Here is a 57,671-nt window from a genome sequence, read left to right as displayed (position 1 = left end):
AGGCGGTCGCTGAAAACGCCTCACGCTCCTCCGAAACTGCGCTGCGGATGTTGCACCTGAAGCGCAGTTTCGGACTCTATGCCAATATTGGCAGAGGGTGCAAGTTATGGAGTTGGCTTCTGCGATTTCACGACCTGCATCGCAGTCGCAATCAGACCACTCATGTCGCCCAGATTGGCCGGAACAATAATCGAATTATTGGTCTTTGCGAGATTTCCGAATGCGCCGACATATTGTTCTGCCACCTTGAGATTCACGGCATCCTGTCCACCTGGCTCCTGAATAGCGGATGCTGTTTTCCGTATCGCTTCAGCACTGGCCTGTGCAATTGCCAGAATCGCGGCAGCCTGGCCTTCTGCACGATTAATCGATGCCTGTTTCTCACCTTCTGATTTTGCAATAGCCGCTTCCCGCTCACCATTTGCAATATTAATCTGTTCTTGCTTCCGACCTTCTGATGCGGCGATCAATGCTCTTTTTTCACGCTCCGCCGTAATCTGTGCCTGCATTGCATGCAAAATTTCTTTTGGTGGCGTCAGGTCCTTGATTTCATAACGAAGTACTTTTACGCCCCAGTTGGCTGCCGACTCATCAATCGCACTGACAATCGTTGTGTTGATATGATCACGCTCTTCAAAGGTCTTATCAAGTTCCATTTTACCGATGACAGAACGCAGCGTGGTCTGGGCTAATTGGGTAATTGCAGCAATATAATTGGACGACCCGTATGAGGCACGCATCGCATCCGTAATCTGGAAATACAGAATACCGTCTACCTGCAATTGCGTATTATCTTTGGTAATACAAACCTGAGGCGGCACATCCAGCGGAATTTCCTTCAGCACATGTTTATAGGCAATCCGATCAATAAACGGAACGACGATGTTCAGACCCGGCCCCAGTGTATTGTGATATTTACCGAGACGTTCCACGACCCAGGCGTGCTGTTGGGGAACGACGTTAATTGTTTTAACGACGAAAACAATCGCCAATATAAAAATTACCAGAGCTACGCTACCTATTTCCATACATTCACCTTATTGTGATTGAAAAACTGACCGGCCCGGACTGAACAAAATAATCAAACTTTCCTATACAGGACGGACGATCAGACGACTGCCTTGAATTTCCTGAATAACATACTCTCCGGGATATCCGGACACATGCTGCAACTCAACATCCCACATCGCCCCCCGATACATCGTGCGGGACGTGTATCTGCCCCCGCCCTGCTCCTGCCATTGGCTAACCGTCAACGTCTGTCCGATATCCATATTGACATTCGGATCACGGGCGGCGTCTTTATTACCTTTCCACCCATATTGGCTGTTATGCAAAGCTAATGTCGCAACAGTTCCGACAATGGCTGCAGTAACCAGCTGGACAGAAGTTCCGGCTGACAAAAATGCGGCGACAGCACCCGCCAATAAACCAAATGAAATCATCAGTAAATAAAATGTTCCCGAGAACAACTCCAGAATCACGACTGCCCCCGCTAACGTCGCCCATACCATCCAAGTATTCATAGGCTTTCTCCTTATGTTTTTTGTATTGTGATCTAAATTACTACAAATTGCATCGGTAAAATAAATGTAAATTTACCCATAAAAATATCATCTTACACTTCATTGTAAGCATCAAATCCAATATTTTTCTATCAACTTCCTCTCTATATATACATAAATTTCAAAGTTGAATACATGGATCGTAATGACCATAAAAAAACGGGAGTGCAATAACGCACTCCCGTTTTTTAGACAATCTTATCTGACACGCACTGATTAACTGATCTGAGCGAGTTTTTGCCAGGTATCAATCACAGAATCAGGATTCAACGAAATCGACTCAATACCTTCGCTCATGAGCCAGGCAGCGAAATCCGGATGATCCGAAGGCCCTTGTCCACAAATACCAACATATTTGTCGAGTTTACGACATGCAGCAATCGCACGGGACAACATCGCTTTCACAGCGAGATCACGTTCGTCAAAATCGGCCGCCAGCAATTCCATTCCGGAATCACGGTCCAGACCGAGTGTCAGCTGAGTCAGATCATTCGATCCGATAGAGAAACCATCAAAGTATTGCAAGAACTCTTCCGCCAGAATGGCATTCGACGGAACCTCGCACATCATGATCAGACGCAAGCCGTTCTCTCCACGCTTCAGGCCATTTTTAGCCAGCAAACTCACTACTTTTTCTGCCTGCCCCAAAGTCCGGACGAAAGGCACCATGATCTCTACATTGGTTAAGCCCATGTCGTTCCGAACCCGCTTCATCGCCTGGCATTCCATTTCAAATGATTCAGCAAAGTCTGCGGCGAGATAACGTGCAGCGCCACGGAAGCCAAGCATCGGATTTTCTTCATCCGGCTCGTAACGAGAGCCGCCGATCAGTTTTTTATACTCATTGGATTTGAAGTCGGACAAACGGACAATCACCTTTTTTGGCCAGAAAGCAGCAGCAATCGTCGCCACCCCTTCAGCCAGTTTATCTACATAGAACGCTTTTGGGGATGCGTGTCCGCGCGCCACCGATTCAACCGCTTTTTTCAAGTCGGCATCAATATTCGGATACTCCAGAATAGCCTTTGGATGAACACCAATATTGTTGTTAATGATAAATTCCAGTCGCGCGAGGCCTACCCCTTCGTTCGGCACCGACTGGAAATCGAATGCCAGCTGAGGATTACCGACGTTCAACATAATCTTCAGTGGTAACTTAGGCAATTCGCCGCGCAGTTCTTCCGTGACCTCGGTTTCCAGCAGACCATCATAGATTTTGCCTTCATCACCCTCGGCGCAAGAAACCGTTACCAGTGTGCCATCTTTCAATATATCAGTGGCATCACCGCAGCCCACAACGGCAGGCACGCCCAGCTCACGCGCAATGATCGCAGCGTGACAAGTTCTGCCACCACGGTTCGTCACAATGGCTGACGCACGTTTCATGACCGGCTCCCAGTTAGGATCTGTCATGTCAGCGACCAGTACATCACCTGGCTGCACGCGCTCCATCTCGGATGGATCATGAATTACGCGCACACGACCGGCACCGATTTTCTGGCCAATTGCACGACCAGCCGCCAATACGGTACCGGTACCCTTCAGTTTGAAGCGCTGCTGCGCATCCGTTACCTTTTGCTGGGATTTGACGGTTTCAGGGCGCGCCTGCAAAATGTATAACTTCCCGTCGCGTCCATCTTTGCCCCATTCAATATCCATCGGGCGGCCATAATGCTTTTCAATGATGACGGCATATTTTGCCAGTTCAACGACCTCGTTATCATTCAGAGAGTAACGGTTGCGCATTTCTACCGGCACATCCACGGTTTTGACAGAACGTCCAGCCTTTGCTTCGCCAGTGAATTCCATCTTGATCAGTTTGGAACCGATATTGCGGCGAATAACAGGCAATTTGCCCTGTTCGAGCATCGGTTTATGAACGTAAAACTCATCCGGATTGACCGCCCCCTGTACTACGGTTTCCCCCAGACCATAGCTGGAAGTGATGAAAACCACATCTTTAAAGCCGGATTCGGTGTCGATTGTGAACATGACACCAGCCGCTCCCAGGTCAGAACGTACCATGCGTTGCACACCAGCCGACAATGCCACTTCGGCATGGGTAAATCCTTTATGCACGCGGTAAGAAATTGCCCTGTCGTTATACAAAGAGGCGAATACGTGCTTCATTGCCTCCAGTACATTCTCGATCCCGACAACATTCAGGAAAGTTTCCTGCTGACCGGCGAATGACGCGTCAGGCAAATCCTCTGCCGTTGCTGAAGATCGGACAGCAAAAGAAACTTCACCCACAGAATCAGCAACCAGTTTGCTGTAGAAATCTTCGATCTCTTTTTGCAAACGGGGTTGAAATGGCGTATCAATAATCCATTGACGGATCTCAGCACCGGCTCTTGCCAGTTCTTTCACGTCATCAATATTCAGATCTGCCAGACGATCGGCAATACGCTGCGCCAACGGAGCGCCGCCATTTTCACTATGCGATAAAAAATCGCGGAATGCTTGTGCGGTGGTGGCAAAACCACCAGGCACGCGGACACCGGCAGAAGCCAGCTGGCTGATCATTTCGCCTAAAGATGCATTTTTTCCGCCGACAGATTCAACATCCGTCATTCGTAAATGCTCAAACGAAGCAACATAAGTTGCCCCGGTATTTGCTGCGTTGGACATAACAACCTCTTTTTGATGGTAAGAAATCTTTACTGTCTACTGCCGGATTGCTACGTCAGCCATCATTTTTTGTTATTCTTAGAGACAACTGCGTTTCATAAACTGTTACCGCATTTTACATTGTGTCCTGCAAAATTGTTTCAGGCATCCCATTATATTGCCGACTTTTTTTGTTGTTTCATTGTGTAATAATTTCATCTCTCTTTTTGAAAATTCTGACCATGCCTGACACGCCCTCCCTCCCTAAAGCAAATCGGACTGTTTTTTTTATTTCTGATGGAACAGGCATCACTGCTGAAACTTTTGGTCACTCCGTATTAACGCAGTTCGACCTGAAATTCCGGCAAATCCGGCTGCCATTTATTGATACGGTTGACAAGGCGCACGACGCAGTGAGGCGTATTAATGACGCTTATGCGGCAGAAGGAACCCGTCCGATTGTATTTTCCACGCTGGTCAAAGCAGATTTAGCCAATGTCGTATTTAAATCCAAAGGCCTGCACATGGATTTAATACAAACTTTTGTTTCTCCGCTTGAGCAGGAACTGGGCGTCAAATCGACACACACCATCGGGCGCAGCCACAATATTGCCGATTCAGAGGAATATAAAAACAGGATTGAGGCAATTAATTTCTCACTGGCGCATGATGACGGGCAATCCAATAAAAACTTATCGACCGCAGATGTGATTCTGATTGGCGTCTCCCGCTCCGGAAAAACACCGACGAGTCTATATCTGGCAATGCAATATGGGATCAAAGCGGCCAATTACCCATTGATTCCCGATGATTTTGAACGCGGCAAACTTCCGACAGCCTTGCCAGAATTCAAAAACAAGATTTTTGGACTAAGCATTGCGCCAGAGCGCCTATCTGAAATCAGGAACGAACGCCGTCCCGGCAGTAAGTATGCCTCGATCGAAAACTGCCGTTACGAAATCAATGAAGCGGAAGCAATGATGAAAAGAGAAGGAATTCGCTGGCTTTCATCGACAGCCAAGTCGATTGAAGAAATTTCAACAACCATTCTTCAGGAAATTAAAGCAGATACCCGGGTGTACTGATATCTGCCAAAGGCAGCATTAATTAGATAACAACTAATTGGCCAATTATTTAAACCGACAATTGCTGCCTGACCTGCTCAAATAAACAGATCGCTGCACTCGCAGCGACATTCAACGACTCTATCGCTGCCTGTTGAGGAATTGTCACCGTCTGTGTGGCCATTTTCATTAGCTCCGGCGACACCCCCTGTCCCTCGTGACCAAAAAGCCAGATGACAGCCTGCTTCAGGTTAGCCTGATAAATGGTCGTCTGGGTGTGGGAGCTGGTTGCCAGTACAGGGATCCTGGCGACACTCAAGATGCTTTGCAAGTCGGCCTGCTCGTAAATATTAAGCAAAAAATGTGCTCCCATTCCGGCTCGCATGACTTTAGGAGACCATGCGAAGGCAGTACCGGGAGCGCAAAATACATGCCTCACTCCCGCCGCTGCTGCACTGCGTAGCAAAGAACCCAAATTTCCGGGATCCTGCAAACCATCCAGTGCCACAGAGGTATGTTCAATCATTTCGGGTAATACTGGGACTGGCGTCAGAATGACGAATAAAATTCCGACCCCATTTTCAACCTGGCTGATTGCCTGATATAAATTCTCTGGTAAAGAAATACAAAGCACCTGCTGCGCTTCACATTTCAATAAAATGGCGGCAACTTCGGGATGTGTTTGTGCTGTATCAGCCACCACACATAACTGTGGCATACCAATCTGCTGCAAATAAGCCTCGCACAGATGTACGCCATCCAATAAGGTTTTTCCTGCTTTACGACGAGCCTGGGAGTTGGCCGCCAGATTTTTCAGATCTTTATACAGACCATTTTCGCGAGAAATAATCGGTTTCATTTCAACAAAACTTTCACCGGTGCGTAGGATCTGCGGTGGATTGGCGCAACACCATGCTGACGCAATCGCTCCAGGTGCAATGCGGTCGGATACCCTTTGTGCTGGTCAAGGGCGTATTGCGGATATTCCTGATGCAACTGATATAACAAAGCATCACGCGCAGTCTTGGCCAGAATGGATGCTGCTGAAATTGCATCAACCTTATCATCACCTTTAATAATGGCTTCTGATCTGACAGACATCACCGGGCATCGATTTCCATCAATCAATGCCAGCGTAGGTGTGACAGACAATTTTTCCACTGCACGGCGCATTGCCAGCATGGATGCCTGCAAAATATTGAGCTGATCAATTTCCTCGACTGAACATTCCGCAATCGCCCAAGCCAGTGCATGCGCTTTAATTTCTGTAGCCAACGCATCCCGGCGCACTTCCGTCAGCTTTTTAGAGTCCCGCAAACCATGTATCGGCCGTGCCGGATTCAGAATCACCGCAGCGGCAGTAACCGGGCCGGCGAGAGGCCCGCGTCCGGCTTCATCGACACCGCAGATCACCTCATGTGCATAATCAAACAAATTCAAATTTTCTGGCATGTCAGGCTTTTAAAAAAGCGTCTAATGCTTGCTTATCTAAAAAATAATGGCAAATTTTTTGTACCGGCCCTACATTTTTCTGGCCAATCAAAACCGGAACCAGTTCATCGTATTGCGCCAGCAGTAATGGATCTGTATCAACATCCACAACGGAAATAGCAAATTGCTCCGGATTCGTCAGAGAATGCCGAAGTTGCTCCAGCATGTCATCACAAAGATGGCAGTAACTACGGGAATACAATGTGAATGTAATCATCAGCGGACAATCCTGATCCTTCAATAAAGTGCGACATTATATGTCTTGTGCCCCAAGGATGACGCATATCCATAAAAAAAGCTGCCCTGAATCAGGACAGCTTTTGATAATCCGACCAAACGTCAGGTAGTGAATCAGATTTTCAGTTTCATGGTTTTATCGGAATAAACTGAGAGATGCCTTCCCGACGCACCAGCAGTACTGCCATTTTTTTCTGATCCAATTTGCTGACCATCGCATTAAACTGTTTAGCGTTTTTTACGTCAGCATTATTCAGAGTCAATATCACGTCTCCAGCCTGCAAACCAGCCGCTGCGGCTGCACCGTCAACAGTTTCGATAACCACCCCGCCATCTGGCAACTCTTTTTTCTGCGCATCCGATAAATCGGCAACAACTAATCCCAGGAAATTTGCCTGTTCTTTTTTAGCTTTTTTATCGTTTTTTTGGGCGACCTTATCAGGTTCGGCTTCCGCCACGACAATACTCAAATCACGGGTGCTGCCTTTTCTCCAGACGGTAATCGTTGATTTGGTGCCTGGCTTGGTTGCACCAACTACCCGCAACAAATCATTTCTGTTTTCGATCGTCTGACCGTTGAATTTCAAAATAATATCGCCATCCTGAATGCCCGCTTTTTCAGCAGGCGTGCCTGGTTCTATTCTGACGACCGCAGCACCCTGGGCTTTTGGCAGGCCAATGGATTCCGCAACTTCTTTTGATACCTCTCCGATCTGGACACCAATTCGTCCACGGGTTACTTTACCCGCCCCCTTCAACTGCTCGGCAACCCGCATTGCTTCATCAATCGGAATTGCGAAAGAAATCCCCATGTATCCACCAGAGCGGCTGTAAATCTGCGAGTTGATGCCAACAACTTCACCACGCATATTGATTAACGGGCCACCCGAATTTCCCGGATTAACGGCAACATCGGTCTGGATTAATGGAAGATAATCACCGGTATCCCGCGCCTTGGCAGAGATAATGCCCGCGGTGACGGTATTTTCAAGATCAAACGGGGAACCGATCGCAATGACCCACTCACCAGCACGGATTTTACTGGAGTCGCCAACCGTCACTTTGGGTAATTTGGAGGCTTCAATTTTCAGGACTGCAACATCGGTACGTTTGTCGGTACCAACTACTTTTGCCTTGAACTCCCTCTTATCCGTCAACTTTACATAAACATCAGTCGCTCCGTCAACCACATGAGCGTTGGTTAAGACATAGCCATCCTGGGAAACGATGAAGCCGGAACCAACACCCCGCGGAACTTCTTCCTCTTGTTGCGGTACTTGTTTGCGACCTTTAGGTGCCGGGTTTTGTTTTGGGATAGGCATTCCGAAAAACCGGCGGAAAAATTCCTGCATCTGCTCATCCTCCAGAGCATTTCCTGCCTGGGAATGTTGCAGTTTTTCTGTTGTGCGGATATTGACGACAGCTGGCCCAACTTTATCGACCAGATCCGTAAAATCGGGCAATACGGCAGCAGCGGAAGCAGCTTCAGCGACAGGTAATGCATTGACTGATGCTGGCGCAATAAAACCGACACAAGTACTCATCACCAGAGTAGAAATAATTTTTTTAGCTGGAAAAAAATTTTTTGCTTTCATGATGTTATTTACTCACTTATTCACACGACGTTAAAAACTCAAACACAGATTACTTTGATTTTAATTCTATAGAATTCATGACCTGCTGAATGGTTGACACCGGTACCTCTCCAACCACAGTCAGCCAGTAACTACCGCGACGACGCCCCATAATCGTCAGAGCCCCCTGCTGCAGACTCCCCTCGGTACGGGCCTCATTATCCGGTTCAATAAACACAGAAAATGCTGCAAGACCATCCGAAAAAATCATCTGTATCACCTGATGGGATGCTGACTGTTTGCCTGAGTCGGAGGGAGTAGGAATAACGCGTTTCAATTCCCGGATTTTTTTAAACCCTGCCGGTAAGGACTTAACAATCCAGCCTGAGCTGATATTGGATTGGACGGTCAGATTTTCAATATGCCACTGAGCGACATTCTGAAAACTTGGTTTTAATTTACTTTTATCAATTTCACCCAGTTTTAATTGTGTGAATGCGATCTGCTCAATCACTTCGTTCTTGGTATTGACAGTTTGCGCACGTAATAACAAACCTGAATTTTTTTCAGAACAAAGGCGGTAGCCGTAGCGATAAGCATCGCGAGGTTCCAGCAGATATGTCTGACACTCTACACCAGCGACCCTGTTTAATTCCCCCTTTTTGATCCAGTATAAATCCGGGAGTGATTGCATATTCTGCGTCAACAAAGCAGGAAACACTTCCTGGGTCACGTTCTTTTCTATCTGGATGGTTTTAGTTTCCGGCAAAAAGCAGGATACCTCGTCCCCTTTTCGGATGTATTCACGCGGTTTTCCATCAAGTATTTCGAGCTTTTCCAACTCACCATTTACATCGGCATAATGCGTGATACGTGATGTTCTGATTTGATTCGCCTGTTGATAGACAAAAGTGCCTGCATAATTGAGTTTTTCAGCTGATGACTGTATTTTATGCAATATTTCCAAAGCATTTTTTTGCTCATCTTCCTGATTCAGTGTTCCCGCACTGGCAATACCGGCTGCACAAGACACGCCGAAAATTATTCCCGCACACTTTAAACGACCAAGCGACATAGTCTTTATTTCTCCGGAGTACCCGTTACAGCATTGGCACGGGTCACATATTGTGTGCTACCAATCGATGGAGAGAATCGCTGATGCGCCAACAAATAACTGTCAATACGCGGATCTCTCAGCATTTCAACGCGAACGTCAGGTTTTTCGTTTACAGTCTTCCCTGCAACAATAGCCTCTGCATCATTGCTGGCCATTTGTTGCGGCGACTCATTCACCAGAACTGGCGCAGATGCAAGCTGTATCGGCGTGGCTGTCCCACGACTCTGACCACTTTGCGCAACCTGCACAGAAGTAGCAGACCGATCATTCTGATGCAGTAAGGGTGGAATGACTAACAATGCAAAAATGGCCGCAGCAGTAGCACTCGCCATGCCCATATATGTTCGCAGGTAAGGAAATCCTTTCGATTGTTTATTTTGGCGATGTGTTTCGGGCAACAGAATCACAGGCTCTGACGCAAACCGGGCTGAAAATTTCTTCGCAAAATCAGCACTGACAGGAACAGCCAGATCATCTGATCGCAAAACATCACCAATCTGATGATAAACGTCCCAGGTTTGCTTTTCCTGAGGTGAATTCATCCGTGCTAGTAAGGCAATGATGGTTGCCTCACTCATTTCCCCATCGGTCAACGCAGAAATATCTTCGTGTTTAGAAATATCGTTCATCATATTTTCACCAAATTTTGGCTAATTCAATTTTTCAGAGAAATTACCAGCGCTGATCGAGATTAGTACCTAAAATCGGTCTCAGCCGTTCAGCAATCGCTTCACGGGCCCGGAAAATCCGGCTTCTTACCGTACCAATCGGGCACAGCATCACCTCTGCAATTTCGTCGTAACTGAGCCCCTCAATTTCTCTCAACGTAATCGCATTCCTCAATTCTTCAGGCAACGCAGACATAGCTGCATTGACAGTTTCAGCAATCTGCTTACTGGCCAGCAATGATTCGGGTGTATTAATGTCCCTCAGTCCATCTGCCTCAATAAATGTTTCAGCTTCTTCAACATCGGCCTCGGTTGACGTTGGCGCCCTGCGCCCCTGAGTCACCAGATGATTTTTAGCCGTGTTCACACCAATCCTGTATAGCCACGTATAAAATGCCGACTCACCGCGAAAATTTGGCAATGCCCGGTACGCTTTAATGAACGCTTCCTGAACGACATCTTCAGCTTCGGCCTGATCGTAGACAAGACGAGACACGAGCCGCATCAGTTTCCGCTGATATTTGGAAACCAGAAGCTCAAATGCTTTTTTATCTCCACGCTGGACGCGCTCGACCAGAATCTGATCTATCTCGCGCTCTGTCGTCACTCAGTCATCCCTGTATTTTTATTTATCTGAATCCATAATCTGTTCACGCACTCAACTTTCAATTGCCTATATAACGATAGAGTCAAACCCTCTTTAAAAGTTCCCTGATTCGCCCTCCATCTCATTCTGCATCCGGGAGATGATCCAAAGCAAACTTACCCGCAAACGATGCATCGTTAATCGATCAATAGAATCCTGAAAAATAACGATGGGCGGCAGCGACGAACCGTCAGCCGACGTAAAATACAAAAACATCAATCCATCTCGGACAATACTCCGTTTGCTCAATTGAACAGCAAGTGATTTTTGCGGTGAACCATTTACCGGATCAAGATAATTCAACACAATCTGACCCTGACCAGAAATAATCAGTCGAACGGAATCTTTGCGACGCCCGGTCCAAGCTGCAAAGATGATAAACGCAATAATCAGAAAACTCAGGACCAATCGCGCTGGCAATGCCAAATCACTCCAGCCGGAAAGCAGGAAAAGGGATGCCGCCACCAGAATACCCATGATAGTCAATGCAAATGCCGGCACTTTGGAAGGGCTGATAACTGCTGAAACAGAAATACTCATAAAATAAAAAAAGCACCTTGTTTCAGATGAAAAAGGTGCTTTTCAAAGATTCAAAAGAATTTTTTTATATTTTGGCAAAAATCAAAGTGCCATTCGTGCCGCCAAATCCGAATGAATTCTTCATTGCATAATCGATCTTCAGATCCCGGGCCACATTGGCACAATAATCCAGATCACACTCTGGATCCTGATTAAAGATGTTGATGGTTGGTGGCGACATCTGATGATGCACTGCCAGCACAGTAAAGACTGACTCGATACCACCAGCCCCGCCCAGCAAGTGGCCAGTCATGGATTTAGTGGAATTCACAGTCAACTTATAAGCCTGCTCACCGAATGCCGCCTTGATCGCCTCGGTTTCATTTTTGTCTCCCAGAGGAGTTGATGTCCCATGCGCATTCAGATATTGAATCTGATCGGTATTCAGCCCTGCATTTTTGAGCGCGTTGAACATACTCCTGCGCGGACCATCCATACTAGGAGACGTAATATGATAAGCATCACCACTCATACCGAAGCCAACGACCTCTGCATAAATAGTTGCTCCGCGTGACTTGGCATGCTCATACTCTTCCAGCACCATCACGCCTGCACCTTCACCCAGCACAAATCCATCCCGGTCTTTATCCCAAGGGCGGGATGCTGTGGCAGGATCATCATTACGGGAAGACAGCGCGCGCGCGGAAGCGAAACCACCCAGGCCCAGCGGAGAAATCGTCGATTCCGCGCCGCCTGCAATCATGACATCTGCATCGCCATATTCGATCATGCGGGCGGCAGACCCAATGCAATGCAATCCTGTGGTACAGGCTGTCACGATGGCCAGATTAGGACCTTTCAGACCATATTTGATCGAAAGATGTCCGGAAATCATATTGATAATGGAAGCCGGAACAAAGAATGGACTAATACGACGTGGTCCACGCTCCATTAAAGTCTCTTTGGTTTCTTCAATCAGCGGCAAGCCACCGATGCCAGAACCGACAATTACACCAATGCGGTCTGCATTTTCTTCGGTGACCGACAATCCACTATCCTGAAACGCCTGCATCCCCGCCGCAATGCCGTAATGGATGAAAGTATCCATATTACGAGCCTCTTTCGCCGGAATGTAGTCTTCCACATTGAAGTCTTTGACTTCCCCGGCAAAATGCGTAGAAAAGGCTGAAGCATCAAACTTGGTAATAGTAGCAATACCAGATTTACCAGCTTTCACCGCATCCCAAGCACTGGCAATCGTATTACCGACCGGGGAAATACATCCCAGTCCGGTGACAACGACACGACGTTTATCCGTACGACTCAAGCGTTTCTCCTGGATTTAAAAACGAAAACTGAATTACGCCTTAACGTGTGCTGTCGCGTAATCAATCGCTTGCTGCACAGTAGTGATTTTTTCAGCCTGCTCATCAGGGATTTCCATCTCGAATTCATCTTCGAGTGCCATCACCAATTCAACTGTGTCCAATGAATCTGCACCCAGGTCATCGACGAAAGAGGATTCGTTTTTGATGTCAGCTTCAGCGACGCCCAGTTGTTCTGCGACGATTTTCTTAACGCGTTGTTCGATATCGGACATGTGTATCTCCAGTGAAAAAATCAATAATAAGGGCTTACAGAAAGTGCGCGCATTTTAGCAGGTTTGTGCGCAAAAAAAGCAAGTCCAGAATTTTCAGCAACAATTTAAGTCAATTCCAACGAAATTGCTGCTAATTGCAAATAAAATGAATTATGCCAGATACATCCCACCGTTAACATGCAGTGTCGTACCTGTAATATAACCCGCGTCAGGCGATGCCAGAAACAAGGTTGCCGCTGCGATATCCTCTGGCCGACCCAGTTTTGCCATCGGAATCTGCGACAAAATAGCCGCCTTTTGTTCTTCTGTTAATGCCTTTGTCATATCGGTATCAATAAAACCCGGCGCAATGCAATTAACTGTAATGTTACGGCTTCCGATTTCACGTGCCAGAGCCCGGCTCATCCCCGCTACACCCGCTTTTGCTGCTGCATAATTCATCTGCCCGGGATTTCCGGATGAGCCGACAACGGAGGTAATATTGATGATGCGTCCATGCTTTGCCTTCATCATACCGCGCAATACTGCTCTGGATAAGCGTGCCACAGAATTCAGATTGGTGGAGATAACGTTATCCCACTCCTCCTCTTTCATACGCATGGCCAGCTGATCCTGAGTGATACCTGCATTATTGACGAGGATAGACAAACTTCCGTATAACTTCTGAATCTCGTCAACCAAAGAATTGCAACGTTCCACATCATTGACATTGAATGCGACACCCTTACCCGCCTCCGGTCCAATCTCAGCAAGATAAGCCGAAATTGCGTCTGCTCCCGACTCGGAAGTTGCTGTGCCAATGACTTTGGCGCCAGCTTTCGCCAGCGCAACTGCAATTGCTTTTCCTATACCGCGGGATGCTCCGGTGACCAAAGCAACCTGATTTGCTAATACCAGTGTCATTTTAAAATTTCCAATACTTTATCCAGAGTTGCCTGATCAAAAAACGCATCACCGATCAAATCGCCGTGAATACGTTTCGTTAAGCCGGCAAGCACCTTACCGGGACCACATTCCACGATATGCGTCATCCCGCTCGCATGCATTTTCAATACTGTTTCCACCCAGCGCACCGGACTGGCTGCCTGTCTGACCAACGCATCTTTAATGGCAGCAGGATCACTGACAATAGCGACATCCACATTATTAATCAGGGGAATCAGTGGAACAGAAAAAGAAATACCTGCAAGGTATTCGCGCAATTTGTCCGACGCTGGTTGCAGCAGGGATGAGTGAAATGGCGCTGATACAGGTAAAGGGAGAGCACGTTTAGCGCCCTTTACTTTTGCAATTTCACATGCGCGCTCAACTGCGGCCTTACTGCCTGCAATCACAACCTGGGCTGGAGCATTAAAATTAACCGCCTCAACCACTTCACCCTGTGCAGCCTCAGTGCATAAAGCCCGGACATCTTCGTCTGCCAGCCCCAGGATGGCGGCCATTCCACCTTGCCCCACGGGCACTGCATCCTGCATGGCCTGCGCACGAAAACGCACCAGAGGCACTGCATCTTTAAATGCAACCACGCCTGCTGCCACCAAAGCCGAGTACTCACCGAGACTATGTCCAGCGACTATCGCCGGCACTTTTCCACCCGCAGCAATCCAGGCACGATAACTGGCAACTGCCGCAGTCAGCATGACAGGTTGCGTATTCGTCGTCAGATCCAGCGCCTCTTTCGGGCCCTCTGCAATCAAACGCCCCAAATCAGTTCCCAGCGCATCGGAAGCCTCTTCGATTGTCTGACGGACAACTGGATTATCCGCGAAACCATTCAGCATTCCGATCGATTGCGACCCCTGACCGGGAAATACAAACGCAAATTGATTCATAAGTATTAATATCTCTCTGGTTATTTTGAATACTACATTTGCACAATGGCAGCACCCCAGGTGAAACCGCCACCGACTCCTTCCAACAATACTTTATGTCCTGCTCTCACCCTGCCGTCCCGCACTGCCTGATCCAGCGCCAGAGGGATTGACGCAGCGGAGGTATTTCCGTGCTGATCCACCGTCACCACCAGTTTTTCCATAGGGAGATGCATTTTTTTGGCCGTACTTTGCATAATGCGGATATTCGCCTGATGTGGAATCATCCAGTCAATGTCCGATGCCTGCAACCCCGCCAGTGACAAAGCCTCATTTGCCACTTTTTCCAGCACTGAAACGGCCAGTTTAAACACGGCCTGACCGTCCATATGCAAATAGGCGTTTCCCGCAATTGCCCCATCCTGAATATTCCCGGGAACACACAGAATATCGGCATGACTTCCATCAGCATGCAATTTGGTGGCCAATACGCCCGGAGTTTCAGAGCGGGCCATCACCACAGCACCCGCGCCATCACCAAATAACACACATGTGGTACGGTCTTTGAAATTAAGAATGCGCGAAAAAACCTCAGCGCCAATCACCAGCGCATTTTTGTGCGTGCCGCCTTTAATCATGCTGTCCGCCACAGCCATGGCGTACATGAAGCCGCTGCACACCGCCTGCACATCCATAGCCGCCGCACCATTGGTCATACCCAGTTTATTCTGGACGACACAAGCGGTGCTGGGAAAACCACCGATAAAATCCGGGGTTGATGTTGCAAGAATAATCAGGTCAATATCATTCGCTTGCATTCCGGCTGCCTGCAAAGCCTGCTGCGCAGCCTGAACGCCGAGGTCACTGGAATTCACGCCTGGATCGGCATAATGCCGATGAGAAATACCGCTGCGGCTGACAATCCATTCATCAGATGTTTCAATGCCGTTTGCGGCGAGCTGATCAGCAAGTTCCTGGTTGCTGACTTTTCTGGATGGCAGATAACTGCCTGTACCTATAATTTTGCTGAAAATTGTCATGCAGTTTTTTGCACCGGAAGATCGTTATTATCAGACGAAACCGGGTCTGCCACAGGCATGAGTTTCGCCATCGAAGTTGAAATGCGCGCCAGAACATCATTTTTTGCGGCATCAAATGCACGCTGTATCGCCCATTCATAACTGTATTTGTCTGCGCTGCCGTGGCTTTTAAATACCAGACCGCGCAAACCTAACAGGCTGCCGCCATTATAATTCGACGGGTTCATTGTCCGGGAAATCGATTTCAGGGCGCCGCGCGCAATCACCGCACCGAGAATATTCAAAAAATTACTCTTGAAAGATTCAGTAAGCGTCGTTTTTACAAAACGCCCCAATCCCTCAACAGCCTTCAATGTCACATTACCGACAAAACCGTCACAAACAACAATATCGGTCGTGCCCTTGAAAATATCGTTCCCTTCGACGTTGCCATAGAAGTTCAGCAAACCCCGCTCATGATCCTCACGCAGCAACTGAGCAGTTTTTTTCACGACATCATTACCTTTGATATCTTCTTCCCCGACATTCAGCAAACCAATTGTCGGACGCTCCTTCCCCTCTAGCGCAGACACAAGTGCAGAGCCCATGATTGCAAACTGATGCAGATGCACTGGCTCGCAATCAACGTTTGCCCCCAGATCCAGCATATACGTGGGCAAATTTTTCTGGTTGGGCAACATGCTGCAAATTGCAGGGCGATCCACCCCCTGCATCGTTTTCAGCACATAACGGGAAACCGCCATCAAAGCACCGGTGTTACCTGCTGAAACGCAGGCTTGCGCCATCCCCTCTTTCACCTGAGTCACTGCAACACGCATGGAAGAGTCTTTTTTGCGTCGCAAAGCGACCTCAATCGGGTCGTGCATTTCAATGACTTCGCTGGCATGAATGATCTTCAGACGAGGATGTTGTGTGGCGTGCAGTTTTTTCAGTTCAGACTGGATGTCAGCCTCAAGACCCACCAGAAGAAACTCAACGTCTGGTTCGCGATTTGCAAATGCCACTGCTGCCGCTACGGTAACTGCTGGCCCGTGATCACCGCCCATGCAGTCTATGGAAATTTTTATTGTCATGTAGTGTTGCGAAACTTCAATCCGAAACGGCTAGTGTATCAAACTGAAGCGCCATTTCGACCATTTTCATTTCTGCGGGAAAATAGTGAATCAAAAAAACGAGGAAATTTTGCCTGCCCGGCCATTCTCCGTATGCAATTCAGGAAAACACGCTATCGCTACAGGCGAAAAAAAGCGGCGCCAAGTACGAGACTCGTCACGCCGCTTTTTTAAAATCAGGAACGAATTATTCGTCGTTCTTGGTTTTCAATACTTTACGACCACGGTAAAAGCCATTTGGGCTGATGTGGTGACGCAGATGCGTTTCACCTGTTGTTGGCTCGATACCCAACTGTGGTGCAGTCAGGAAATCGTGGGAACGGTGCATACCACGCTTGGATGGGGACTTTTTATTTTGCTGAACTGCCATGATAACTCCTAATACTTCAAAAAATGTTTCTAAAAATTTACACACCTGGCTAAAGAATGCGCACACCGGAATGCGAACATCGCCAACCAAGAATCCCTAACAATACTTCGACCTGAGTGTTTTTTCAGAATAATGCCACTAGGTACGCCCACTTATTTTCTTCAGCACGGCAAAAGGCGATTCTTTTTTGCCGCTTCCTGCGTCAACCCCTGCAGTAGAATTTGCTGAAGCCAATGATACATCCGGGCATACTGCATGTTTGGGCGATTGGGGTATTGCCAGCAGCACCTCATCCTCAATCAAATCCATGATATTGAATGCTTTGCTGCCTACTACAACATCAATCTCGTCATCTTCAAGCAATGCCTCAATTTCATCGGCATTTTCTTCGCTTCTGGCGAGGATCAATACTGACTCTGAATTCAAATCCAGTGCAAACGGATGCAAACAACGCTGACACATCAGATTGACGGAGCCAGTCACATTCAGCGCCAGTCTGGCGTGTCCTAAACCATCCGTCCCTCCGGATAAAGACCATTCCAACACACTGTTCGTGTCGGCACACTCTCCAGAAAGCCGGGGTGAATCTGCGACAGGTATGCTTCCCGAACGCCGCTCACCGAGCCGGCAAAACGCGAAAGCGTCAATCACAAAAGCTTGCATAGGATATTTGAACCCAGAAAACCTGCGATAATAACAGCAATCACCCTTATTAGTCAAAGGCTTAGCACATTTTTGGCGCAATTCTCACGAGAAACGTGTCAATCAGATACTTCGCCTGTTTTATTTCTGAAGATGACATCTCACAAACAACATGCAACAGCGCCATTAATTCTGGCATCAAGCTCTGCTTATCGCAGGGAATTATTATCCCGTTTGCAACTGCCATTTACCTGCCAGAGTCCGGATATTGATGAGACGGCATTATCAGGAGAAACCCCGGATAGCACGGCTTTACGTCTGGCACACCAGAAGGCTCAGGCCATCGCGAGGCTTTCAGGTCCCGCCCTGATTATCGGCTCCGACCAGGTTGCCACTCTGAATGGGATGCAAATTGGCAAACCGGGAAATCATGAAAATGCGCTAAAGCAGCTACAAATCATGCGTGGACACCAAGTGATTTTTCACACCGCATTATGCCTGCTGGATACCCGGCCTGACAGCAAACACCCTTGCCAGATACAAAATATACCGACCACAGTCACTTTCCGTGACCTGGACGATACGGAGCTGGATGCCTATCTGCGCATTGAGCAGCCCTACGACTGTGCCGGCAGTGCAAAAAATGAAGGGCTGGGTATCAGCATTTTGTCTGCCATCCGCAGCGATGATCCGACTGCGCTGACCGGATTACCGCTGATTGCGCTGACCAGCATGTTGCGCCTGGCAGGCGTCGCCTTCTTTAAATGATGTCAATCAGGGGAGTATTCCTATTTTTGGCTCTGTCCTCTTTTTATTTTAAGGACACTTTAAAAATACTCCCCCCAGTATATTCTTAACCGATTTCAATTCATTTTATGACCGGCACACTATTTCTTATTCCAAACACACTGGGACTCAATCAGGATCAGGCGCCAGACCTGTTGGCCAGCATTATTCCGGAAACGGTGCAGAGCATCTCAGCGCAAATGGGTTTTCTGATTGCCGAAAACGCCAAAACTACGCGGGCTTACCTCAAATTTCTCGGGCAACGACATCCGTTGCGACTGCCAATTCAAGCAATACAGATCAGCGAATTGAACATCAACACGCCAGCGCACGCGCTGGAAGGACTGCTGGCTCCCTTAAAACAAGGGCACGATGCTGGTCTGATTTCCGAAGCAGGCGTACCGGCAGTGGCCGACCCCGGCGCCAATCTGGTGCGTCTGGCGCATCAGCACGGCATTCAGGTGCGCCCGCTGGTAGGCCCATCCTCTCTGCTGCTGGCATTGATGGGCAGCGGCTTAAACGGGCAAAGCTTCGCATTTCATGGCTATCTGCCGACTGATGCAGCCCTGCGCGCCAAGCGCATCAAGGAACTGGAAGAGCGTTCCCGTAAAGAAAAGCAGACCCAGTTGATGATTGAAACTCCTTATCGCAATACCGCCATGCTGGAAGCCCTGGCGAATCATTGCCAGGGAAACAGCCTGATCTGCGTTGCCACTGATCTCACCCTGCATAGCGAATCCATACAGACAATGACTGTAACAGAATGGAAAAAGCGCGTTGCAGCAAACCAATTACCGGACTTTCATAAAAAGCCGACAGTCTTTCTTTTCCTCGCCCAGTAAAAAATCGAACGACCGGTTGATTTTTAGAATTTGCGCTAAGATGCCAGTTCCTCGCCTCACCAAACGGAGACATTCATGCTGAATTTTGATTTTTACAACCCGACCCAGATTCTTTTCGGACAGGGACGCATTGCCGATCTGAATAAAGCAATCCCCGCCAGCGCCAAGGTATTACTACTGTACGGCGGCGGCAGCATCAAAACCAACGGTGTATTTGACGAAGTGATGACAGCCCTGGGAAGCCGCCAGGTAACGGAATTTACAGGCATCGAACCCAATCCAAGTTACGAAACCCTGATGAAAGCCGTCGCACTCATCAAAGAAAGCCAGATTGATTTCCTGCTGGCTGTCGGCGGCGGCTCCGTCATTGACGGCACCAAATTTATTGCCGCAGCCGCCTTATTCGAAGGTGGCGATCCGTGGGCAATTCTGGAGAAGCGCGGCACAAACATTACCCAGGCGCTGCCCTTCGGCACTGTTCTGACCTTGCCGGCCACAGGCTCCGAAATGAATTCCGGCGCGGTGGTAACACGTAAATCCATCAATGCAAAACTGGCGTTTTCCAGCCGTCATTGTTTTCCGAAGTTTTCAGTTCTCGATCCGGCCAAAACCTATACCCTGCCCGTTCGCCAAATCGGAAATGGCGCAGTCGATGCCTTTGTCCACGTCATGGAACAATATCTGACTTATCCGGTAAATTCTCCGGTGCAAGACCGTTTTGCAGAAGGCTTATTAAAAACCCTGATCGAAGAAGGACCAAAAGCGCTTGCCAATCCTCACGATTACGATGTCCGCGCTAATTTGATGTGGTGCGCAACGATGGCCTTAAACGGGCTTATCGCCACCGGAGTACCGCAGGACTGGGCTACACACATGATTGGTCATGAACTGACTGCACTGCACGGCATTGACCATGCCCAGACACTGGCCATCGTATTGCCGAGCATGTTGCGTGTACGAAAGGAAGCCAAACGCGCCAAGCTGCTTCAGTTTGCAGAGCGTGTCTGGGATTTACGCGAAGGTAATGACGATACACGCATCGACACCGCGATCAGCAAAATGCAGGATTATTTCGAACAAATGGGCGTCAAAACCCGCTTGCGTGATTATGGCCTGAACAGCAGCCACATCTCTTCCCTGATCTCCGCACTGGAAACACATCGCATGGTCGCCCTCGGTGAGAAACGGGATGTCACGCCGGCAATCAGCCAACAGGTATTGGAATTGAGTTTGTAAACTTATCACGCCTCGCAACGGGTCGTGCCCATCGGAATCAGTGCTGGATTTGATTTATATGCAGCCTTTTCCGACAAATTTTTCTGGAAATAAAAAAGCCTGACCATATTCACGTCAGGCTTTTTTTATGATGAGGAAAACAGAAATACCTTATCTGGCAGCTTGTTGAATGTGGCAATGCATATTCAGAAAACGCAATGCACCACTGTAATTGGTATCCCAGTCATCGAGCAGATAATTGCCGGCCTCTTCAACAAAATGATGCCAGTCTTCCAGCAGCCCCTCCTGTTTTTCATGCGGCGCTGACGTTTTTATCCATTGAGCGGCAAGCTCATGAGAAAAACCTTCAGCCCGGAATTTTTTCACAATGCTTTTAGCCGTTTTTTCCGGCAAACTTGTTTTGGGCGCGACACCGGCAGCCATACACAGAAACAGCGTCATGAGCGAATCAACATCAGTTTTACCTTTGGTCAGCCGGGTCCATTCCTTGGAAACCAGTGCATCATATTCTGATGTATCCTCAATCTCATGATCTTTCAGGTAATAACGGTCCTTGAGACTGAATACCAGCTTGTCGAGCGATGTGTTTTTATCGTTCAGCAGCGGCAGATCATGGGTCCGGATCTCTTCTGCGATACGTCGTGCAATGGCAGTAAATTGTTCAGGAACAAGCGTCAGATCCAGTGCAGCGACGGCTTTATTTCGCTTCGCAACGCCCATACGGCGCACAGATTCAATCAGCGTGGCAAACTCCAGCTGATTTTCCAGTACGGCACCTTGATCGGCAAACATCATTGTCAGTAAAGCCGTCCGGACGATTGCCGCCGCTTCGACATCTTCCTCTCTTAAATAACTGCGGGATAATCCGAGCATATCGCCAAACCAGAATCCGGCCTCAATCTCCATTACATTGGCCTGCCTGTGCGCCAGCGCATTCCGGTAATCTGCCGGCCTATCCTTCAGTGACCAGGCATCCAGAAAATCCTCTACCCTTCCTTTGACATCCTGCCCCAGCAGCGGGTATTCCGGCATCGCAAACAAGGCTTTCAGCAAACCGGAGCCGCCACGAGATAAAGTCAGAAAGGTGTTGTCGCGGATCAATTTGGCAGCCATCTCCAGATCACCGCCGGATGTTTCCAGCAGATACAGGCTGGCGAGATTCACAATGCGCCGGCGTGCCAGTTCAATCTCGGGACGCAAATATTGACTGCCGAACGCTGCCGCAATCTGCACCATCCCTTTCGGCGCTTCGGTCTCTATCGCGGTGATTTTGCTGCTGGGAATAATAGCCCGCTGTACACCGTAACGCAGCGCCGTTTCAAAGAAAGGGCGATGATCGGTCAGGGCAATATGAAATTGATCGGACATGACGGTTTTCTCTTGTGATTCTCAAACGATTTTCAAACTCTGCAACAATAAAAAATGCAGAACACGTAACCGCAGTCTGCATTTTTCCGGAAAGAATCCGGAGCAGTCCAAAGCACGGCTGCCGGACTCAGATCACAGTATGTTTACAAGGCAGACTCTTCCTCATCATCACCGTCATCGTTATTTTTCGGACGCTCATCCTCTTCCGCTTCGCCTTCGCCTTCGCCGGCGACTTCAGGCTCATCACTTTGCAGAGTGGCCAGATAGGCCTGATAACGTGCCCGCAATTTCATCAGCACTTCACGGAAAATTTCCGGCAATTCATAACGCAGGATATACGTTACCTGCATCCAGTCGTGATCTTCCAGATTGGCCATGTCGAGCGGTGACGCAACGCCTTCATGGTCGTGGTCGAGATGCATCAGGTCGTCTTCACGGGCCCGGGTTTTCTCGCCGTCGCCGTATTCATACAGATCGAAAGTCGCATATTTATAAAAGTGCTCGACCATCTGCGCACGATCAAGTAAATAGTCAACCAGGGCATCGTAACCGCCCTCCACTTCTGCGATTTCATACAAAAATTCAGCAGGATCGGCGCCATCGCGGAAAATGACGGAATTGATCATGCCACGCAGCTGCTCATGGGTCTGGTCACCATAGCGACGTTCCAGCACCACTGCCTGGGCAAACTGCTCCGGCGTCACCACCAGATTCACTAGCGACTCTTTTGAAGCATCGTATTCACGGATCACCGCCAGTAAATCCTTAGCGGGCAAATCATCCAGTGCGGCCACCAGCGCTTTATCGCCGTGGGTTTCGGCGATATTCGCGAGCGCATATTCTGCGCCGGAAATATCACCGGCCAGAATCAGATTCTGCGCCTCAATCACTGCAGGTAAAGTCATTCTTCTTATCCTTACTCTTTACGGTCAAAGCCTTGCTCGGCAAGCCAGTCAGCGCCAGCCTCGCCCAGATCGTAGTCATCACCATCATCACCGTCATCACGACCGTGACGGCCATATTGGCCATCCAGATCACCATTTTCGCGGTCATCGTTTTCCTCGTTCTGCTCATCATCATCCTGATCAGCATCGGCGGCCGCACTGCCTTTACGGCTCTGCACGCCACGATACAGATACTCCAGCGCAGCTGCCGTCACCAGAAAGCGATCTCCGGCAGGCTCTGCCAGCACGGTTTTTGCCAGTGGCTCTGCCCAGAATTCAAGGCGCACGGCGGCAGACAGGCTTTTCCATTCCGGCAAACGCACTTCCTCTTTACCCACCAATGCTTCCAGCACCAGGGGGTTAAGAAAAATAAATCCCTGATGAAATGCCGACGCCAGCATTTCGGGATTACTCGCCATCATCGGTAACAACAAAGGCAACTGGGATGCCTTCTCGCGCAAGCGCGCCTTCAGTATATTGTTACCTTCGGAATCAGATTTTAAATCTTCAATTTCAGCCCTGTAAACTGACATCAGATCTTCAAAAAAACGGGACAGCTTCACTGCAATACTCCTGATAAATAAGCTTTCCAGATTTCAGCGGCGGTCTCAAGCGGCGAATCAAGCAGATTGCGGCGACGGTTTTCATCATAGGCAGCACGCGCCGCATCGTCCGACAATACGTCGTAAGCCTCTTTCACCGCATGAAAATTTTGCGCCGCAAATTCTGAGTCATTCCGGTCAGGATGGAATTCAGCGGCTTTCTGGCGGTAGGCTTTCCTGATTTCCACCATTGACGCATTCGGCGCAATACCAAGAATCAGGTAATGGTCTTTTGTGTGCATTTCTTCATCATTTTCATCAATATGGGGAGTATGCCCACGATATCGGGCTTTACCTCATATTTTCCAACGCTTCCCCAAAATACTCCGGGGGAGTATTTTCAGGTAAAACGAATCCTTCGCGCATTACGAGGTATCAGCCACGGACTACGTGGCATCACCGCAAAATCAATGATGGTGACCGCCCGCGCCATGCACATGACCATGCACCACCTCTTCATCGCTGGCCTCACGGACATCAAGCACTTCGGTATCAAAACGAATTGTCATACCAGCCAGTGGATGATTGCCATCCAGCGTCACTGTGCCGGCATCGATTTTAAGCACGCGGAACTGCATTGTTTCTTCGGTATCCGGATCGCGGGTTTCAAACATCATGCCGACTTCAATGTCAGGCGGGAAAGCACTGATATCTTCTTCCCGCACAAAATCCGGTTCAATATCGCCAAAACCTTGCTCGGGCGCCAGCACCACGCTGACTTTATCTCCGGTCTGCTTTCCCTCTAATGCAGCTTCTACGGCCGGCAGAATATTATCGTAATCGCCATGCAAATAAACGATAGGATCCTGGTTGCGGTCAATCACTTCACCATCCATGTTGTACATGACGTAATTCAGACTGACGACGGTATTGGCTTTGATTTGCATGGTATTTGAGGATATTTGAGGATAAATGACATTGGGAGATGTCCGGGATGCGTGGCAGGACAGAGGAAAACCGCCCTCGAATCGGATGGAGGCCGTATTGTAACAGAATCACCGTGCCTGAATCACAGCACGCCAACCGGATCAGGCGCTGCCCCGCCTCATATTACCGAGACACCTGCCCTGCCATCGCCGTATGCCATAAAGGCCGCCGGTTCAGTGCGCTGGCGATATGCTGGTCACCAAACAGAGCGTCAAAGGTCAGCAAATTCATGCGCTGATCATACGGTGCGCTTTCCAACCCGTGCATGTACTGAACTTTGCCATTCCGGTCTTCCGAATACTCGAAAATCTGGGCAGGCATCAGATGAGACACCCGGTCGATCTGCTGCCAATAGGGTGATGCCGGGATTCCCGCCGATTTCATGATCTGGGGAGCCATGTCATTGATCTGGAAATGCGGCTCAACCCAATGAATATTCTTCTGATTACTGATCATCAGGGCCTGCACTGTATGTAGTTTCTTCTGCTCCTGCGGTGTTACCAGATCATAGTTATCGCTCGAAATCAGCTTTGCATCCACCAGCATGTATAGATGAATGGTTGCTTGTTCCCGGGTGTCAGCATGAGAATCAGCAATGCCAGCACTACTGGCAGCAAAAGCATGAAACGTACTGAAAACAGATATGTATTAGTCAGCGACATCATCCGTCCCAACATCGCAATATCCCACGGCAGCAAAGGTTCTGAGCGGTATTTCAGCTTCAGTGCATTGGCAATGATAAATCCTAAGTACACAATACCGAACAAAACCATGCTGAGCGTAATTCGTCTCGACACAATCAGCATCAGCGACCAGAAAACGCTGAGCACCACCCAGTTCTGGAACAGAATACCCAGATTATGGCTCCAGGTATGGTGGGTAAAAGCCGGAAACGGCGACGCAAGTAATACGTGCCAGTCAAAATCCCCTCCATAAAACACTTACGAAATCGCTTACGAAATGAAACAAAAAAAGCCGGGCAGTTACACTGGCCAGCTTTTTTTAGAAAGGAAAATAACTTACACGCCGATTTTTTCCAACATGGATCCAATTTCACGCAATGCCGGTTCGAGTTTAGGATGCTGTGCCGCAAATTTGGCAGACAATGCCAGCGACCGTTCACTCAGCGCCGAATACACGGGATCATTCAATGACTGATCGGAACTGAGTACATGATGAATATCATGGTTCAATTCAGTTAACAGTGATTTCAATTCATCGTCCATAGCATTGGCCGATGCCAGTTCGGTATGCAACTTCAGCAGTAATTGTTTCAGCTCTTCGTGTTTCATACTCACTCCCGTTTGGGTGACACCAATCAGTCTAGTTGCTCACGCTGGAAATACCAGCACCACGGCCTCGGCGGCAATCCCTTCTTCACGCCCCAGATACCCCAGTTTTTCATTGGTTTTTGCTTTGATATTCACTTGCGAAACGTCTACCCGTAAATCCTCCGCCACATGACGCACCATATCCGGTATATGCGGCGCCATTTTGGGTGCCTGCGCAATAATGGTGGCGTCCAGATTTCCGACCACATAGCCTGCCGCATGCAAACGCTGAACTGCCTCCCTCAGCAATACCCGCGAGTCAACCCCCTTAAAGCGCGGATCCGTATCAGGAAAATGTTTACCGATATCTCCCAGCCCTGCTGCACCGAACAAGGCATCCGTCATAGCATGCAGCAAAACATCTGCGTCCGAATGGCCGGCCAGTCCGGTCTCATGCGGAATTGTCACCCCACCGATAATCAGCTTCCGCCCCGGCACCAGGGCATGACAGTCATAACCTTGCCCTATTCTGAAAGGAAATACTTTATTTTTCATCAAACATTCTCTTTTGTCTTTTTTGTGAGGCCCGGCATTTCGGCTTATCCGGTTTTTACCGTGCCGGCTTGAATGCCCGGATTGTCCATCCGGTCAACGGATCAGTTTTCCGCTGCAAAAATCCCCATGTATCCTGCAACCAGCGCCAGATCCGACGGTAAAGTCACCTTCAGATTCCGGGGACTTCCCTCGATCAGCAAAGGAATATACCCCGCCGACTCGATGGCACTGGATTCATCGGTCACCTGCGCCGCCAGATCGAGCGCATCGCATAGCAGACGATAGCGAAACATTTGCGGCGTTTGCGCCAGCCATAAGCCATCCCGCGAAACAGTCTGAACTCTGCCATCCATCAAACGCTTGACTGTATCCACCACCGGCATCGCCAGCAAACCGCCAACCGGATGCGCGGCAATCTGGTCAATCATTTTTTGCAGCAATTCTTTGGTGAGACCGGGTCTTGCCGCATCGTGCACCAGCACCCAGTCATCTTCTTTCAGCGTCGCCTTCAGATGCGCCAATCCCTGACGAACCGTATCACGCCGTGTTGCGCCTCCGCAGCGCAGCACTGTCACATTGGCGGCTGGCTGCAACATCCCATTGATCATCGTATCCTCTGGACTGACGAGCACGTAAGTATGGCTGATCGCCGGCGAATCGCGGAAGGTATTCACAGTATGTTGCAGAATGCTGTCCGTTCCCAATCGTAAATACTGCTTGGGAATATCCGCCCCCATTCGTGCGCCCACACCGGCAGCGGGAATCAGTCCCACATAACACGTCTCTGATACATTCACGGATTGTTTCAATTGTTCAGACATCATGTCAAAAATCGGGAAATCACGCGCCTTAATGGCAACGTTCCCTTCGTTTATAATTAGGCGCTCATTTTAACCGCGTATTCTGTTCAGCAAACAGGTTTTACGGACTCCACCAGTTCAGCCCGCATGTCATTTGATTTCAGCAAATTCCTAGCAAAACCCGGCCACAGGCTGGCACTCCCTGCCCTGCACGGTTCTTCCGACGCATATGCGCTGGCACAGGCCGCCAGTGCCTTGAAATCTCAGCAAAGAATGTTGACCGTATTTGTTGCCAATGCGGGTGACGCACAGCGCTTGCTGGATGAAATTCCGTGGTTTAACCCGGAATTGCGCTGTCATTTGCTGCCCGACTGGGAAACCCTGCCGTATGACGCATTTTCGCCGCATCAGGATTTGGTCTCTGAACGTCTGGCAACCTTGCATGAAATCCAGAATGGCCGCTGCGATGTCCTGTTAGCACCTGCCAGCACCGCGCTGTTACGCATGGCGCCACCATCTTTCCTTGCCGCCTATACCTTTTTCTTTAAAAAAGGCGACACACTGGATGAGGCCAAACTCAAGACGCAATTGACGCTGGCTGGCTACAACCATGTGAATCAGGTGATGTCACCTGGCGAATATTCGGTACGCGGTGGGTTGATCGACTTATTTCCTATGGGTTCCGCGCTGCCTTACCGGCTGGATTTGTTCGGCGACAGCATAGAAAGCATCAAAACTTTCGATGCGGATACCCAGCGTTCCATCTTCCCGGTACCAGAAGTCCGCTTGCTGCCAGGACGTGAATTCCCGATGGATGAACCGGCGCGCGCCGCATTCCGCAGCCGCTGGCGTGAACAGTTTGAAGGCGATCCGTCACGATCATCCATCTACAAAGACATCGGCAATGGCATCGCATCAGCCGGTATCGAATACTATCTGCCACTGTTTTTTGAAGAAACGGCCACGCTGTTTGACTATCTGCCAGCGAATCCGCATTTCGCTTTATTGGGAGATGTCGACGAAGCGATCAAACGCTTCTGGACCGATACCCGTTCACGCTATCAGTTCCTGAAAGCGGACCGCGAGCGCCCAGTCTTGCCGCCGGAAAGCGTCTTTCTGCGCGACGAAGATTTTTTTACCATCCTCAAACCGCAGGCTCGCTGGGTATTGTCCGCCATTGACAAGACCGCGTCCACCTCAGAGGTCAGCAGCTTCTTACCGGATATCGCTGTCAATCGTCGCGCTGATGATCCTTTGACGAATTTGCGTACATTTTTACTCCAGACTGACAAACGGGTCATGATCTGCGCCGAAAGTGCAGGTCGGCGTGAGACTCTGCAACAATATTTCAATGAATTTGATATCGCACTAACTTTGTGCGATGGCTATACCGATTTTGTCACCGGCAGCGCCCGCCTGATGCTGGGTATCGCCCCGCTGCATGCCGGCTTCGTGCTGGCCGAAGGCATCGCTTTTATTACTGAGGCCGAACTGTACGCCGGTAGTGGGAAACGCATAGGCAGAAAAAAACAGGAAGCAGTGACCCAGGTCGAGCATATGGTGCGCGATCTGTCCGAACTCAAAATCGGCGACCCTGTGGTGCATAGTAACCACGGCATCGGACGCTACATGGGCTTAATCAGCATGGATCTGGGTGAAGGTGAAACTGAATTCCTGCATCTGGAATATGCCAAGGAAACCAAGCTGTACGTGCCGGTCGCGCAATTACATGTGATTTCGCGCTATTCCGGTGCCTCACCGGAAGATGCACCGCTGCATAGTCTGGGTTCGGGGCAGTGGGAAAAAGCCAAACGCAAAGCAGCCCAGCAGATACGTGACACCGCAGCAGAATTACTCAATCTGTATGCACGCAGAGCCACCCGTCAGGGACATGCATTTGAATTCTCAGCCAGAGATTACGAAAGCTTCGCCGAGAGTTTCGGCTTTGAAGAAACGCCGGATCAGGCGGCTGCGATTAATGCAGTGATCTCTGACATGACCTCAGGTAAACCGATGGACAGGCTGATCTGCGGTGATGTGGGCTTCGGTAAAACGGAAGTCGCACTACGCGCTGCCTTCGTTGCCGTGATGGGCGGTAAACAGGTGGCGATTCTGGCACCAACCACCCTGCTGGCGGAACAACATGCGCAGACTTTCGCCGACCGTTTTGCTAACTGGCCAGTCAAAATTGCTGAGTTATCCCGCTTCCGTACCGGCAAAGAAGTCAGTCAGGCAATGAAAGGCATGGGCGATGGTACCGTCGATATCGTGATCGGCACGCATAAACTGCTGTCAGATGATGTCAGATTTTCACGACTGGGATTGGTCATCATCGACGAAGAGCACCGCTTTGGCGTGCGTCAGAAAGAAGCGTTAAAAGCCTTGCGCGCTGAGGTTGACGTGCTCACGCTGACAGCCACACCTATCCCGCGTACGCTGGGGATGGCACTGGAAGGTTTGCGCGACTTTTCGATTATCGCCACTGCACCACAAAAACGGCTGGCGATCAAAACCTTTGTGCGCGGCGAAGATGATTCTGTGATCCGCGAAGCCTGTCTGCGCGAACTCAAGCGCGGCGGACAGGTGTATTTCCTGCATAATGAAGTAGAAACCATCCAAAACCGTAAGGCCATGCTGGAAACCCTGTTGCCGGAAGCGCGCGTCGTCATCGCGCACGGCCAGATGCATGAGCGCGATCTGGAAAAAGTGATGCGTGATTTTGTGGCGCAGCGATTTAACATTCTGCTGTGCACCACCATTATCGAAACCGGTATCGACGTACCAAGTGCAAATACCATCCTCATGCATCGCGCGGACAAATTTGGCCTTGCTCAGTTACATCAGTTGCGCGGACGCGTCGGCCGTTCGCACCATCAAGCCTATGCGTATTTGCTGGTGCATGATGTACAGGGGCTGACCAAGCAGGCCAATCGCAGGTTGGAGGCGATTCAGCAAATGGAAGAGCTCGGCAGCGGCTTCTATCTTGCCATGCATGATCTCGAAATTCGTGGCGCAGGTGAAGTGCTGGGCGATAACCAGTCTGGCGAAATGCATGAAATCGGCTTCCAGATGTATTCCGACATGCTCAATGAAGCCGTACGTTCGCTGAAAAACGGCAAAGAACCCGATCTGGCAGCGCCTTTGCAAAGCACCACCGAGATTAATCTGCATATTCCGGCACTGTTGCCGAATGAATTTTGCGGTGATGTACATGAGCGCTTGTCTATCTACAAGCGCCTGGCTAATTGCAGCAAACATGCTGCCATTGATGACCTGCAAGAAGAATTAATCGACCGTTTCGGCAAATTGCCGGAGCCGGTTAAATCCCTGCTGGAAACCCATCGTTTACGCGTTGCTGCCAAGCCGCTGGGCATCATCAAGATTGATGCACACAGCGAAGCCGCCACTCTGCAATTTGAGCCGCAGCCGCCGATCGACGGCATGCGCATCATCGAACTGGTGCAAAAGAACAAGCACATCCGCTTGAATGGACAGGACAAATTGCGCATCACCGCCAACATGCCTGATCTTGCCAGCCGCGTAACACAGATCAAACAGACAATCAAAGCTCTCCATTAATGCTGCCCATGAAAACACGACAATTAACGCTGCAAGGTCTGCACGCCATCACGACTGAGAATCAGACACTGATTCAGCATATCGCTCAGAAAACGCAGACAAGCAACATCGTCATTCTCAATCCGCGCGCAGTCCGCATCGAGAATGCGCAAGCCAATGACAGCCTGCTGACTGAAATACGCCAGCAATGCGATGCGGCCCATATCGACCTGACGGCACTGGAACAAAACATTCGCCTGAGCGATTTCAAGCTGGTGGCGATGGATATGGATTCGACCCTGATCACGATTGAATGCATCGACGAAATTGCCGACATGCAGGGTCTGAAACCTCAGGTAGCTGAAATCACCGAAGCTGCGATGCGCGGTGAACTGGAATTCCGGGACAGTCTGAAACGGCGCGTCTCTTTGTTGAAAGGACTGGACGCCTCCGCACTGCAAAAAGTCTATGATGAGAGACTGGAGCTCTCCCTTGGTGCAGATCACATGCTCAGTGTCATTCAGGCATCCGGCTTGAAAACATTGCTGGTATCAGGAGGTTTCACTTTTTTTACGGATCGTATGAAAACCCGTCTGAATCTGGATGTCACGCATTCCAATCAGCTCGAAATCATCGACGGTAAACTGACAGGCGAGATCATCGGTACGATTGTCGATGCCGATGAAAAGCGTCATACGGTGGAACGCGTCTGCGCTGAACTCGGCATCAGCACACAACAAGCGATCGTCATGGGTGATGGCGCCAATGATTTGAAGATGATGGGTGTTGCCGGTTTATCCGTTGCATTCCGCGCCAAGCCTGTAGTGCGTGCGCAAGCAGACGTGGCGCTGAATGTCGTGGGGCTGGATGGCGTTCTGAATCTGTTCACCGATATCAGGCTTCCATTGTAGATTTCGCCAAACGTGTACTTCCGACCTGGCTTTCAGAGGATTCTGAAAGCCTTTTTTGTTTTCCGAACTGAATTAGCCATCAGGACGGTGAAACAAGAAAAAATGCATGAATACATTTCAGGTGTGATTTCATACAGCAATCGCGATAAGTCTCTATACTTTTGAAAAGAAAAATAAATAGTACGAACGTTCGATTATTTCAGTTAAAATAATCCGGCACGTCCGGACAAGATCCGGGCACGGATAAAACACACTATTTAAATCGCCGGGAGACATTCATGTTCGAAGAGTTTATGGGCACCATGCCAGTTACTGAACGTCAGAAATTTGATATCGGTGCGCTGGCCGACTACATGCGACAGCACGTCGAAGGATTCGATGTTTCCCTGGCCGATCAACTGACGGTGGAACAGTTCAAAGGCGGTCAGTCCAATCCGACCTTCAAACTGACCGCGGGCAATCAGCGTTACGTGATGCGTGCAAAACCTGGTCCGGTTGCTAAATTACTTCCCTCTGCCCATGCGATCGAACGTGAATTCAAGGTGATGAATGCCCTGAACAAAGCCGGTTTTCCAGCCGCCAAACAATACGCCTTATGCGATGACGAATCCGTGATAGGCCGCGCGTTTTATATCATGGAATTCGTCGACGGTCGCGTATTGTGGGATCAATCCCTGCCAGGCATGACGCCGCAACAACGCGGAGAAATTTATGATGAAATGAACCGCGTGATCGCCCAGTTGCATACTATCGACTACGCAGCTATCGGACTGGCAGATTATGGCAAACCCGGCAATTATTTTGCCCGCCAGATTGACCGCTGGACCAAGCAATACCGCGCTTCCGAAACTGAAAAAATCGAAGCGATGGATAAGCTGATCGACTGGTTGCCCAGTAATATTCCTGAAGGCGACGACACCAGCATCGTGCATGGCGATTACCGGCTCGACAACATGATGTTTCACCCGACAGAACCACGGATTCTGGCGATCCTTGACTGGGAATTATCGACGCTGGGGCACCCGCTGGCGGATTTTTCCTACCATTGCATGAGTTGGCACGTTACCCCGGGACAATTCCGCGGCATTGCCGGTCTTGATCACAAGGGGCTGGGCATTCCCAGCGAGCAGGAATACATCGCCAGATATTGTGAGCGCACAGGCAAAACCATTCGTCAGGAAGACTTTAATTTTTACCTCGCTTATAACCTGTTTCGCATGGCAGGAATTTTACAAGGCATCATGAAACGTTATGTAGATGGTACGGCATCCAGCGCCCAGGCTAAAAAATCCGGAGAAGCAGCCCGTCCTATGGCAGAACTCGGCTGGAGTTATGTAGAAAAAATGGCAGGCTAAACACCCCACAGCATCAGATTTTATTTGGTTCGCAGCAGTTAACTTTTAAAACAACACCGCGGGAGACAACATGGAATTTGAATACTCGGATCGCTGTAAGGAATTGCAGGGGAAACTGTTGCGTTTCATGGATGAACATATCTATCCAAATGAAAAAGCGTACAAGGAAGAGATCGACCGTAACGGCCAGGAGCAGGGAAACCGCTGGATCGCTAGCCGTATTATTGAAGAACTGAAACCGAAAGCCCGCGAACAGGGTTTGTGGAATCTGTTTTTACCGAAATCTGCCCGCGCACCGGAAGGTTTGTCGAATCTCGATTACGCACCGTTATGCGAAATTATGGGTCGCGTGAGCTGGGCACCGGAAGTATTTAACTGCTCTGCGCCGGATACCGGGAACATGGAAACCATTGAACGCTACGGCACCGAAGAGCACAAAAAACAATGGCTGGAACCACTGTTGCGCGGTGAAATCCGCTCTGCTTTTGCGATGACCGAACCTGGCGTTGCCTCGTCGGATGCGACCAATGTAGAAACCCGCATCGAGCGCGATGGTGACCACTATGTGATCAACGGCCATAAATGGTGGATATCCGGTGCCGGTGATCCGCGTTGCGCGGTCTACATCCTGATGGGCAAGACCGATTTCAATGCGGCCCGCCACGCACAGCAATCGATGATTCTGGTCGATGCAAAAACGCCTGGCATTACCGTCAAACGCCCTCTGCCGGTCTTTGGCTATGATGATGCGCCACATGGCCACTGCGAAATCCTGTTTGAGAATGTGCGCGTGCCGGCGTCCAACATCCTGCTGGGTGAAGGCCGTGGCTTTGAAATTGCGCAAGGTCGTCTTGGTCCCGGACGCATTCACCATTGCATGCGGGCCATCGGTGTGGCTGAACGCGCACTGGAGTTAATGTGCAAACGACTGAACAGCCGCGTCGCATTTGGCAAAAAGATCTCTGAACAGAGCATCTGGCGTGAGCGCATTGCGGAATCCCGCATTCAGATCGACACAGCCCGCCTGCTGACGCTGAAAGCTGCTTATATGATGGATACCGTCGGCAACAAGCATGCCCAGGCTGAGATCGCAATGATCAAAGTCCTGGCACCGAATGTCACACAGCAAGTGTTGGATTGGGCGATTCAGGCGCATGGCGCTGGCGGGGTATCAGGCGACTTCCCGCTGGCAGCACAATGGGCGGGCAACCGCACCCTGCGTCTGGCAGATGGTCCGGACGAAGTCCACCGCAATGCGATTGCCAAGCTTGAACTGGCAAAGCACATAGATCTGAAGGAATATCTGGGGCTGCCGATCACCCGCTCCTGATTTACATCCTGAGCAACTCACTCCTACTCAATCCCAACAAAAAAGGCGAAGAATATCTTCGCCTTTTTTGTTGATCAGCAATCCTCCGGAGAATCTTAATGCGCCTTCCCGTGCCAATATGACACAGCCACCGTCGCTGAAATTACAATCGCGCAGCCAATCAGTGCCCGCAGACCCGGCATTTCATGTAACACAAGATAGGCGACACCAATACCGTACACCGGTTCCAACGAAGTCATCAGACTGGCAAAACGGGTAGAAACATGGCGTAGACTATACATGAACAGGCCGTGCGAAATCGCCGTAAACACAACACCCATCAGCACCAGTCCCCACCAGTCACATGCAGAAATCTGACTTAAACCGCCATCAGCCAGCACCAAAGGCAGCAAGGTGAGCGTGGCGACACTGTTTTGCAAAAATGCCAGCCGGAATGGCGCAATGCGACCACCCTGCCAGCGGTTTGCCAATACCAGCAAGGCAAAACTCAATCCTGAAAAAACACCAAGCATGAGTCCGGCTAAGGGAGATGTTGGTGTCGCGCCTGCCCCGCCACCGGTATCACTGACCATGATAATCATCCCAATGACTACTGCCAATGCCGCATACCAGTCCCTGTTATCCCTTTGTTCCTTAAACAGCCAGGGCTCCAGCCAGGTCACGAACAACGGGAAACTGGCAAAACCCATCAACCCATACGCGACAGGAGCCGCCTTCATTGCGGCAAAAAAACTCAGCCAGTGCACTGCCAGCAGTACACCGCACAGAATGACCGTTTTCGGCACCGCACGAAAAGAAAATTCGCGCTGAACCAGCAATAAAGGAATCAGGCTGAGAGTGGCAAACAAGGTTCGCCCGAACACCAGCAATAACGACGAAACCACCAGCATCTTACTTAACACACCCGCACTGCCAAACAAAAATACTGCAAAATGCAACGCCACATAAGGCACAACCGACCTGTCTTTCATGAATTCTCACCATACCGCCAATCACAACGATACAACATGATGCCATTATTCACTGCTTATGGCATAACAATCCGGGCAGACAAAAAATCGGAGTCAGTCTGCATACAGGCCGATGTCTGTTTGCCTGATACATGTCGCTACCATTCGACAAACCCTCACCACCCAACGGGATCTGGCTGGCAATCAACTGATTCAAATGTACATCCGGATCAGCCGCCACCTGCCGAAAAGAACACAAAGCTGGATGAACTGGGTGACAGCGATTATCCAGCCGCATTTCGATCTTTCAACAGAAAAAACGGCTGAATAAACAAATTAAACAGGCAGCTGATACCAATAACACTGCCCGGCATGAGGATTCTGTGCGCGAACTGACAAACCTCTGCATAATAAGCATCGGGGAACGCATCAAATCCATACTCAATCCTTTGTACCGATATTTCACTATGGGAGCTCACGATGATAGACGTTTATTCCTGGCCCACGCCGAATGGTCACAAAATCCACATCATGCTGGAAGAATGCGGCCTGGCATACCGTGCGATTCCGGTGGATATCGGTGCCGGGGACCAGTTTACACCTGAGTTTCTCAGCATTTCCCCGAATAATAAAATCCCCGCCATCGTTGATGCCGATGGCCCTGACGGTAAACCGATTTCACTGTTTGAATCCGGAGCCATCCTGCTCTATCTGGCTGGAAAAACGGGGCAATTCCTCGGCAATACAGTCAGGGAAAAGTACGAAACCCTGCAATGGCTGATGTTTCAGATGGGAGGTTTTGGCCCGATGCTCGGCCAGGCGCATCATTTCCGGATTTATGCGCCGGAACCCATCCCTTATGCGATTGAGCGTTACACTAACGAGGCAAAGCGCTTATACGCCGTGATCGATCACCGGCTGTCCCAATCAGACTACCTGGCTGGCGACACCTACACGATTGCCGACATTGCTGTATTCCCATGGGCCAGATCATTTGCCAATCAGGGCATAGACTGGGCTGATTTCCCACACGCGAAACGCTGGTTTGATGTGATCAGCGCCCGCCCGGCAGTACGACAAGGGCTCTCCGTGCTGGCAGATCTGCGCAAACCATTGGACAACACTCTGGCAAAAGATATTCTGTTTGGTAAAACACAATATGCCAGAAAATGATTGCAATGATTTCTTTCATGTGCGGAATCTGACTACATTCCGCCTGCTGACCGGATTAACTGTATGCGCCGACCTGTAAAACGCCCTCGCCTCAAACTCGCCGCTGAAAGCCAGCGCTTGTCAAACCTTGCTCTCGCAGTGGCACAGTCTTCCAGCCGGCTGGAAGACCTGGCATGGCAGGAAAAACTGGATGCCAGTGTGGCAAAGAATCTGCGTCTGCACCATCAGGATCTGCTCGATGCCGCAGCAGAGCATCTGTTCACCACCCATCCCAATGCTTATGAAGTGTTTGTTGAAACACTCGAAACCTGCAGCACCAGCGCAGAAGTGGATATTCAGGGAAAAAAGTATCAGGCTTTGCTAATTGCTGCACCAGTGCTTGCCTGGACGCGATTTGAAATTGCTTCCGGCATAATCCCTGCAGAACTGACCGACATTCTGAGTATGCAGCTCAAAACCGATTTCCTGACACCTCATGCAAGCCTGCGCTTATTGCCACATCTGTATTCGATCGATCAGTTACCCCGTAACCATTGCGAAACGTATGCCGTGATGGAGAAACATGCACTGAGCCTGCTGAAAGGGTTGCCTTGCGCTATTGACACCGACCGCGCGCAAACTGTGCCGTTTCTGGCTGATATCCGCTATGTGCTCGGGGTTGTCGTTGCTCCGGTACATGAGCCGCTGTTTCTGTGGCAAACCATCGAGGCGCCTTATGACTGCGCTCAGGCAAAAAGTGACGCTCTGCTCGTCTGGGAATCCCACGCCGCCACGAACTTTAAACAGCTGCTTCCCGGATGTGGTACAGAGCTGTTGCTGCCGGAAGCTTTTTATACCGCCTGTCGTGAAGCGGATATCCGGATACGCCCGGTCTCTGTCCGTTCAGCAGTCTTTTATCTGGCACAGACACTGAGTAAGGAGCCCGATCAGTTCAGCGTCATCATTGCCTCCTTCGGCGCACAGGAAACGCCCGGGCAAGTCGATGAATTCCGCCTCAGCTTCTGTCTGAAAGATGCCCCGGAAGTCATCTATGGCGTAGTCTGGCCACTGTATCAGGCAGAAGACCAGGCAAATGCAGTCAGCACAGATGAACACGGCAATCTGACTGGCGATATTCCTGAAATTCTGACCGAATCCGGCATCACCAGCATCAAACAAGCAGAAGAAATCTTTGCGATGGAATTTTGCGACGATTGCGGTATCCCTTTATTTGCCGATCAGGAAGGCGAACTGGTGCACCCCGAAATGCCTGAAAATACTCCTGCTCCAGGTACTGCGCATTTTCACTGACAGTCTGCCAGACGGCGCCAATACCTCTGGCGCCGGCGACAAAACAACATTTTTCAGCGTTCTGTTTTTGTCAGTCACCATTTTTCAAATCCGTTGTACAATACTTTTGAACGATCGTGCTTTTTTTATTGAAAGCACCATGATCAGACTGTTCCGGAAGCGAATCACTGCTCACTCGGTGCAGCGGGTTCGGTCGTGATGCAGGCATCTACAACAGGAGACAATATGGATTTGAATTACTCGGCAGAAGATCTGGCATTTCGTGATCAGGTGCGCAGCTACCTGGAAGCGAATCTGCCATCCGATCTGCAACACAAAGTACTGAACCATAAGCGCATGTCGAAAGAGGATTATGTGCGCTGGCATAAAATTCTGGCCAAACAAGGCTGGGTGGGCACCGGCTGGCCACCCCAGTACGGCGGTACTGGGTGGACACCGGCCCAGCGCCATATTTTTGAAGAAGAATGCGCCCGCATCGGTACCCCTGCTATCCTGCCCTTCGGGGTCAACATGGTGGCGCCGGTCATCATGGCTTTTGGTAATCAGGCGCAGAAAGATTATTACCTGCCCCGCATTCTGAATTGCGACGACTGGTGGTGCCAGGGCTATTCCGAACCTGGCTCCGGATCGGATCTTGCCTCGCTCAAAACCCGCGCAGAACGCGATGGCGATCATTACATCGTGAATGGGCAAAAAACATGGACAACGCTGGCACAACATGCCGACATGATTTTCTGCCTCGTACGAACAGATCCGAATGCGCGCAAACAGGAAGGCATCTCGTTCCTGCTGATCGATATGAAAACCCCGGGCATCACAGTCCGGCCTATCATCATGCTCGACGAAGACCACGAAGTGAATGAAGTCTTTTTTGATAATGTGAAAGTTCCGGTACAAAACCTGATCGGCGAAGAAAACAAAGGCTGGACTTACGCCAAATATCTGTTAGGGCACGAGCGGACCAATATTGCCGCCGTAGGCCGCGCCAAGCGCGAACTGCAATTCCTGAAACGGGTCGCTGCCAATCATCAGAAAAACGGACAGCCGCTGATTCATGATCCGATCTACGCCAGCAAAGTCGCGACACTGGAAATTGAAATCATGGCGCTTGAAATCACCGTCTTGCGAGTGATCTCCCAGGACAGCGGCCGTCCAGGTCCGGAAGCATCCCTGCTGAAAATCAAAGGTACAGAAATCCAGCAACGTCTGACCGAACTGATGGTGGAAGCAGTCGGCCCGTACGCCCAACCCTTCGATCCTGCCTTCCTCGAAGGGGAAACAGAGCACAGCATCATGAGCGATGACGATGCGGCGGCTCTGGCGTCTTACTATTTTAATTTCCGTAAAACCTCCATTTATGGCGGCTCTAACGAGATACAGAAAAATATCATTACCCAAATGATTTTAGGACTTTGAGGAGACCAGCATGGATTTCACATTAACTCAGGAACAAACCCAGTTTGCCGAAGCAATCCGTCGCTGGACAGAAAAAGATTACGGCTTTGAACACCGTAAAAAAATCATCGAATCCCCTGCCGGTGTATCCGCAGAAGCCTGGGCTGCGCTGGCAGAACTGGGAGCGCTGGCGCTGCCGGTGCCTGAAGATCAGGGTGGCTTTAATGGCTCTGCGATTGATCTGATGGTAGTCATGCAGGAACTGGGGCGCGGCCTGGTCATCGAGCCTTACTTTTCAACGGTGTGTGCCGCTGAGTTTTTAAAGCGTGCCAAAGCCCATTTCGATGTACTGGAACAAATCGCCACCGGCGAGATCCGTCTGGCGACCGCGCTGCACGAGCAGCAATCACGCCACGACCTGTCGGATATCTGCATGACAGCAGAAAAAACTACGGATGGTTACCGTTTGAACGGTAAAAAAACCATTGTGTTGCATGGTGCGCAGGCTGACAAGCTGATCGTTTCAGCACGCTGCAGCGGCCAGCAACGGGATAAATCCGGCATATTGCTGTTCCTGGTAGATGCGGATGCAGCTGGCATCACACGCCATGATTACCGTACGATTGATGGACAACGTGCAGCAGATATCGTCTTTGAGCAGGTGAATATCCCTGCCATGGCAATGCTTGGGCGTGAAGACGGCGGCTGGGAACTGCTCGATGCCGTCTCAGATTACGGCGTTTCGCTGCTGTGCTCGGAAGGGATCGGCATCATGGAAACTACCATCGCTGCCACGCTGGAATACCTGAAAACACGCCAGCAATTCGGTGTTCCAATTGGCAAATTCCAAGTGCTACAACATCGGATGGCGGATATGTTCATGGAAATGGAACAAGCCCGCTCCATGGCGACACTGGCAGCGGTAAAAGTCTCATCCGACAGCACGGAAGAGCGTCGCCGCACCTTGTCTGCGGCAAAAGCCCGCGTCGGCCAGGCGGCACGTTATATCGGTCAGCAAGCCGTACAACTACATGGCGGCATGGGCGTCACCAATGAACTGCCTGTCGCCCACATGTTCAAGCGTCTGACCATGATTGAATTGTCACTGGGTGATACAGATCATCATCTGGCACGTTTTGTGGCACAACCGGGCTTTAAGAACGCGGCCTGACGTATAAAAAAATCCCGGCGCTGTTCGGGATTTTTTTTGGCACATCAACCGCATTCCATTCATTCGCCTTACCAATGTTTGACGGATGCTCATCACAATTCATGCCATCCGATAACATTGCCTGATAAAGAAGGAAGTTACTATGGCAGATAAAGCTTTAAACTGGTATTTCGAAGATTTCGTCCCCGGAAATATTATCCAATTGGGGCAGCGTATCGTCAGCGAGGATGAAATTATTGAATTTGCTGAAAAGTTCGACCCACAATCGTTTCATGTCGATAAAGAAGCGGCCAAAAATTCTATTTTTGGCGGAGTAATTGCCAGCGGCTGGCATACCTGCAGCATGATCATGCGCATGGTGGTCGATGGATTTATTGCCGATTCTTCCAGCATGGGTTCACCGGGCGTGGATGAGGTCCGCTGGATTCTGCCTGTACGTCCGGGCGACACACTGACAGTGACAGCAGAAACAGTTGCCAGCACTCCATCTACCTCCAAACCGGATCGCGGCGTCGTACATACGGTCTGGAAAGCGGTGAATCAGGACGGCAAAACAGTCTGTACCATCAAAGGTATGGGTATGTTTGGCCGTCGCCCGACGTCTGTTGAAAGGAATTAAAATGCGCGAAATTCACAGTCTGGAAGAACTTAAAAGCCTGATCGGGCAGCAACTCGCCACATCGGCATGGATCAGCATCGAACAGGAACGCATCAATCAGTTCGCGGAAGCGACCGGCGATCATCAGTGGATTCATCTCGACATAGAACGCGCGAAAAAAGAATCGCCTTTCGGAGGAACGATTGCGCACGGATTTCTCACCTTATCCCTGCTACCGATGCTGATGGGGAATGCAATACGGCTGACCTATGTCAAAATGGGAGTTAACTATGGCTTGAACAAAGTCAGGTTTCCGGCGCCGGTTCCTGCCGGAAGCCGCGTGCGTGGACATATCAAGCTGCTACAGGTTGAGGATATCAAGGATGGCGCCCAGATGATCTGGGAAGTCACGATTGAAAGAGAGGGTTCCGAAAAACCCGTGTGCATCGCCGAGTCGATTTCACGCAGCTATTGAGCTCAGCTTTACTGGAAATCGCCGAACAGGTTCAGCGGGAAACAGGTTCAAACCAGCCATGCCCCGCTTATTCCTGCAAATCCCTTACCACTGAGAAAACGGGTGTTTTAACAGACTGGCATTCGCGTAACGATGATCATGACTGACCTCTGCGCCAAGCCACACCGGCCGGTCGAATAATTGTGATTCGCTTTCCAGCTCCACCTCTGCCACCACCAGTCCGGCGTTATCCCCCAAAAATTCATCAATTTCCCAAATCAGACCATCAATTGGCAAGCGGTAGCGGTATTTTTCGATCAGTGGTTTCTGACATAATTCATCCAGCAACGAACGGGCATCGGTAACGGGAATCGGATACTCCCATTCTGCGCGGCGTATACCCGTTGTCATTCCCTTGATGGTCAGCATTGCTGCATCCCCGTCAATTCTGACACGTACGATACGGCCGGGTTCTGCACTGATATAGCCCTGGCATAGCAAAGAGCGGGTTGCCCCGAGTTTCCACTGTTCTCCCTGTACTAAAAATTTACGCTCAATCTCTACACCCATTGTCTGTCCTTATGCATGATTCCAGAATACCGAATCTGAATTTGAAAAATGGTATTGTGCCCGTTTTATCGCGTTTCTCCGCACAGTCACACCCTGATTCAAATAAAAAAGGACACCGCAGTGTCCTTTTTCCCAATCTTATCTGATGATCAGTAATTGAGCGAAGCGAGGATAGGCTGCAACATCGCCTCTCCCAGCCGCATGCTGCGTGCACCATCCCAGCCAACTAGGACATCCGGCAGATTGTCGTTGTCTTTAAACGGCAATTCCAGGGTAAGCGAAACACATTTGAACGTATGCCCAATGTATTTGGATGCCAGCTTCAGCACATCCGCATTATATTTGGATGCTTCATAGCCGTATTGGGTCTGAAAATCCGGACTGGCCAGACAAAAGCTGTCCACAAAAACCTGCTGCTCCCTGACCTGTTGTTCCGTGAAACCATCAATCATCTCACTACCTGCAACGAACACATAAGGAAGCGCCTCATCACCATGAATATCGAGAAATAAATCACAGCCGGTTTCATGAATTTTATTCCGGACATGGAAGACTTCTGGACTGGTTTCCAGCGACGGCGTCATCCATTCGCGATTCAGATTAGCGCCAGCGGCATTGGTGCGCAGATTACCGCGCGCAGCACCATCCGGATTCATATTCGGCACAATATACAAAACAGCCTGATCCAGTATTTTCCGCGCAATCGGATTTGCCGGATCGAGCAAGGCATTCAGCGTGCCTTCTACCAGCCATTCCGCCATGGTTTCACCAGGGTGCTGACGGGCGATAATCCAGACCTTTTTCGCCGCCGCCGGGTCACCGACCACGACCAGGTTCAGATCACGTCCATCTATGGTGTTTCCCAGATCTTCCACCCGCGCCAGCGGCGACTGTTCAACGCTACCAAGTAATGCCAGATGACGTTCCCAGCTATACGGCTCAAAATAAGCGTAATACACGCTGTCGCATTCCGGGGTATGACGGATAGTCATGACCTGGCCATCAAATTCTGTCTCTACCCGGAACCAGTTCTCCCGGTCGTAGCTGGCAACCGCTTTGTAATTTTCCCATCCTTTTGCATACGTTGACTGGCCTGCATTCAAAATACGCATAACCGCCTGCTGACCACGCGCGCCCTGCAACCGGAAATGAAACCACTGCCAGATATCTGCGTGAGAATCTTTACGTAAATTCAGTTCAATTTCTCCGGCCTGTTCCGCCTTGATAACTTCAATTGCACCTGCATCAAAATATTGGCTGATTTTTATGGACATGATTTTTATCTGTGTTTTTAAATCCCCACCGCCGGTTACACCCAATCAGTTAACCCGGCGACCTGTGTAAACCGCTATTTTCACAGTTTTCAGGAAAATATGAAAATAATTTAGTCAAAGAAACTAGTATATTTTATAAATTTTTTTCAAATTTCAGATAACAATCCGTCAAAAGTACAAATAAATATCATCGGACAGCTTCAGCACAACGCATCCAAGCCGCCAGCCTGCCGCTGGGGTCATCATGCATGTACCGCCTCCGTACATCAAGGGTCACCTCATTGCGTTTTTTCAGACACGGAATGAGCCGGTCTGCTGTACAAATCAATGATGGTACTGATTGCATCACTGCAAACGTCACAGAATTTGTCGCTGCGATCAAACATGATGCATTGTTGCGCCGGGCGGTAGTAACCTGTTGCTTCGTAATTCGCACCTTCAAACGCACCGATTTCATGCTGATGTGGTGCCTTTGAAAACAGTTCATTTGTATATTTCAGGTCTTCTTTGAACAAAGCGCTCATCTCTGGTTCAGGCCGGTTTTCAGCCCGCAGCTTTGCCCTGATTTTCTGATACTCACGTGAACGGACTTCGTACTCCTGCTTTGGCCATGGTGTCGGGATCGGTGTTCCGGATTTGACTTTGCCCTTCCATTTTACATTCGCCGGATCTGCCAATGCCGTCGCATTCGGCTCCCATGGTTCAGGCCTCGCCGCGTTTGGCTGATATGCTACAGGTGAAGTGTAGTACTCATCTGCCAGACCGGCAAAATGATGACCGAATTCATGTACAAACAGATAGTCCGCCCATTCATTACCCGCTGCTGCAGTGCTGAATTGTCCAAAGATACCGCCACCGCCATAAGTCGGATTATTGACCAGAATTTCAATAAATTCGTAAGGTGCGTTTTGCGCAATCTCGCGCAATGCACGGTTATCGGTCGCCAGCACATAGCGCTCACTGCCGAAGATATCATAACGGGTACCTAATACCGAGGCGTGATATTGCCCGGTCGATGGCCGCGATACGCCAGATTCGGCCGTCGGCGCGGCGATCGCCCAAACGTTGAAATCTTTTTGCCTTTCATGAAACGGCGACACAGCAAACAGGTATTTTGACAAACGTCTGGCATCTGCAATAAATTTTGGCATCTCTTTTGCGGTATACCCGTCCCCAACGATCAGCAAATCCACTTTATCAGGAGATGGTCCGCTGACGTGAATTGCGACCGGCTTTAATCCTGACGGCATCTGCTTGCGAATCACATCCTGTCCATCCGTATCCACATCGATACTCCAGATCGTTCTGAACTGATTGTGCTCATCCCGTTTCTGAACATTGATATGCACAGGACGGTCTGGTTTGGGAAAGCGCAAAGATTCCTGAAAACTACGACTCAGCTTCGTTGCTTCATCCGTACTGCTCCACTCTCCGAAAACTGTTGAAAAACCGCGCGAATACAACAGCTCACCAGATTTCGCATCCAGCACCTCGAATCGGTTCACCCCACGATTGGTGTCATCCATATTGCGTGATAAATTTCCCGGCCAAGGCAATGGCTCAATCACCACCCGCTCAATCGCGTAATGCTCTGCTTTCGCGTCACCTGAATGCTGATAATCCAACCTGACCGTTGCCGGTTGTGCAGCATACGCACAGGAAGTCAGCCAACCCAGCAAAACAAGACTATTTTTTATTTTCTTTATACTTATTAATTTTTTCATATTCATGATTTTCTCGAAATCGGAACAAGCCCACAGATAGGTGCAATCCTCGGGTCATAAAGATCAGCACAGCACCAAGCGATATAGTTACCTGAGCGCAACAACACTTACAAAGGCTATTTTGAAAATAAAATGACGGATGCCAAAATTCTACCGCCACCAAAACAAAAAAGACCGCCGTAGCGATCTTTCTGAATCTGCAGAAACCCGCGATGGGGGGAAGTCGAATCATCTCTTGAGAACATTGCCAATAAACGATCTACGAATTTTAAAAACCTAAAATGCCCCTAAAAATGCCCCTTTGTGTTTTTTCTTGCTTATCGTTCGCAAGTGCATTTTATAAAAGGGTTGTCTCTTAATTTTTAATGAAGTACAACGATTATGATATTTAACTATCGAATTTATATATGCGATAGTTTTACTTTTCACTTCTATTATTATTTTAAAAACATGTTGAAAAATAAATAATGCTTTTTGCTTCTACCCTCATGACTTTGCTCGTGACCTACTCATGAAGTCTGAATGTAGTGGCAGTATTTACGATGCTCATATCCAATGCCGTTATTTGGCTCTGAATTACGCCTAGCTGGCTTATGTGAATTAATACGGCACACACTGTAGTACCATCAAAGTGACCACAAGCTAAGCAAACCAAAACCAATCCAGAGCAAAGTTATTAGGTTTCGCCATCATAGATAAGTGGTGTCGGCAGAATTGCACAACCATCGCTACAACAGTCAGGATTGGGGATTTCTGGCATTTCGCTTAAATCTACACATTTACCGTCCAAGGCGGCACAGTTTTCACATCCGTTCTTCGAAGACAGCCTAAACCGCATACCTCCTTTAATGTTACTGAATACGGATATTGTTTCGGTATGTCTCGCATGAATAAACAAAAGCATTCTTGAACGTTCGGAGCTAAAACGACAAATCGAACTAAAACCTTCCATCGCCTTGTCAATCCATTGCCCAGTCCAGCCAAGTTGCCATATAACTGTGGAAACTCTTAGTTGCTCTAGATCAATTTCGCTGTAACCACTTAAAATTTTAGGATTAGAAGAGAGTATAAGTGTAATCAAATTACATTGTTTCTCCTTGGAAATATTAATCCCTAGCGGACTAACGCTTGCTTTTAAATCTGATATTTTTGGATAGCGTTTTTTGAACTCAGCTGTTAAGTCAACGGCTTCCTCTATTTTTCTTACTTTCACTAAAGAGAGAACTTTCTCGAAATAATTTTCCTCAATTAGTGCACGCTCATTTTTCCAGCGATCAATACTATGTTTTGCATTATCCGAACATTGGTATATGTCCAATGAACCCAAGCATTGCAATGCGGCATTATTCGAAACGAGCCGTTGAATTAAGATATCTTTATTCCCAGATATTGGAATCTCATTGTTTTTTAGTATTTTTTTTAAATCGGGAACTCGAAATGAGATATCTATTTGAACTTCAATTGGAGGTTTAACTAACTCTTTGTTACCTATAAGCTGATCTGCGACGAATCGTATTTCTGACGGCAACGATTTTAAAACTTTTTCGTAGGACTTTGCGCTGTAAAACTCATTGAGCACAAGAAACTCCCATTCATTGTCTGAATAGAGTTGTGTTTCTTTTACTGATTCAGAGGAAACATTGGTAATAAATATTTTCTTTAAAAAAGCGAACATTAAATTTCCGATACTAAATTAGTAACAATGCGTTTTGTAAATATATGATTTCAGACAGGCAAGAACTACAAAATTTCGATGATCCGTAACCCTGCTACTGCTACCTGCTACTTTTTCACATACTCCCCCAATGCGTGCAAACCTGCGTACTAACATGCGCGGTAATTAAATGTAAATCGTTCAGAAACAGATATGAAAAAATAATTTTTTACTCTATGAGAAGTACATTTTTGTGCAGTCAAAAACCACCGATAGGCTGCGCACTAAACCGAAAAATTAAATACTTTTTCATTAGCCATTTATTAATTTAGCGATACCTTATTTTAAAGGCTTATACTCAAAATCCGGCCTCATGCACTGGTTATAAACTTGATTTCCGGCAACTTCTCCATTTGCATTTGTAAATGCAGAATTGAAATAGACTAAATTAATTGCTTTCTTTATCCAATCTAAACTCAGTCCATCTTTCGCAAATCTTTTTAAGGGAGGTAAAGCCTCTTGTGGAGACATTCCAGAATTTCGTTCAGCAATTGCAATAGAAATCACGGCGCTTTTATAAATGCATATTTGTTGATTGTCTTTGGCTTGCGTTAAACTTAAATAAGTCAGCATTACTAGCAATAAAGATATTTGTTTGATTTTTTTCATCGTTCACTTTGACATTTAGCTGTCAATTTAATCATAAAGTAGAAATGAGTCAGAGGCTAATTCCAATTGGCTGTGGCAGATTAAATTTAAATCCTACTTATAAATGGTAACTTCTATAAAGCACTACGACAGTCGAATTAGTGGATAGCCCAATTTTCACTTTATAGCTACGACAAGCGTAGCTAATGAGGATTATTTACTTCGGCTACCGTAGCTATGCCGATATTTTGAATACGGTAGTCGTAGTAAGCGCATTACTTTTCTCCGTTTGTATTTCTGGCGCGGAGTGCTCCCAAGCGCCATACGGAAATGCATAAGGCTTTATGTCAAACTTAGGAGACGGATTTATTTTTATCCAAGTTATCCCATATAAACTACAAAGGTTGGGTCTTCGTCCTTTTCTCGTTTCCGCAATAAATCCGGCTGTTAGTAATTCCTTTTTTGCGGAATGTAGTGTTTCTTCAGACTTCCAGCCTCGTGGTTGCATAATTTTCCATGCGGCCGTGAAGTCGCCATTATTTCTGCCGTTAAACTGACTGCCAATATCGACAAGTAACTTTACAGCCTTGGCGGACAGTCCACGATATTTCAGCGAGTTTGAAACTTGATGTGGAATAGGAAAAAATCCACCGCTGATTTTGAGTTTGCTAGAGAGTTTTTCGCGCCCCATTTCATGCCTCTGCTATTCGTCGCAAATAGCAGTAAATACCCCACAACTCAATTAAACTGATCGAGCCAATATCACCATCAATACCTTTGTATGAATATCGAGCAAGCAAACATGCGAGTTCTTCTATCCAGTGATTTTCGTTCATTTAGCCACCTCAAAATCGAGTTCACCTTGAGGACTTTTGATATTGGACTCTTTACGTAATATATAGCGGGCAATACCTTTATGTATTAGGCCATCTGTGCCAACAATCGGCTCTCGCTTTGATAGTATTTGATGGCCGATTGCCTCCAATTCCTGAATGCGGGTCGCAATTCTAAAATAACCGCATCCCTCTCCTTCCTTTGTGTTAATACCCCTTTCACCAAGATACCTTAACACCTTCAATAACGTGGTAGTCTGGTCGTTAGCAGAAGCAGATTTTAGTCCAAGATTATTGGCTTCTAGTTCTTTCCTCAGTTTGCTGATGTGCTTATCCCCGCATCTAAGAAACAGCCCTTTTGATTTCACTCCGCCCACCAGCTTTGTAAAAGAGTCGCCTCTCTTGACGGAGGCAAATTGTTTTTTTGATTCAATCATTTGCGAACCTCTACTTGATAGTTTAAAGGGTCAGCAAAAAATTTATGTAATTCGCGGTTTGGGTAAGCTGTGCAACGCTCAGAAAACTTTACTGGCTGCGGTGCACGCCCAGCTTTGACAAGTTGACGAAATTTCTCACGGCAGAATGGCGAGAATGGAGCAATCTGACTCCAACGACTCATGCCGTCTACTGGAAGAGACTTGTTTGTTACAAGGTTTGATTTATTGTTCATAGTTGCCATTTCTTGGTTATTACCGCCAAAGTTTCACGGTAATGCCATTAGAAAAGGCAGTTGGCATCGAGCCCTGCTAAATGCCGTTTGTTTTTTTTATAGTTCGTATTTTTTTCCGAAATGTCCCAAAAGTGTAAGTCCCTTTATCGTCATTTATTTGAAAGTGATATCTACTATTCTGGCCTTTGCCTGAATCAGTCACTTTGTTGTCAGTCCATTCTTCTAGAGACACTTTAAAATGCGTCCAGATGGTCATTGGTTTTTCACCATTATGATCTCTTACGAGACGCTCAATTAATTCTGTGATAGTTACGTTATCGATTGTTTTTGGCCTTGCTTTGCTTGCCTTTGCTGAATTTGCCACTCTGAATTTCAACCCTGATTCTTCAAGTTTCTTTTTCTCCTCTTTCAGCATCGTGACAAGAGTTTCTTTTCTTTCCAAGTTTATTCTAAAATTTCTCTGGCTCTCGCATTCAATCATCTCGTCAACAAAGAACTTACGTCCATTACTATCCGTGTGCTCAATGAAAATGTACTGATTTAGTCCATTTTCATCATTCTCACGCGATAGTTCCCTAAAGTAAGCTCTTTCATTGATAACTTCTTGAAGCAATAAGTTGAAATTTCTATCAATGTCTAGGGTAGCAACTATAGATGCGGCTGTTATGGGTTTGTCATTCTTCTTCATGAATTTACTCTTTCCATCCTAGTAATTTTTCAAACGGCTTTGGTTCACGTTTAAATTGCTTTCAATTAAGCCATTTTAAATATCACAACATTGGAGTTATTCATCATACCGTCTAAGTAATCCGCCCAATGCTGCATCATCTTTTTACGTTCATCTAAGAACTGAGCGCGATCGTAAGCACTGGCTATTTTGTCTTTCTGGGCATGTGCAAGCTGGCGATCTACGGTTTCGTGTCGATAGCCTAGCTTCTCTTTTAATGTCGTCATTGCCAGTGCGCGGAAGCCGTGTGTAGTCATCTTGCCTTCATAGCCCATGCGATTTAATGCCATTCGTATGGCATCGCCGGACATTGGCTTTTCATGGTCACGCTGATTCGGGAATAGGTATTTACCGCCGCCAGTGTATTTATGTAGCTCGCGCAATAGCTCTTGGCCTTGGCGGGATAAGCACACATGATGATCTGTTTGGTCAGGATTAACGGTTAGCTTCCCGCGCTTCATGCGCTGCCAAGGAATAATCCATTCTCCGGTCTCTAAGTTAATTTCGCTCCACGGGGTAGTCCGTAGCTCACTGCTACGGACGAAAATCAACAGCATCAAGCGAATGGCAAACCGAGTAGGCAGATATAACCTTGCATTGTTCTCTCTAATGGCTGCAACAAAAGCGGGTAACTCCTCTGGTGCAAGTGCTGCAAAGTGGGAGCTTTTAACTGGTTTAAGTACGTCTTTAAGGTCTGCGGCTGGGTTCTTGTTCTCTATGCCGTGTTGGTTTGCAAAGCTGAACACACGGGCGCAAGTCGATTTAAGGCGGTGGGCAATCTCTCCAGCGCCACGCGCTTCTATCTTTCGCAAGGCCGCAATCATCTGGGGATGCGTTATTGAGGCAATAGGCAACTTGCCAATCTCTGGGAAAATATCTTTTTCCAACCTATTAATAGTTTCTTTGGCAGTAGTCGCGCTCCAAGCACTTAGGCGGTTTGCGTGCCATTCACGTGCAATCTTCTCGAAGGTGTTGGCGCTGGCGCTGGCTGATTCTTCTTTGGCTTTACGTCTCGCTTGTCCTGGGTCAATACCTTGCGCGATCAATTTACGGGCTTCTAGTCGCTTCTCTCTGGCTTCTGCTAGTGAAACCTCTGGATATGTCCCAAACGCTAAACGGCTCTCGCTTCCATTGGCTTGTCTAAACTTCATTCGCCATAACTTTGAGCCTGTAGGCGTTACCTCCAAGTACATACCGCCGCCGTCTGCCAGCTTATAGGCTTTTTCTTTGGGCTTAGCATTTTTGACCTGAATGTCAGTAAGCGGGGCGGCTATCTTTGGCATTTTGGGGCATCCTTTCGGTGGGGGCATGATGATGCCCTCAAGAGTGCCCCTAAAGAATATGGGTGTCAATGGGCATACTTTGCCGCAATGGACGTAAAAAAGCCCCTAAGTTATTGATTACTTAGGGGCTTTTTATGCAAACTTTGTAGTAGTTTGCGATGTTCTTGGCGGAGAGGGGGGGATTCGAACCCCCGATAGGTTTTACCCTACGCCTGATTTCGAGTCAGGTACATTCAACCACTCTGCCACCTCTCCGGCTCCGGTTGCTCACTATTAAAAGCGAAGCCTTGGAGTATAGCAAAAAAAAAGTTTCTTTCCTAGCCAGCTGCGCGCAATGATTAAAACAATACTCCTAAAATTTGTTGCCGCACTTCAATAATGACATGCGCCTGTCATATCAGGCCACTATATTCAGAATTATTACTTTTTCTTACCTGCACACCTTCATTTCCAGAAAAATGACCGCAGGCTGCACGAATTCCGAACTCTGTCCCATGAAAAATGCCACGCTCAGCACGCCGATGCAAGGTTCTGCCAAAATTTCACCGCTGAACGAACTATATATCAGTCTGGTACACCCTGTATTGCCCGAAGCCGGGGAGTCATCTATGCATTCACAGCTTTTACGCATTATCGAGCAACGCTCACTGACTGCGCGTTTTCAACCTATCGTGGATATGCAAAATGGCGATATTATCGGCTATGAAGGCTTAATCAGGGGACCATCTGACAGTTCTTTGCATGCCCCTATTAATTTATTCAAGGCGGCGGCCGACCACAATTTGACAGTGACGATTGAACACTTATGCAGAAAAGTCGTGCTGGAACAATTTTCAGCACAAAAATTGCCGGGTAAAATATTTTTAAACGTCAGCCCTGAATCCCTGATTCAGCGCGATACGCGCTACGGAGAAACACTCGATACAGTTCACCAACTCGGCATTTCTCCAGAGCGAGTCATTATTGAACTGACCGAATATCAGCCAACTCATGATTATGGCTTACTATGCGATGCTGTTATGCATTACCGTGAGATGGGCTTTGAAATTGCGATCGATGATCTGGGTGAAGGATTTTCCAGTCTGCGCTTATGGTCTGAATTAAAGCCAGATTACGTCAAAATTGATATGCATTTTATTCAGGGAATTGATCTCGACCCTGTTAAAGCACAGTTTGTCCGCTCCATTCAGAGTATTGCTGAAAAGTCCGGCACAAAGGTCATTGCGGAAGGAATAGAAACGCAGGCTGAGCTGATAGCGGTTCGCGATCTGGGGGTGGCATGTGGCCAAGGTTATCATATTGCACGACCGCATCCAGCTCCGGCAAAGATGATTTCTGCCGAAGTCATTAAGCTGCTGAGTTCGGATCAACAACTGATGTTTAAACGCCATGCAGGAGGTGTTGAGCAAATGACGGCAGTTGAAAAAATACTTAAAACATGCCCCACAGTACCATCAACGATGCTGAATAATCAGGTGGACGATATTTTTCTGCAAAATCCCAGGTTACAAATTTTGCCTGTAGTAGACAATGGCATCCCGGTGGGGATCATTAATCGTTATCACATGATTGATCGTTTTGCCCGTCCTTATCAACGTGAGTTATATGGCAAAAAATCCTGCAAGGTTTTTATGGATGCGCACGCCGTAGTAGTGGATAAAAATACGAGTATGCAGGATGTCAGCCACATTATTGTTGAAGCCAATCCTGAGCATCTGATTAACGGTATTATCATTACCGATCAGGGACAATACATCGGTATCTGCACAGGTCCGGATCTGATGAGGGAAATTACTCAAATGCAGATCACTGCAGCACGATACGCTAATCCATTGACGCAACTGCCAGGCAATGTTCCGATCAATGAACATATTGACCACCTCCTGAGAAAACAACAAAACTTCAGCGCTTGCTACTGCGATCTGGACCATTTCAAACCGTTTAACGATGTGTATGGCTACCGGCGCGGAGATGACATCATTCAAATGACAAGTGAAATACTGAAGCAGCACTGTGATCCACAACTGGATTTTATTGGTCACATTGGCGGCGATGATTTTATTATCCTGTTCCGGAGTGAGGACTGGGAACAGCGTTGCCAGGATATTTTGCAAAATTTTGCTGCCAGTATCGGAGATTTTTACAGCAATGATGACCGTGAACGTGGCGGTTACCTGAGCGAAGACCGACAAGGAAAAAAAGTTTTTTATCCCTTAGTCAGCTTATCGTTGGGCGTAGTGAAATCTCGGGCAAACAAGTTTTACTCTCACCACCAGATATCGATTGCCGCATCAGAAGCTAAAAAGCAGGCAAAAAAAATTCACGGCAACAGCTTGTTTATAGACCGCCGCTCCGAACTGGATTTAATCATCAGCTGACAGCAATAATTGTCGGTTTTACCTGCGACATTACCTGCTGCAATCGCCCATAAAAAAACCGCATCTGAGATGCGGTTTTGGAGATGTTGCTTATGCTGTGGGTACCAGTTTTGTGATACCTCCCATGTACGGCAGCAGCACCTCAGGAATGATGACGGAACCATCCGTCTGCTGGTAATTCTCCAATACAGCCACCAGAGTGCGGCCAACAGCCAAGCCGGAGCCATTTAAGGTATGCACCAGTTCCGGCTTACCCTGCGCATTACGGAATCTCGCCTGCATACGACGAGCCTGAAACGCCTCCATATTGGAAATGGAAGAGATTTCGCGATAGGTATTTTGCGCTGGTAACCAGACTTCCAGGTCAAACGTTTTCATTGCACCAAAACCCATGTCACCAGTGCACAGACTCATCACGCGGTATGGCAATCCCAGTTTTTGCAGGATTGCCTCAGCGTGACTAACCATCTCGTCCAGTGCTTCCATAGATTTTTCCGGATGAACAATCTGCACCATTTCAACTTTATCAAACTGGTGCTGACGTATCATGCCGCGCGTATCTCGACCATAACTACCCGCCTCAGAACGGAAGCATGGCGTATGCGCAGTCAGCTTCACCGGCAGCACATCGGCGGCCAAAATTTCATCACGTACGGTATTGGTCAGAGATACTTCGGAGGTCGGGATCAGATACAGTGTCTCACCCTCACCTTCTTGCCCGCCTTTTTTTACGGCGAATAAATCTTCCTCAAATTTCGGTAATTGACCGGTACCGCGCATCGAGTCGGCATTCACCATATATGGTGTGTACACTTCCGTGTAGCCATGCTCCATTGTTTGCGTATCCAGCATGAACTGCGCCAGTGCGCGGTGCAACCGGGCAATACCTCCACGCATGACGGAAAAACGCGAACCTGTAAGCTTGACTGCCGTGTCAAAATCGAGACCCAGTGCGGAGCCAATATCAACATGGTCTTTGACTTCAAAATCAAAAACTGGTGGCGCACCGACTTTGCGCACTTCCACGTTTGCAGTTTCGTCGTTACCGACAGTCACTGTTTCGTGTGGCAGATTCGGTATCGTTTGCAGAAATGCCGTCATTTGCGTCTGCACTTCAGATAAGCGGACTTCCGATGCCTTCAATTCATCACCGATTCCACCCACTTCAGCCATGACCGCAGAAGCATCTTCACCTTTTCCTTTGAGCATGCCGATCTGCTTGGACAAAGTATTTCGTTTGCCCTGTAATTCTTCAGTGCGGGATTGAATTTGCCTGCGCTCTGCTTCGAGCGCATTAAACGTCGTGACATCCAGCTGGAATTTACGGGTAGCCAGACGGGCCGCCACCGTGGTGATGTCTTTGCGCAGGAGTTGAATATCGATCATGATAATGTTGCTAACAGTAGAAAATAGTCGGGTCTGATATTGTAACAAGGGAAGCTCAAATTCCCTATTTTTCCAATTATTTTCCGACTAAGATTTCGCGCTGCCGCGAGGCTCCGTCAACGTTTGCACCAAACACTCATCTTTGGGGTGTACGAGTTTCTGTGTAAGGCTTGTGTATCGAGGCGGATTTCTCATTACAGGCCGAGTGCGTCATCTGTGCTTTGGATCAAGTCATCGAATGGCGTGGTGCACCGCAGGTGATTCCCAGTGACAATGGCTCAGAATACATCAGCGCAGTCACGGCTGAATGGGTTGCAAAGCGCGGATCAGACTTGAGTTCATTCAGCCGGGTTGCCCGCAGAAAATGCTTACGTCGAACGCTATAACCGAACGGCACGCTACGAATGGCTTGCTCAGTACCTGTTTGATTCAATTGAAGAGGTACAGGAATTCGCCACGAAATTAAAGCGCTACAAAATGGTAGCCGAATGGCACACTGATCAGCCCCAAAAAAATAAAAAGCCATTTAAAATCAATGGCTTATCTATTTATTTTGGCGGAAGCTGTGAGATTCGAACTCACGAAGGCTTTGACACCTCGCCAGTTTTCAAGACTGGTGCATTCAACCGCTCTGCCAAGCTTCCGAGCCACACATTATAATGCATTCTTATCAGTGGGGCAAGTCAGGCTGATTGAAGCTCCGTATTTATTCTTCACATCCGCTTTTGGATAGTTCTTCAGCATTGAAGTGCCATGTTTCGCAACATCAGGATTTCATTCAGAGAAATCTCAGAGAAATATTTGCTGCAAATCATTGAGAAATAATCGCCCCATCGGCGTTGGCATGATTTTTAAATGGTCGCGTTGAATCAATTGCTTTGCTTCTGCCTGCTGTAATTTTTTTTCAATAGAGTTCAGCAACAAGCCCGTACGCTCCTGAAACAAATGCACTGGAAAACCCTGGTTCAGACGCAAAGCATTCAGCATAAATTCAAACGGTAAATCCTGTTTGCTGATTTCTGCCGATTCCTGCGTTGCATTTCCTTTCATCGCCGCATCCATATAGGCTTTGGGCTGTTTGTATTTCATCTGGCGCACAATTCTGTGTGGAAAAGACAGTTTAGAGTGCGCACCGGCGCCAATACCCAGATAGTCACCAAAATTCCAGTAATTCAGATTATGACGCGCCTCTCTTCCGGGTCTGGCATAAGCGGAAACTTCATAATGCGTATAACCGGCATTAGCCATCGTCTGGTGAATCAAGTCCTGCATTTCAGCGCTCAGATCATCGTCGGGAATCGCTGGCGGATATTTGGCAAAATAAGTATTAGGCTCCAGCGTCAGATGATACAGCGACAAATGCGGTGGAGCGAACGACTGCGCGGTCGCAATATCTTGCCTGACTTCTGCCAGCGTTTGTCCCGGCAAGGCAAACATCAGATCCAGATTAAAGTTTTCAAAATGGGTCTGCGCAATATCTATTGCACGTCTGGCCTGATCTCCATCATGGATTCGCCCCAAGGCAGATAAATGTCCCGAATGAAAACTCTGAATACCGATCGATAATCGGTTGATCCCACTGCCCCGGAAAGTGCGGAATTTTTCTGCCTCAAAAGTTCCGGGATTCGCTTCCAGTGTGATTTCAGCAGCATTGTCTAAAGGAAGCAGACTGCGGATATCTGACATCATCTGGTCAATACCTGAGGCTGATAACAGGCTTGGGGTACCGCCGCCAATAAAGATGGTGTAAATTTTTCTTCCCCAGATCAGCGGCAAAGATGCCTCCAGATCTGTGCGCAAGGCATTCAGGTAAGCTTTTTCATCAAAACCACCCTTCACTTCATGCGAATTAAAATCACAATATGGGCATTTTTTGACACACCATGGGAAATGTACATACAGAGACAAGGGTGGCAATGCGTTTAAATGCAGGTCGCCAGGTGTCAGAAACTGGCTGGCAACAAGCTGGGGAATATCGGACAAACTGGTTGCCTGCTGTGTTGACTCCGTTTGTGGCGATATAGGTTTGATCGGAATCATTTTAATTTTTCAAACAGGGCTTTTAACGCTTGCCCGCGATGCGATTTCTGATTTTTTTGCTCTGCTGTCAGTTGTGCGACGGTCATTCCCAATTCCGGAATCAGGAAATACGGATCATAGCCAAATCCGCCATTCCCCCTCGGTTGATCAAGGATTTCGCCTTTCCAGATACCGTCTGCAATCACTGGCTGCGGGTCATTTTCTGAGCGAACCAAAACCAGTACACAGTAGTAATAAGCCGTTTTATCGGCTTCGGATTGCAGTGCTGCAACCAGTTTCTGATTATTCCTTTCGTCTGATTTCGGCTCTCCCGCAAATCTGGCAGACAATACGCCGGGAGCGCCGCGAAGCGCATTCACGCAGATGCCTGAATCATCCGCCAGTGCAGGTAAGCCCGTCAGTTTTGCCGCATGACGCGCTTTAGTTAGCGCATTCTCGATAAACGTGCCATACGGCTCTTCTGCTTCCTGAACCTGAAATTCTGACTGTGCGTGCAACTCTATCCCTAACGGCGAAAGTATTTGATAAAACTCTTTCAGCTTTCCCTGATTATTGGAGGCTAATACAATTCTTCTGCTCATGATGCTGTTCAGTTTCCGAGTAAGCCGAGTACCTGTTTTTGCAAATCGATCAGATCGCTGATGCCATTCTGCGCCAGATCCAGTAACTGATTCATCGTATTCCGATCAAATGCCGCACCTTCCGCTGTGCCCTGCACTTCGATGAAATGACCTGCCTCAGTCATGACCACATTCATGTCGGTATCGCAACCAGAATCCTCAACGTAATTCAGATCCAGTACAGCTTGCCCCTGATATACCCCGACCGATACCGCCGCCACAAAATGCCGCAATGGTACCTGTTCGATAAGCCCGCGCACTTTCAACTGAGAAAAGGCATCG

59 protein-coding genes, 2 tRNA genes and 2 pseudogenes (2 of these 63 cut by a window edge) are annotated in these 57,671 nt (G+C 48.5%); 17 read left to right on the top strand and 46 right to left on the bottom strand.

Going from position 1 to position 57,671, the window contains the following annotated elements; translation table 11 throughout:
• Window positions 1-13, top strand: a pseudogene (locus HV832_RS10925) (NADH:flavin oxidoreductase/NADH oxidase) (it extends 1,100 nt beyond the left edge of the window).
• Window positions 14-104: 91 nt separating this feature from the next.
• On the opposite strand, the gene HV832_RS10920 reads toward HV832_RS10925, so the two are convergent.
• The 3 genes from HV832_RS10920 to ppsA form a co-directional block, all read right to left on the bottom strand.
• Window positions 105-1,028 (bottom strand): SPFH domain-containing protein, encoded by a 924-nt coding sequence (locus HV832_RS10920; RefSeq protein WP_176803860.1) that lies wholly within the window; start codon window positions 1,026-1,028, stop codon window positions 105-107.
• Window positions 1,029-1,091: 63 nt separating this feature from the next.
• A complete protein-coding gene (locus tag HV832_RS10915) occupies window positions 1,092-1,526 on the bottom strand; it encodes an NfeD family protein (RefSeq protein ID WP_176803859.1) in 435 nt (144 codons plus the stop codon).
• Between the two features lie 255 nt (window positions 1,527-1,781).
• The gene (gene ppsA / locus HV832_RS10910; RefSeq protein WP_176803858.1) at window positions 1,782-4,196 is read right to left on the bottom strand and encodes a phosphoenolpyruvate synthase; all 2,415 of its coding nucleotides are present in this window, start codon (window positions 4,194-4,196) and stop codon (window positions 1,782-1,784) included.
• Between the two features lie 221 nt (window positions 4,197-4,417).
• Between ppsA and ppsR the strand changes: the two genes are divergently transcribed.
• Window positions 4,418-5,260 (top strand): posphoenolpyruvate synthetase regulatory kinase/phosphorylase PpsR, encoded by an 843-nt coding sequence (gene ppsR, locus HV832_RS10905; protein WP_176803940.1) that lies wholly within the window; start codon window positions 4,418-4,420, stop codon window positions 5,258-5,260.
• A gap of 49 nt (window positions 5,261-5,309) precedes the next feature.
• Here the strand turns inward: ppsR and HV832_RS10900 are convergent, their stop codons facing one another.
• The 16 genes from HV832_RS10900 to HV832_RS10825 form a co-directional block, all read right to left on the bottom strand.
• Window positions 5,310-6,098 (bottom strand): TrmH family RNA methyltransferase, encoded by a 789-nt coding sequence (locus tag HV832_RS10900; protein WP_176803857.1) that lies wholly within the window; start codon window positions 6,096-6,098, stop codon window positions 5,310-5,312.
• Window positions 6,095-6,691: a ribonuclease HII gene (rnhB, locus tag HV832_RS10895; protein ID WP_176803856.1), complete on the bottom strand. Its 597-nt coding sequence runs from the start codon at window positions 6,689-6,691 to the stop codon at window positions 6,095-6,097. The genes HV832_RS10900 and rnhB overlap by 4 nt, the downstream gene beginning before the upstream one ends.
• Before the next feature lies 1 nt (window position 6,692).
• On the bottom strand, window positions 6,693-6,947 hold the full coding sequence (locus HV832_RS10890; protein ID WP_176803855.1) for a glutaredoxin family protein: 255 nt from the start codon (window positions 6,945-6,947) through the stop codon (window positions 6,693-6,695).
• Between the two features lie 148 nt (window positions 6,948-7,095).
• A complete protein-coding gene (locus HV832_RS10885) occupies window positions 7,096-8,562 on the bottom strand; it encodes a DegQ family serine endoprotease (RefSeq protein WP_176803854.1) in 1,467 nt (488 codons plus the stop codon).
• A gap of 49 nt (window positions 8,563-8,611) precedes the next feature.
• Window positions 8,612-9,616, bottom strand: coding sequence for a MucB/RseB C-terminal domain-containing protein (locus tag HV832_RS10880; protein WP_176803853.1), 1,005 nt, complete (start codon window positions 9,614-9,616; stop codon window positions 8,612-8,614).
• 5 nt (window positions 9,617-9,621) lie between these two features.
• Window positions 9,622-10,290 carry a sigma-E factor negative regulatory protein gene (locus tag HV832_RS10875; protein WP_176803852.1) on the bottom strand — a complete coding sequence of 223 codons (669 nt, stop codon included), beginning with the start codon at window positions 10,288-10,290 and terminating at the stop codon, window positions 9,622-9,624.
• A 40-nt stretch (window positions 10,291-10,330) separates the two neighbouring features.
• A complete protein-coding gene (gene rpoE, locus HV832_RS10870) occupies window positions 10,331-10,933 on the bottom strand; it encodes an RNA polymerase sigma factor RpoE (RefSeq protein ID WP_176803851.1) in 603 nt (200 codons plus the stop codon).
• Between the two features lie 93 nt (window positions 10,934-11,026).
• On the bottom strand, window positions 11,027-11,512 hold the full coding sequence (locus tag HV832_RS10865; protein WP_176803850.1) for a protein YgfX: 486 nt from the start codon (window positions 11,510-11,512) through the stop codon (window positions 11,027-11,029).
• 64 nt (window positions 11,513-11,576) lie between these two features.
• On the bottom strand, window positions 11,577-12,818 hold the full coding sequence (gene fabF, locus HV832_RS10860) for a beta-ketoacyl-ACP synthase II (protein ID WP_176803849.1): 1,242 nt from the start codon (window positions 12,816-12,818) through the stop codon (window positions 11,577-11,579).
• 33 nt (window positions 12,819-12,851) lie between these two features.
• Window positions 12,852-13,091: an acyl carrier protein gene (gene acpP / locus HV832_RS10855; RefSeq protein ID WP_028104092.1), complete on the bottom strand. Its 240-nt coding sequence runs from the start codon at window positions 13,089-13,091 to the stop codon at window positions 12,852-12,854.
• A 150-nt stretch (window positions 13,092-13,241) separates the two neighbouring features.
• The gene (gene fabG, locus HV832_RS10850; RefSeq protein WP_176803848.1) at window positions 13,242-13,994 is read right to left on the bottom strand and encodes a 3-oxoacyl-ACP reductase FabG; all 753 of its coding nucleotides are present in this window, start codon (window positions 13,992-13,994) and stop codon (window positions 13,242-13,244) included.
• Window positions 13,991-14,923 carry an ACP S-malonyltransferase gene (gene fabD / locus HV832_RS10845; RefSeq protein WP_176803847.1) on the bottom strand — a complete coding sequence of 311 codons (933 nt, stop codon included), beginning with the start codon at window positions 14,921-14,923 and terminating at the stop codon, window positions 13,991-13,993. The genes fabG and fabD overlap by 4 nt, the downstream gene beginning before the upstream one ends.
• Before the next feature lie 32 nt (window positions 14,924-14,955).
• Window positions 14,956-15,942: a beta-ketoacyl-ACP synthase III gene (locus HV832_RS10840; protein WP_176803846.1), complete on the bottom strand. Its 987-nt coding sequence runs from the start codon at window positions 15,940-15,942 to the stop codon at window positions 14,956-14,958.
• On the bottom strand, window positions 15,939-17,015 hold the full coding sequence (gene plsX, locus HV832_RS10835) for a phosphate acyltransferase PlsX (RefSeq protein WP_176803845.1): 1,077 nt from the start codon (window positions 17,013-17,015) through the stop codon (window positions 15,939-15,941). Before plsX ends, HV832_RS10840 begins: the two co-directional genes overlap by 4 nt.
• A gap of 226 nt (window positions 17,016-17,241) precedes the next feature.
• Window positions 17,242-17,424 (bottom strand): 50S ribosomal protein L32, encoded by a 183-nt coding sequence (rpmF, locus tag HV832_RS10830; protein ID WP_162018712.1) that lies wholly within the window; start codon window positions 17,422-17,424, stop codon window positions 17,242-17,244.
• 138 nt (window positions 17,425-17,562) lie between these two features.
• Window positions 17,563-18,087, bottom strand: coding sequence for a YceD family protein (locus HV832_RS10825; protein WP_176803844.1), 525 nt, complete (start codon window positions 18,085-18,087; stop codon window positions 17,563-17,565).
• 132 nt (window positions 18,088-18,219) lie between these two features.
• Here HV832_RS10825 and HV832_RS10820 point away from each other — a divergent pair, with 132 nt between their 5' ends.
• The 3 genes from HV832_RS10820 (at window position 18,220) to HV832_RS10810 (ending at window position 20,930) form a co-directional block, all read left to right on the top strand.
• Window positions 18,220-18,834 (top strand): Maf family nucleotide pyrophosphatase, encoded by a 615-nt coding sequence (locus HV832_RS10820; RefSeq protein ID WP_176803843.1) that lies wholly within the window; start codon window positions 18,220-18,222, stop codon window positions 18,832-18,834.
• Between the two features lie 107 nt (window positions 18,835-18,941).
• Window positions 18,942-19,694 carry an SAM-dependent methyltransferase gene (locus HV832_RS10815; protein ID WP_176803842.1) on the top strand — a complete coding sequence of 251 codons (753 nt, stop codon included), beginning with the start codon at window positions 18,942-18,944 and terminating at the stop codon, window positions 19,692-19,694.
• A gap of 75 nt (window positions 19,695-19,769) precedes the next feature.
• Window positions 19,770-20,930 (top strand): iron-containing alcohol dehydrogenase, encoded by a 1,161-nt coding sequence (locus HV832_RS10810; RefSeq protein ID WP_176803841.1) that lies wholly within the window; start codon window positions 19,770-19,772, stop codon window positions 20,928-20,930.
• Between the two features lie 150 nt (window positions 20,931-21,080).
• Here HV832_RS10810 and HV832_RS10805 read toward each other — a convergent pair whose 3' ends face one another.
• From HV832_RS10805 to ispD, 10 genes are all read right to left on the bottom strand, one after another.
• Entirely contained in the window at window positions 21,081-22,298 is a 1,218-nt protein-coding gene (locus tag HV832_RS10805; protein ID WP_176803840.1) for a hypothetical protein, read from the bottom strand.
• A 143-nt stretch (window positions 22,299-22,441) separates the two neighbouring features.
• Window positions 22,442-23,203 (bottom strand): hypothetical protein, encoded by a 762-nt coding sequence (locus HV832_RS10800; RefSeq protein ID WP_176803839.1) that lies wholly within the window; start codon window positions 23,201-23,203, stop codon window positions 22,442-22,444.
• Between the two features lie 11 nt (window positions 23,204-23,214).
• Window positions 23,215-23,775, bottom strand: coding sequence for a hypothetical protein (locus HV832_RS10795; RefSeq protein WP_218132014.1), 561 nt, complete (start codon window positions 23,773-23,775; stop codon window positions 23,215-23,217).
• A 26-nt stretch (window positions 23,776-23,801) separates the two neighbouring features.
• Window positions 23,802-24,086 (bottom strand): DnaJ domain-containing protein, encoded by a 285-nt coding sequence (locus tag HV832_RS10790; protein WP_176803837.1) that lies wholly within the window; start codon window positions 24,084-24,086, stop codon window positions 23,802-23,804.
• A gap of 165 nt (window positions 24,087-24,251) precedes the next feature.
• Complete coding sequence (locus tag HV832_RS10785) at window positions 24,252-24,731, bottom strand: FKBP-type peptidyl-prolyl cis-trans isomerase (protein ID WP_176803836.1); 480 nt, start codon at window positions 24,729-24,731, stop codon at window positions 24,252-24,254.
• A gap of 163 nt (window positions 24,732-24,894) precedes the next feature.
• A complete protein-coding gene (locus HV832_RS10780) occupies window positions 24,895-25,317 on the bottom strand; it encodes a hypothetical protein (RefSeq protein WP_176803835.1) in 423 nt (140 codons plus the stop codon).
• A complete protein-coding gene (locus tag HV832_RS10775) occupies window positions 25,296-25,712 on the bottom strand; it encodes a hypothetical protein (protein ID WP_176803834.1) in 417 nt (138 codons plus the stop codon). The genes HV832_RS10780 and HV832_RS10775 overlap by 22 nt, the downstream gene beginning before the upstream one ends.
• 78 nt (window positions 25,713-25,790) lie before the next feature.
• Entirely contained in the window at window positions 25,791-26,063 is a 273-nt protein-coding gene (locus HV832_RS10770; protein WP_176803833.1) for a DUF4404 family protein, read from the bottom strand.
• A gap of 39 nt (window positions 26,064-26,102) precedes the next feature.
• Entirely contained in the window at window positions 26,103-26,597 is a 495-nt protein-coding gene (gene ispF, locus HV832_RS10765) for a 2-C-methyl-D-erythritol 2,4-cyclodiphosphate synthase (protein WP_176803832.1), read from the bottom strand.
• 101 nt (window positions 26,598-26,698) lie between these two features.
• Window positions 26,699-27,421, bottom strand: a complete 723-nt coding sequence (ispD, locus tag HV832_RS10760) for a 2-C-methyl-D-erythritol 4-phosphate cytidylyltransferase (protein WP_176803831.1) — start codon at window positions 27,419-27,421, stop codon at window positions 26,699-26,701.
• A 123-nt stretch (window positions 27,422-27,544) separates the two neighbouring features.
• Between ispD and mfd the strand changes: the two genes are divergently transcribed.
• From mfd to HV832_RS10740, 4 genes are all read left to right on the top strand, one after another.
• Window positions 27,545-30,976, top strand: a complete 3,432-nt coding sequence (mfd, locus tag HV832_RS10755) for a transcription-repair coupling factor (protein ID WP_176803830.1) — start codon at window positions 27,545-27,547, stop codon at window positions 30,974-30,976.
• Between the two features lie 8 nt (window positions 30,977-30,984).
• A complete protein-coding gene (serB, locus tag HV832_RS10750) occupies window positions 30,985-31,866 on the top strand; it encodes a phosphoserine phosphatase SerB (RefSeq protein ID WP_176803829.1) in 882 nt (293 codons plus the stop codon).
• A gap of 278 nt (window positions 31,867-32,144) precedes the next feature.
• The gene (locus HV832_RS10745) at window positions 32,145-33,221 is read left to right on the top strand and encodes a phosphotransferase family protein (protein ID WP_176803828.1); all 1,077 of its coding nucleotides are present in this window, start codon (window positions 32,145-32,147) and stop codon (window positions 33,219-33,221) included.
• Window positions 33,222-33,291: 70 nt separating this feature from the next.
• Window positions 33,292-34,551, top strand: a complete 1,260-nt coding sequence (locus tag HV832_RS10740) for an acyl-CoA dehydrogenase family protein (RefSeq protein ID WP_176803827.1) — start codon at window positions 33,292-33,294, stop codon at window positions 34,549-34,551.
• Window positions 34,552-34,646: 95 nt separating this feature from the next.
• Here the strand turns inward: HV832_RS10740 and HV832_RS10735 are convergent, their stop codons facing one another.
• Window positions 34,647-35,522 (bottom strand): DMT family transporter, encoded by an 876-nt coding sequence (locus HV832_RS10735; protein WP_176803826.1) that lies wholly within the window; start codon window positions 35,520-35,522, stop codon window positions 34,647-34,649.
• Between the two features lie 459 nt (window positions 35,523-35,981).
• On the opposite strand from HV832_RS10735, the gene HV832_RS10730 reads away from it, so the two are divergent.
• From HV832_RS10730 to HV832_RS10705, 6 genes are all read left to right on the top strand, one after another.
• Entirely contained in the window at window positions 35,982-36,674 is a 693-nt protein-coding gene (locus HV832_RS10730) for a glutathione binding-like protein (protein ID WP_176803825.1), read from the top strand.
• A 63-nt stretch (window positions 36,675-36,737) separates the two neighbouring features.
• A complete protein-coding gene (locus HV832_RS10725) occupies window positions 36,738-37,964 on the top strand; it encodes a DUF2863 family protein (protein ID WP_176803824.1) in 1,227 nt (408 codons plus the stop codon).
• A 225-nt stretch (window positions 37,965-38,189) separates the two neighbouring features.
• Window positions 38,190-39,380, top strand: a complete 1,191-nt coding sequence (locus HV832_RS10720) for an acyl-CoA dehydrogenase family protein (protein ID WP_176803823.1) — start codon at window positions 38,190-38,192, stop codon at window positions 39,378-39,380.
• A 10-nt stretch (window positions 39,381-39,390) separates the two neighbouring features.
• Window positions 39,391-40,530 carry an acyl-CoA dehydrogenase family protein gene (locus tag HV832_RS10715; RefSeq protein ID WP_176803822.1) on the top strand — a complete coding sequence of 380 codons (1,140 nt, stop codon included), beginning with the start codon at window positions 39,391-39,393 and terminating at the stop codon, window positions 40,528-40,530.
• A gap of 142 nt (window positions 40,531-40,672) precedes the next feature.
• Window positions 40,673-41,149, top strand: coding sequence for a MaoC family dehydratase (locus HV832_RS10710; protein WP_176803821.1), 477 nt, complete (start codon window positions 40,673-40,675; stop codon window positions 41,147-41,149).
• Between the two features lies 1 nt (window position 41,150).
• A complete protein-coding gene (locus HV832_RS10705) occupies window positions 41,151-41,603 on the top strand; it encodes a MaoC family dehydratase (RefSeq protein WP_176803820.1) in 453 nt (150 codons plus the stop codon).
• Window positions 41,604-41,687: 84 nt separating this feature from the next.
• Here HV832_RS10705 and HV832_RS10700 read toward each other — a convergent pair whose 3' ends face one another.
• From HV832_RS10700 to HV832_RS10650, 11 genes are all read right to left on the bottom strand, one after another.
• Entirely contained in the window at window positions 41,688-42,152 is a 465-nt protein-coding gene (locus tag HV832_RS10700) for a CYTH domain-containing protein (RefSeq protein WP_176803819.1), read from the bottom strand.
• 149 nt (window positions 42,153-42,301) lie between these two features.
• The gene (locus HV832_RS10695) at window positions 42,302-43,426 is read right to left on the bottom strand and encodes a M14 family metallopeptidase (RefSeq protein WP_176803818.1); all 1,125 of its coding nucleotides are present in this window, start codon (window positions 43,424-43,426) and stop codon (window positions 42,302-42,304) included.
• A gap of 278 nt (window positions 43,427-43,704) precedes the next feature.
• A complete protein-coding gene (locus tag HV832_RS10690) occupies window positions 43,705-45,150 on the bottom strand; it encodes an IgA Peptidase M64 (protein ID WP_176803817.1) in 1,446 nt (481 codons plus the stop codon).
• Between the two features lie 676 nt (window positions 45,151-45,826).
• On the bottom strand, window positions 45,827-46,825 hold the full coding sequence (locus HV832_RS10685; RefSeq protein ID WP_176803816.1) for an SAP domain-containing protein: 999 nt from the start codon (window positions 46,823-46,825) through the stop codon (window positions 45,827-45,829).
• 318 nt (window positions 46,826-47,143) lie between these two features.
• Complete coding sequence (locus tag HV832_RS10680) at window positions 47,144-47,473, bottom strand: hypothetical protein (protein ID WP_176803815.1); 330 nt, start codon at window positions 47,471-47,473, stop codon at window positions 47,144-47,146.
• Window positions 47,474-47,687: 214 nt separating this feature from the next.
• On the bottom strand, window positions 47,688-48,143 hold the full coding sequence (locus HV832_RS10675; RefSeq protein ID WP_176803814.1) for a hypothetical protein: 456 nt from the start codon (window positions 48,141-48,143) through the stop codon (window positions 47,688-47,690).
• A 141-nt stretch (window positions 48,144-48,284) separates the two neighbouring features.
• On the bottom strand, window positions 48,285-48,722 hold the full coding sequence (locus tag HV832_RS10670; protein WP_176803813.1) for a helix-turn-helix domain-containing protein: 438 nt from the start codon (window positions 48,720-48,722) through the stop codon (window positions 48,285-48,287).
• On the bottom strand, window positions 48,719-48,955 hold the full coding sequence (locus HV832_RS10665; RefSeq protein ID WP_176803812.1) for a helix-turn-helix transcriptional regulator: 237 nt from the start codon (window positions 48,953-48,955) through the stop codon (window positions 48,719-48,721). Before HV832_RS10665 ends, HV832_RS10670 begins: the two co-directional genes overlap by 4 nt.
• 76 nt (window positions 48,956-49,031) lie before the next feature.
• Window positions 49,032-49,643 carry a hypothetical protein gene (locus HV832_RS10660; protein ID WP_176803811.1) on the bottom strand — a complete coding sequence of 204 codons (612 nt, stop codon included), beginning with the start codon at window positions 49,641-49,643 and terminating at the stop codon, window positions 49,032-49,034.
• A 65-nt stretch (window positions 49,644-49,708) separates the two neighbouring features.
• Window positions 49,709-50,965, bottom strand: a complete 1,257-nt coding sequence (locus HV832_RS10655; RefSeq protein ID WP_176803810.1) for a tyrosine-type recombinase/integrase — start codon at window positions 50,963-50,965, stop codon at window positions 49,709-49,711.
• A gap of 165 nt (window positions 50,966-51,130) precedes the next feature.
• A tRNA-Ser gene (locus tag HV832_RS10650) sits at window positions 51,131-51,220 on the bottom strand.
• Window positions 51,221-51,573: 353 nt separating this feature from the next.
• On the opposite strand from HV832_RS10650, the gene HV832_RS10645 reads away from it, so the two are divergent.
• Window positions 51,574-53,343 carry a GGDEF domain-containing protein gene (locus HV832_RS10645; protein ID WP_176803809.1) on the top strand — a complete coding sequence of 590 codons (1,770 nt, stop codon included), beginning with the start codon at window positions 51,574-51,576 and terminating at the stop codon, window positions 53,341-53,343.
• Window positions 53,344-53,433: 90 nt separating this feature from the next.
• Here HV832_RS10645 and serS read toward each other — a convergent pair whose 3' ends face one another.
• Window positions 53,434-54,729 (bottom strand): serine--tRNA ligase, encoded by a 1,296-nt coding sequence (serS, locus tag HV832_RS10640; protein ID WP_176803808.1) that lies wholly within the window; start codon window positions 54,727-54,729, stop codon window positions 53,434-53,436.
• Between the two features lie 167 nt (window positions 54,730-54,896).
• Here serS and HV832_RS17315 point away from each other — a divergent pair.
• Window positions 54,897-55,191 (top strand): annotated as a pseudogene (locus HV832_RS17315) (integrase core domain-containing protein); the annotation flags it as partial.
• A 92-nt stretch (window positions 55,192-55,283) separates the two neighbouring features.
• Here the strand turns inward: HV832_RS17315 and HV832_RS10630 are convergent.
• The 4 genes from HV832_RS10630 to rph form a co-directional block, all read right to left on the bottom strand.
• Window positions 55,284-55,373, bottom strand: a tRNA-Ser gene (locus tag HV832_RS10630).
• 145 nt (window positions 55,374-55,518) lie between these two features.
• Entirely contained in the window at window positions 55,519-56,769 is a 1,251-nt protein-coding gene (gene hemW, locus HV832_RS10625; protein WP_176803807.1) for a radical SAM family heme chaperone HemW, read from the bottom strand.
• Window positions 56,766-57,350: an RdgB/HAM1 family non-canonical purine NTP pyrophosphatase gene (gene rdgB, locus HV832_RS10620; RefSeq protein WP_176803806.1), complete on the bottom strand. Its 585-nt coding sequence runs from the start codon at window positions 57,348-57,350 to the stop codon at window positions 56,766-56,768. Before rdgB ends, hemW begins: the two co-directional genes overlap by 4 nt.
• 8 nt (window positions 57,351-57,358) lie before the next feature.
• On the bottom strand, window positions 57,359-57,671 hold the 3' portion of the coding sequence (rph, locus tag HV832_RS10615) for a ribonuclease PH (RefSeq protein ID WP_176803805.1). Its footprint extends 425 nt past the window's final position; 313 of the gene's 738 nt are visible here — the last part of the coding sequence; the start codon falls outside the window, past its right edge — the gene reads right to left on this strand; its stop codon occupies window positions 57,359-57,361.

This window comes from Cognatundibacterium oligocarboniphilum, assembly GCF_013377855.1.
GTDB classification, from domain to species: Bacteria; Pseudomonadota; Gammaproteobacteria; order Burkholderiales; family Burkholderiaceae_D; genus Undibacterium; species Undibacterium oligocarboniphilum.
Note: the sequence above shows the minus strand (reverse complement) of the source record. Positions and strands in the feature narration are given on the sequence as shown.

Coding starts and splice junctions, on each gene's coding strand:
- HV832_RS10645 (WP_176803809.1), top strand. CDS start 51,574: ATGCATTCACAGCTTTTACGCATTATCGAGCAACGCTCACTGACTGCG.
- fabD (WP_176803847.1), bottom strand. CDS start 14,923: ATGAATCAATTTGCGTTTGTATTTCCCGGTCAGGGGTCGCAATCGATC.
- HV832_RS10730 (WP_176803825.1), top strand. CDS start 35,982: ATGATAGACGTTTATTCCTGGCCCACGCCGAATGGTCACAAAATCCAC.
- hemW (WP_176803807.1), bottom strand. CDS start 56,769: ATGATTCCGATCAAACCTATATCGCCACAAACGGAGTCAACACAGCAG.
- HV832_RS10785 (WP_176803836.1), bottom strand. CDS start 24,731: ATGCAAATCAAAGCCAATACCGTCGTCAGTCTGAATTACGTCATGTAC.
- HV832_RS10660 (WP_176803811.1), bottom strand. CDS start 49,643: ATGAAGAAGAATGACAAACCCATAACAGCCGCATCTATAGTTGCTACC.
- fabG (WP_176803848.1), bottom strand. CDS start 13,994: ATGACACTGGTATTAGCAAATCAGGTTGCTTTGGTCACCGGAGCATCC.
- HV832_RS10900 (WP_176803857.1), bottom strand. CDS start 6,098: ATGAAACCGATTATTTCTCGCGAAAATGGTCTGTATAAAGATCTGAAA.
- HV832_RS10700 (WP_176803819.1), bottom strand. CDS start 42,152: ATGGGTGTAGAGATTGAGCGTAAATTTTTAGTACAGGGAGAACAGTGG.
- HV832_RS10885 (WP_176803854.1), bottom strand. CDS start 8,562: ATGAAAGCAAAAAATTTTTTTCCAGCTAAAAAAATTATTTCTACTCTG.
- ppsA (WP_176803858.1), bottom strand. CDS start 4,196: ATGTCCAACGCAGCAAATACCGGGGCAACTTATGTTGCTTCGTTTGAG.
- HV832_RS10865 (WP_176803850.1), bottom strand. CDS start 11,512: ATGAGTATTTCTGTTTCAGCAGTTATCAGCCCTTCCAAAGTGCCGGCA.
- HV832_RS10800 (WP_176803839.1), bottom strand. CDS start 23,203: ATGACTTTACCTGCAGTGATTGAGGCGCAGAATCTGATTCTGGCCGGT.
- serS (WP_176803808.1), bottom strand. CDS start 54,729: ATGATCGATATTCAACTCCTGCGCAAAGACATCACCACGGTGGCGGCC.
- HV832_RS10795 (WP_218132014.1), bottom strand. CDS start 23,775: ATGTCAGTTTACAGGGCTGAAATTGAAGATTTAAAATCTGATTCCGAA.
- HV832_RS10915 (WP_176803859.1), bottom strand. CDS start 1,526: ATGAATACTTGGATGGTATGGGCGACGTTAGCGGGGGCAGTCGTGATT.
- HV832_RS10680 (WP_176803815.1), bottom strand. CDS start 47,473: ATGAAAAAAATCAAACAAATATCTTTATTGCTAGTAATGCTGACTTAT.
- HV832_RS10825 (WP_176803844.1), bottom strand. CDS start 18,087: ATGCAAGCTTTTGTGATTGACGCTTTCGCGTTTTGCCGGCTCGGTGAG.
- HV832_RS10805 (WP_176803840.1), bottom strand. CDS start 22,298: ATGTCCGATCAATTTCATATTGCCCTGACCGATCATCGCCCTTTCTTT.
- HV832_RS10725 (WP_176803824.1), top strand. CDS start 36,738: ATGCGCCGACCTGTAAAACGCCCTCGCCTCAAACTCGCCGCTGAAAGC.
- HV832_RS10705 (WP_176803820.1), top strand. CDS start 41,151: ATGCGCGAAATTCACAGTCTGGAAGAACTTAAAAGCCTGATCGGGCAG.
- HV832_RS10685 (WP_176803816.1), bottom strand. CDS start 46,825: ATGTTCGCTTTTTTAAAGAAAATATTTATTACCAATGTTTCCTCTGAA.
- HV832_RS10690 (WP_176803817.1), bottom strand. CDS start 45,150: ATGAAAAAATTAATAAGTATAAAGAAAATAAAAAATAGTCTTGTTTTG.
- HV832_RS10665 (WP_176803812.1), bottom strand. CDS start 48,955: ATGAACAATAAATCAAACCTTGTAACAAACAAGTCTCTTCCAGTAGAC.
- HV832_RS10770 (WP_176803833.1), bottom strand. CDS start 26,063: ATGAAACACGAAGAGCTGAAACAATTACTGCTGAAGTTGCATACCGAA.
- HV832_RS10735 (WP_176803826.1), bottom strand. CDS start 35,522: ATGAAAGACAGGTCGGTTGTGCCTTATGTGGCGTTGCATTTTGCAGTA.
- HV832_RS10875 (WP_176803852.1), bottom strand. CDS start 10,290: ATGATGAACGATATTTCTAAACACGAAGATATTTCTGCGTTGACCGAT.
- HV832_RS10740 (WP_176803827.1), top strand. CDS start 33,292: ATGGAATTTGAATACTCGGATCGCTGTAAGGAATTGCAGGGGAAACTG.
- HV832_RS10920 (WP_176803860.1), bottom strand. CDS start 1,028: ATGGAAATAGGTAGCGTAGCTCTGGTAATTTTTATATTGGCGATTGTT.
- HV832_RS10810 (WP_176803841.1), top strand. CDS start 19,770: ATGCTGAATTTTGATTTTTACAACCCGACCCAGATTCTTTTCGGACAG.
- mfd (WP_176803830.1), top strand. CDS start 27,545: ATGTCATTTGATTTCAGCAAATTCCTAGCAAAACCCGGCCACAGGCTG.
- HV832_RS10815 (WP_176803842.1), top strand. CDS start 18,942: ATGACCGGCACACTATTTCTTATTCCAAACACACTGGGACTCAATCAG.
- ppsR (WP_176803940.1), top strand. CDS start 4,418: ATGCCTGACACGCCCTCCCTCCCTAAAGCAAATCGGACTGTTTTTTTT.
- HV832_RS10840 (WP_176803846.1), bottom strand. CDS start 15,942: ATGACAATTTTCAGCAAAATTATAGGTACAGGCAGTTATCTGCCATCC.
- HV832_RS10675 (WP_176803814.1), bottom strand. CDS start 48,143: ATGGGGCGCGAAAAACTCTCTAGCAAACTCAAAATCAGCGGTGGATTT.
- ispF (WP_176803832.1), bottom strand. CDS start 26,597: ATGAAAAATAAAGTATTTCCTTTCAGAATAGGGCAAGGTTATGACTGT.
- HV832_RS10780 (WP_176803835.1), bottom strand. CDS start 25,317: ATGCTGGTGGATGCAAAGCTGATTTCGAGCGATAACTATGATCTGGTA.
- ispD (WP_176803831.1), bottom strand. CDS start 27,421: ATGATGTCTGAACAATTGAAACAATCCGTGAATGTATCAGAGACGTGT.
- rpmF (WP_162018712.1), bottom strand. CDS start 17,424: ATGGCAGTTCAGCAAAATAAAAAGTCCCCATCCAAGCGTGGTATGCAC.
- HV832_RS10790 (WP_176803837.1), bottom strand. CDS start 24,086: ATGCACACAAAAGACCATTACCTGATTCTTGGTATTGCGCCGAATGCG.
- HV832_RS10720 (WP_176803823.1), top strand. CDS start 38,190: ATGGATTTGAATTACTCGGCAGAAGATCTGGCATTTCGTGATCAGGTG.
- HV832_RS10890 (WP_176803855.1), bottom strand. CDS start 6,947: ATGATTACATTCACATTGTATTCCCGTAGTTACTGCCATCTTTGTGAT.
- serB (WP_176803829.1), top strand. CDS start 30,985: ATGAAAACACGACAATTAACGCTGCAAGGTCTGCACGCCATCACGACT.
- rdgB (WP_176803806.1), bottom strand. CDS start 57,350: ATGAGCAGAAGAATTGTATTAGCCTCCAATAATCAGGGAAAGCTGAAA.
- HV832_RS10820 (WP_176803843.1), top strand. CDS start 18,220: ATGACATCTCACAAACAACATGCAACAGCGCCATTAATTCTGGCATCA.
- HV832_RS10670 (WP_176803813.1), bottom strand. CDS start 48,722: ATGATTGAATCAAAAAAACAATTTGCCTCCGTCAAGAGAGGCGACTCT.
- HV832_RS10715 (WP_176803822.1), top strand. CDS start 39,391: ATGGATTTCACATTAACTCAGGAACAAACCCAGTTTGCCGAAGCAATC.
- acpP (WP_028104092.1), bottom strand. CDS start 13,091: ATGTCCGATATCGAACAACGCGTTAAGAAAATCGTCGCAGAACAACTG.
- HV832_RS10710 (WP_176803821.1), top strand. CDS start 40,673: ATGGCAGATAAAGCTTTAAACTGGTATTTCGAAGATTTCGTCCCCGGA.
- plsX (WP_176803845.1), bottom strand. CDS start 17,015: ATGACAATAAAAATTTCCATAGACTGCATGGGCGGTGATCACGGGCCA.
- HV832_RS10695 (WP_176803818.1), bottom strand. CDS start 43,426: ATGTCCATAAAAATCAGCCAATATTTTGATGCAGGTGCAATTGAAGTT.
- rnhB (WP_176803856.1), bottom strand. CDS start 6,691: ATGCCAGAAAATTTGAATTTGTTTGATTATGCACATGAGGTGATCTGC.
- HV832_RS10745 (WP_176803828.1), top strand. CDS start 32,145: ATGTTCGAAGAGTTTATGGGCACCATGCCAGTTACTGAACGTCAGAAA.
- HV832_RS10655 (WP_176803810.1), bottom strand. CDS start 50,965: ATGCCAAAGATAGCCGCCCCGCTTACTGACATTCAGGTCAAAAATGCT.
- HV832_RS10880 (WP_176803853.1), bottom strand. CDS start 9,616: ATGTCGCTTGGTCGTTTAAAGTGTGCGGGAATAATTTTCGGCGTGTCT.